The sequence below is a fragment of the Kitasatospora sp. NPDC036993 genome (assembly GCF_055607525.1).
On the sequence record NZ_JBVJRP010000025.1, the window covers coordinates 1 to 55,934 of the forward strand.

50 protein-coding genes (1 of these 50 running past the window's edge) are annotated in these 55,934 nt (G+C 74.4%); 25 read left to right on the top strand and 25 right to left on the bottom strand.

Features of this window, described 5'->3' with window-relative positions; genetic code table 11:
- From ACZ7C5_RS34930 to ACZ7C5_RS34940, 3 genes are all read left to right on the top strand, one after another.
- Window positions 1–925 (top strand): electron transfer flavoprotein subunit alpha/FixB family protein (locus tag ACZ7C5_RS34930; protein ID WP_470324222.1); only part of this gene is annotated, 925 nt, incomplete at its 5' end.
- A gap of 261 nt (window positions 926–1,186) precedes the next feature.
- Window positions 1,187–2,608: an acyl-CoA synthetase gene (locus tag ACZ7C5_RS34935; RefSeq protein ID WP_401092334.1), complete on the top strand. Its 1,422-nt coding sequence runs from the start codon at window positions 1,187–1,189 to the stop codon at window positions 2,606–2,608.
- A gap of 288 nt (window positions 2,609–2,896) precedes the next feature.
- Window positions 2,897–3,769 (top strand): C40 family peptidase, encoded by an 873-nt coding sequence (locus tag ACZ7C5_RS34940; RefSeq protein WP_401092335.1) that lies wholly within the window; start codon window positions 2,897–2,899, stop codon window positions 3,767–3,769.
- Window positions 3,770–3,896: 127 nt separating this feature from the next.
- Here ACZ7C5_RS34940 and ACZ7C5_RS34945 read toward each other — a convergent pair whose 3' ends face one another.
- The gene (locus ACZ7C5_RS34945; RefSeq protein WP_470324223.1) at window positions 3,897–4,811 is read right to left on the bottom strand and encodes a PfkB family carbohydrate kinase; all 915 of its coding nucleotides are present in this window, start codon (window positions 4,809–4,811) and stop codon (window positions 3,897–3,899) included.
- Window positions 4,812–5,209: 398 nt separating this feature from the next.
- Between ACZ7C5_RS34945 and ACZ7C5_RS34950 the strand changes: the two genes are divergently transcribed.
- Together ACZ7C5_RS34950 and ACZ7C5_RS34955 are read left to right on the top strand one after the other, a co-directional pair.
- Window positions 5,210–6,277, top strand: coding sequence for an NUDIX hydrolase (locus ACZ7C5_RS34950; protein ID WP_401092337.1), 1,068 nt, complete (start codon window positions 5,210–5,212; stop codon window positions 6,275–6,277).
- 102 nt (window positions 6,278–6,379) lie between these two features.
- Window positions 6,380–7,252 carry a DUF4184 family protein gene (locus ACZ7C5_RS34955; protein ID WP_401092338.1) on the top strand — a complete coding sequence of 291 codons (873 nt, stop codon included), beginning with the start codon at window positions 6,380–6,382 and terminating at the stop codon, window positions 7,250–7,252.
- Here ACZ7C5_RS34955 and ACZ7C5_RS34960 read toward each other — a convergent pair.
- On the bottom strand, window positions 7,228–8,592 hold the full coding sequence (locus ACZ7C5_RS34960) for a M20/M25/M40 family metallo-hydrolase (protein WP_470324224.1): 1,365 nt from the start codon (window positions 8,590–8,592) through the stop codon (window positions 7,228–7,230). The two genes, ACZ7C5_RS34955 and ACZ7C5_RS34960, sit on opposite strands and share 25 nt — an antisense overlap.
- A 256-nt stretch (window positions 8,593–8,848) precedes the next feature.
- Here ACZ7C5_RS34960 and ACZ7C5_RS34965 point away from each other — a divergent pair, with 256 nt between their 5' ends.
- On the top strand, window positions 8,849–10,132 hold the full coding sequence (locus ACZ7C5_RS34965; RefSeq protein WP_470324225.1) for a geranylgeranyl reductase family protein: 1,284 nt from the start codon (window positions 8,849–8,851) through the stop codon (window positions 10,130–10,132).
- Window positions 10,133–10,233: 101 nt separating this feature from the next.
- Here the strand turns inward: ACZ7C5_RS34965 and ACZ7C5_RS34970 are convergent, their stop codons facing one another.
- Window positions 10,234–12,543, bottom strand: coding sequence for a glycosyl hydrolase family 18 protein (locus ACZ7C5_RS34970; protein ID WP_470324226.1), 2,310 nt, complete (start codon window positions 12,541–12,543; stop codon window positions 10,234–10,236).
- Between the two features lie 422 nt (window positions 12,544–12,965).
- Between ACZ7C5_RS34970 and ACZ7C5_RS34975 the strand changes: the two genes are divergently transcribed.
- Window positions 12,966–13,739 carry an enoyl-CoA hydratase family protein gene (locus tag ACZ7C5_RS34975; RefSeq protein WP_401092342.1) on the top strand — a complete coding sequence of 258 codons (774 nt, stop codon included), beginning with the start codon at window positions 12,966–12,968 and terminating at the stop codon, window positions 13,737–13,739.
- Between the two features lie 91 nt (window positions 13,740–13,830).
- Here ACZ7C5_RS34975 and ACZ7C5_RS34980 read toward each other — a convergent pair whose 3' ends face one another.
- Window positions 13,831–14,592 (bottom strand): maleylpyruvate isomerase family mycothiol-dependent enzyme, encoded by a 762-nt coding sequence (locus tag ACZ7C5_RS34980; RefSeq protein ID WP_401092343.1) that lies wholly within the window; start codon window positions 14,590–14,592, stop codon window positions 13,831–13,833.
- A gap of 305 nt (window positions 14,593–14,897) precedes the next feature.
- On the opposite strand from ACZ7C5_RS34980, the gene ACZ7C5_RS34985 reads away from it, so the two are divergent.
- A complete protein-coding gene (locus ACZ7C5_RS34985) occupies window positions 14,898–15,653 on the top strand; it encodes an acyltransferase (protein ID WP_401092344.1) in 756 nt (251 codons plus the stop codon).
- A gap of 60 nt (window positions 15,654–15,713) precedes the next feature.
- Here the strand turns inward: ACZ7C5_RS34985 and ACZ7C5_RS34990 are convergent, their stop codons facing one another.
- Window positions 15,714–17,027 carry a PucR family transcriptional regulator gene (locus ACZ7C5_RS34990; protein ID WP_470324227.1) on the bottom strand — a complete coding sequence of 438 codons (1,314 nt, stop codon included), beginning with the start codon at window positions 17,025–17,027 and terminating at the stop codon, window positions 15,714–15,716.
- Between the two features lie 173 nt (window positions 17,028–17,200).
- On the opposite strand from ACZ7C5_RS34990, the gene ACZ7C5_RS34995 reads away from it, so the two are divergent.
- Window positions 17,201–18,100, top strand: coding sequence for an esterase/lipase family protein (locus ACZ7C5_RS34995; RefSeq protein ID WP_470324240.1), 900 nt, complete (start codon window positions 17,201–17,203; stop codon window positions 18,098–18,100).
- A 97-nt stretch (window positions 18,101–18,197) separates the two neighbouring features.
- Here the strand turns inward: ACZ7C5_RS34995 and ACZ7C5_RS35000 are convergent, their stop codons facing one another.
- The gene (locus ACZ7C5_RS35000; RefSeq protein WP_470324228.1) at window positions 18,198–18,788 is read right to left on the bottom strand and encodes a HutD/Ves family protein; all 591 of its coding nucleotides are present in this window, start codon (window positions 18,786–18,788) and stop codon (window positions 18,198–18,200) included.
- 166 nt (window positions 18,789–18,954) lie between these two features.
- Window positions 18,955–20,157, bottom strand: a complete 1,203-nt coding sequence (locus tag ACZ7C5_RS35005; protein ID WP_401092347.1) for an MFS transporter — start codon at window positions 20,155–20,157, stop codon at window positions 18,955–18,957.
- Window positions 20,158–20,348: 191 nt separating this feature from the next.
- Here ACZ7C5_RS35005 and ACZ7C5_RS35010 point away from each other — a divergent pair, with 191 nt between their 5' ends.
- Window positions 20,349–21,524, top strand: a complete 1,176-nt coding sequence (locus tag ACZ7C5_RS35010; protein WP_401092389.1) for an ROK family protein — start codon at window positions 20,349–20,351, stop codon at window positions 21,522–21,524.
- Window positions 21,525–21,681: 157 nt separating this feature from the next.
- Entirely contained in the window at window positions 21,682–22,908 is a 1,227-nt protein-coding gene (locus tag ACZ7C5_RS35015) for a PLP-dependent cysteine synthase family protein (protein WP_401092348.1), read from the top strand.
- Between the two features lie 261 nt (window positions 22,909–23,169).
- Here the strand turns inward: ACZ7C5_RS35015 and ACZ7C5_RS35020 are convergent, their stop codons facing one another.
- From ACZ7C5_RS35020 to mscL, 4 genes are all read right to left on the bottom strand, one after another.
- Window positions 23,170–25,614 carry a right-handed parallel beta-helix repeat-containing protein gene (locus ACZ7C5_RS35020; RefSeq protein WP_401092349.1) on the bottom strand — a complete coding sequence of 815 codons (2,445 nt, stop codon included), beginning with the start codon at window positions 25,612–25,614 and terminating at the stop codon, window positions 23,170–23,172.
- A 483-nt stretch (window positions 25,615–26,097) separates the two neighbouring features.
- Window positions 26,098–26,973 carry an MOSC domain-containing protein gene (locus ACZ7C5_RS35025; protein WP_401092350.1) on the bottom strand — a complete coding sequence of 292 codons (876 nt, stop codon included), beginning with the start codon at window positions 26,971–26,973 and terminating at the stop codon, window positions 26,098–26,100.
- Window positions 26,974–27,249: 276 nt separating this feature from the next.
- On the bottom strand, window positions 27,250–28,053 hold the full coding sequence (locus ACZ7C5_RS35030; RefSeq protein ID WP_401092351.1) for a DUF6643 family protein: 804 nt from the start codon (window positions 28,051–28,053) through the stop codon (window positions 27,250–27,252).
- A 409-nt stretch (window positions 28,054–28,462) separates the two neighbouring features.
- Window positions 28,463–28,909 carry a large conductance mechanosensitive channel protein MscL gene (mscL, locus tag ACZ7C5_RS35035; protein ID WP_401092352.1) on the bottom strand — a complete coding sequence of 149 codons (447 nt, stop codon included), beginning with the start codon at window positions 28,907–28,909 and terminating at the stop codon, window positions 28,463–28,465.
- A gap of 446 nt (window positions 28,910–29,355) precedes the next feature.
- Here mscL and ACZ7C5_RS35040 point away from each other — a divergent pair, with 446 nt between their 5' ends.
- Complete coding sequence (locus tag ACZ7C5_RS35040) at window positions 29,356–30,540, top strand: glycosyltransferase (RefSeq protein WP_401092353.1); 1,185 nt, start codon at window positions 29,356–29,358, stop codon at window positions 30,538–30,540.
- Between the two features lie 142 nt (window positions 30,541–30,682).
- The gene (locus ACZ7C5_RS35045; protein ID WP_401092354.1) at window positions 30,683–31,357 is read left to right on the top strand and encodes a thiol:disulfide interchange protein DsbA/DsbL; all 675 of its coding nucleotides are present in this window, start codon (window positions 30,683–30,685) and stop codon (window positions 31,355–31,357) included.
- Between the two features lie 154 nt (window positions 31,358–31,511).
- On the opposite strand, the gene ACZ7C5_RS35050 is transcribed toward ACZ7C5_RS35045, so the two are convergent.
- Both ACZ7C5_RS35050 and ACZ7C5_RS35055 read right to left on the bottom strand, forming a co-directional pair.
- Window positions 31,512–32,258, bottom strand: a complete 747-nt coding sequence (locus tag ACZ7C5_RS35050) for an SAM-dependent methyltransferase (RefSeq protein ID WP_401092355.1) — start codon at window positions 32,256–32,258, stop codon at window positions 31,512–31,514.
- A gap of 42 nt (window positions 32,259–32,300) precedes the next feature.
- Window positions 32,301–33,488: a glycosyltransferase gene (locus ACZ7C5_RS35055; protein ID WP_401092356.1), complete on the bottom strand. Its 1,188-nt coding sequence runs from the start codon at window positions 33,486–33,488 to the stop codon at window positions 32,301–32,303.
- Window positions 33,489–33,506: 18 nt separating this feature from the next.
- On the opposite strand from ACZ7C5_RS35055, the gene ACZ7C5_RS35060 reads away from it, so the two are divergent.
- The gene (locus ACZ7C5_RS35060; protein ID WP_401092357.1) at window positions 33,507–34,277 is read left to right on the top strand and encodes a glutamate racemase; all 771 of its coding nucleotides are present in this window, start codon (window positions 33,507–33,509) and stop codon (window positions 34,275–34,277) included.
- A gap of 355 nt (window positions 34,278–34,632) precedes the next feature.
- Here ACZ7C5_RS35060 and ACZ7C5_RS35065 read toward each other — a convergent pair whose 3' ends face one another.
- Complete coding sequence (locus ACZ7C5_RS35065) at window positions 34,633–35,715, bottom strand: polysaccharide deacetylase family protein (RefSeq protein ID WP_470324229.1); 1,083 nt, start codon at window positions 35,713–35,715, stop codon at window positions 34,633–34,635.
- A 404-nt stretch (window positions 35,716–36,119) separates the two neighbouring features.
- On the opposite strand from ACZ7C5_RS35065, the gene ACZ7C5_RS35070 reads away from it, so the two are divergent.
- The 3 genes from ACZ7C5_RS35070 (at window position 36,120) to ACZ7C5_RS35080 (ending at window position 37,780) form a co-directional block, all read left to right on the top strand.
- Window positions 36,120–36,392, top strand: coding sequence for a hypothetical protein (locus tag ACZ7C5_RS35070; RefSeq protein ID WP_470324230.1), 273 nt, complete (start codon window positions 36,120–36,122; stop codon window positions 36,390–36,392).
- A 337-nt stretch (window positions 36,393–36,729) separates the two neighbouring features.
- The gene (locus tag ACZ7C5_RS35075; RefSeq protein ID WP_188295625.1) at window positions 36,730–37,281 is read left to right on the top strand and encodes a sugar transferase; all 552 of its coding nucleotides are present in this window, start codon (window positions 36,730–36,732) and stop codon (window positions 37,279–37,281) included.
- 10 nt (window positions 37,282–37,291) lie between these two features.
- A complete protein-coding gene (locus tag ACZ7C5_RS35080; RefSeq protein ID WP_401092360.1) occupies window positions 37,292–37,780 on the top strand; it encodes an NUDIX hydrolase in 489 nt (162 codons plus the stop codon).
- A gap of 87 nt (window positions 37,781–37,867) precedes the next feature.
- Here ACZ7C5_RS35080 and ACZ7C5_RS35085 read toward each other — a convergent pair whose 3' ends face one another.
- Window positions 37,868–38,407 (bottom strand): PTS-dependent dihydroxyacetone kinase phosphotransferase subunit DhaM, encoded by a 540-nt coding sequence (locus tag ACZ7C5_RS35085; RefSeq protein ID WP_401092361.1) that lies wholly within the window; start codon window positions 38,405–38,407, stop codon window positions 37,868–37,870.
- Between the two features lie 321 nt (window positions 38,408–38,728).
- Here ACZ7C5_RS35085 and ACZ7C5_RS35090 point away from each other — a divergent pair, with 321 nt between their 5' ends.
- The 4 genes from ACZ7C5_RS35090 to ACZ7C5_RS35105 all read left to right on the top strand — a co-directional run bounded on the left by ACZ7C5_RS35090 (window position 38,729) and on the right by ACZ7C5_RS35105 (window position 42,024).
- Window positions 38,729–38,953 carry a DUF397 domain-containing protein gene (locus ACZ7C5_RS35090; protein ID WP_317619965.1) on the top strand — a complete coding sequence of 75 codons (225 nt, stop codon included), beginning with the start codon at window positions 38,729–38,731 and terminating at the stop codon, window positions 38,951–38,953.
- A 793-nt stretch (window positions 38,954–39,746) separates the two neighbouring features.
- Window positions 39,747–40,241, top strand: a complete 495-nt coding sequence (locus ACZ7C5_RS35095; protein WP_188295628.1) for a hypothetical protein — start codon at window positions 39,747–39,749, stop codon at window positions 40,239–40,241.
- 95 nt (window positions 40,242–40,336) lie between these two features.
- The gene (locus ACZ7C5_RS35100; protein ID WP_350526312.1) at window positions 40,337–40,420 is read left to right on the top strand and encodes a putative leader peptide; all 84 of its coding nucleotides are present in this window, start codon (window positions 40,337–40,339) and stop codon (window positions 40,418–40,420) included.
- 254 nt (window positions 40,421–40,674) lie between these two features.
- Window positions 40,675–42,024, top strand: a complete 1,350-nt coding sequence (locus ACZ7C5_RS35105) for an acyl-CoA dehydrogenase family protein (RefSeq protein WP_470324231.1) — start codon at window positions 40,675–40,677, stop codon at window positions 42,022–42,024.
- A gap of 28 nt (window positions 42,025–42,052) precedes the next feature.
- Here ACZ7C5_RS35105 and ACZ7C5_RS35110 read toward each other — a convergent pair whose 3' ends face one another.
- Window positions 42,053–43,294 carry an aminoglycoside phosphotransferase family protein gene (locus ACZ7C5_RS35110; protein WP_470324232.1) on the bottom strand — a complete coding sequence of 414 codons (1,242 nt, stop codon included), beginning with the start codon at window positions 43,292–43,294 and terminating at the stop codon, window positions 42,053–42,055.
- A 495-nt stretch (window positions 43,295–43,789) separates the two neighbouring features.
- On the opposite strand from ACZ7C5_RS35110, the gene ACZ7C5_RS35115 reads away from it, so the two are divergent.
- Window positions 43,790–45,271, top strand: coding sequence for a DNA-binding protein NsdB (locus tag ACZ7C5_RS35115; RefSeq protein WP_470324233.1), 1,482 nt, complete (start codon window positions 43,790–43,792; stop codon window positions 45,269–45,271).
- 91 nt (window positions 45,272–45,362) lie between these two features.
- Here the strand turns inward: ACZ7C5_RS35115 and ACZ7C5_RS35120 are convergent, their stop codons facing one another.
- A complete protein-coding gene (locus tag ACZ7C5_RS35120) occupies window positions 45,363–45,917 on the bottom strand; it encodes a PAS domain-containing protein (protein WP_401092365.1) in 555 nt (184 codons plus the stop codon).
- A 288-nt stretch (window positions 45,918–46,205) separates the two neighbouring features.
- Here ACZ7C5_RS35120 and ACZ7C5_RS35125 point away from each other — a divergent pair, with 288 nt between their 5' ends.
- A complete protein-coding gene (locus ACZ7C5_RS35125) occupies window positions 46,206–47,717 on the top strand; it encodes a HEAT repeat domain-containing protein (protein ID WP_401092366.1) in 1,512 nt (503 codons plus the stop codon).
- Between the two features lie 124 nt (window positions 47,718–47,841).
- On the opposite strand, the gene ACZ7C5_RS35130 is transcribed toward ACZ7C5_RS35125, so the two are convergent.
- The 3 genes from ACZ7C5_RS35130 to ACZ7C5_RS35140 all read right to left on the bottom strand — a co-directional run bounded on the left by ACZ7C5_RS35130 (window position 47,842) and on the right by ACZ7C5_RS35140 (window position 50,380).
- A complete protein-coding gene (locus ACZ7C5_RS35130) occupies window positions 47,842–48,684 on the bottom strand; it encodes an undecaprenyl-diphosphate phosphatase (protein ID WP_188295514.1) in 843 nt (280 codons plus the stop codon).
- Between the two features lie 259 nt (window positions 48,685–48,943).
- Window positions 48,944–49,639 (bottom strand): class I SAM-dependent methyltransferase, encoded by a 696-nt coding sequence (locus ACZ7C5_RS35135; RefSeq protein WP_401092367.1) that lies wholly within the window; start codon window positions 49,637–49,639, stop codon window positions 48,944–48,946.
- Between the two features lie 207 nt (window positions 49,640–49,846).
- Window positions 49,847–50,380: a PadR family transcriptional regulator gene (locus ACZ7C5_RS35140; RefSeq protein WP_401092368.1), complete on the bottom strand. Its 534-nt coding sequence runs from the start codon at window positions 50,378–50,380 to the stop codon at window positions 49,847–49,849.
- Between the two features lie 146 nt (window positions 50,381–50,526).
- Between ACZ7C5_RS35140 and ACZ7C5_RS35145 the strand changes: the two genes are divergently transcribed.
- Together ACZ7C5_RS35145 and ACZ7C5_RS35150 are read left to right on the top strand one after the other, a co-directional pair.
- Window positions 50,527–51,312, top strand: a complete 786-nt coding sequence (locus tag ACZ7C5_RS35145) for an alpha/beta fold hydrolase (RefSeq protein ID WP_401092369.1) — start codon at window positions 50,527–50,529, stop codon at window positions 51,310–51,312.
- 99 nt (window positions 51,313–51,411) lie between these two features.
- Window positions 51,412–52,335 (top strand): aminoglycoside phosphotransferase family protein, encoded by a 924-nt coding sequence (locus ACZ7C5_RS35150; protein WP_470324234.1) that lies wholly within the window; start codon window positions 51,412–51,414, stop codon window positions 52,333–52,335.
- A gap of 48 nt (window positions 52,336–52,383) precedes the next feature.
- On the opposite strand, the gene ACZ7C5_RS35155 is transcribed toward ACZ7C5_RS35150, so the two are convergent.
- The 5 genes from ACZ7C5_RS35155 to ACZ7C5_RS35175 all read right to left on the bottom strand — a co-directional run.
- On the bottom strand, window positions 52,384–53,247 hold the full coding sequence (locus tag ACZ7C5_RS35155) for a 5-oxoprolinase subunit C family protein (protein ID WP_401092371.1): 864 nt from the start codon (window positions 53,245–53,247) through the stop codon (window positions 52,384–52,386).
- A 12-nt stretch (window positions 53,248–53,259) separates the two neighbouring features.
- On the bottom strand, window positions 53,260–53,886 hold the full coding sequence (gene pxpB / locus ACZ7C5_RS35160; protein WP_470324235.1) for a 5-oxoprolinase subunit PxpB: 627 nt from the start codon (window positions 53,884–53,886) through the stop codon (window positions 53,260–53,262).
- Window positions 53,883–54,659, bottom strand: coding sequence for a LamB/YcsF family protein (locus ACZ7C5_RS35165; protein ID WP_401092373.1), 777 nt, complete (start codon window positions 54,657–54,659; stop codon window positions 53,883–53,885). Before ACZ7C5_RS35165 ends, pxpB begins: the two co-directional genes overlap by 4 nt.
- 214 nt (window positions 54,660–54,873) lie before the next feature.
- Window positions 54,874–55,260, bottom strand: coding sequence for a hypothetical protein (locus ACZ7C5_RS35170; RefSeq protein WP_470324236.1), 387 nt, complete (start codon window positions 55,258–55,260; stop codon window positions 54,874–54,876).
- A gap of 92 nt (window positions 55,261–55,352) precedes the next feature.
- Window positions 55,353–55,934, bottom strand: partial view of an IPT/TIG domain-containing protein gene (locus ACZ7C5_RS35175; protein ID WP_470324237.1) — the 3' portion only. It continues 471 nt past the right edge of the window; 582 of the gene's 1,053 nt are visible here — the last part of the coding sequence; its start codon lies off the right edge, out of view; its stop codon occupies window positions 55,353–55,355.

The window sequence follows — 55,934 nt, forward strand, 5'->3', positions numbered from 1 at the left end:
TGCGGTCCGCAAGCCGGCCCTGGAGCTGCTGACCCTGGCCCGCCGCATCGGCGAGCCGTCCGCCGTCGTCCTCGGCGCCGGCGCGGCCGCGGCCGACATCGCGGCGAAGGCCGGCGAGTACGGCGCGGCGAAGGTGTACGTCGCCGACGGCGCCGAGTTCACCGACCTGCTGGTCGTCCCCAAGGTGGACGCCCTGGCCCAGATCGCCAAGGCCGGCGACATCGCCGCCGTGCTGGTGACGTCCTCCGGCGAGGGCAAGGAGATCGCCGCCCGCGTCGCGCTGCGGATCGGCTCCGGCATCATCACCGACGCCGTGGACCTGGAGGCCGGTGACGGCGGTCCGGTCGCCACCCAGTCGGTGTTCGCCGCGTCCTTCCAGGTGAAGTCCAAGGTCACCAAGGGCGCGCCGGTCATCACGGTCAAGCCGAACTCCGTCGCGCCGGAGGCCGCTCCGGCCGCCGGGGCCGTCGAGAACGTGGCCGTGGAGTTCACCGGCAACGCCGCGACGGTGACCTCGCGCACCCCGCGGGTCTCCTCCGGCCGCCCGGAGCTGACGGAGGCCGCCATCGTGGTCTCCGGTGGCCGTGGTGTCGGTGCGGCCGAGGGCTTCGGCGTGGTCGAGGAGCTCGCGGACGCGCTGGGCGCGGCCGTCGGTGCCTCGCGTGCCGCCGTGGACGCCGGCTGGTACCCGCACAGCAGCCAGGTCGGCCAGACCGGCAAGCAGGTCTCCCCGCAGCTCTACATCGCGGCGGGCATCTCCGGTGCCATCCAGCACCGGGCCGGCATGCAGACCTCGAAGACCATCGTGGCCGTCAACAAGGACCCCGAGGCCCCGATCTTCGAACTGGTCGACTACGGCGTGGTCGGCGACCTCTTCGAGGTGCTGCCGCAGCTCACCGCCGAGGTGAAGGCCCGCAAGGCCTGATCCCCGCAGAACGACGGCGGAGGGCGTGGCACCGAGTACCACTCGGTGCCACGCCCTCCGTCGTTCCCGGGTGTCCTCCGCCCTGCGTCGTTGCCGGGCGCCCTCCGCCCTCCGAGTCGCGTCCCGTCCTCCCCGGCGCGCGGTGGGCCGGGCGGCGGCCCGTAGAGTCGGCGCCGGCGCGTGACGCGGAGGCGGGCACGCGCGGCGAGCGCGCGGCGTACGGGCGCGGCGCGACGGCTGGAACGAGGCGAGGACGGTGGCATGGCACTGCTGACGGCACTTCAGGGCGGTTTCGGCGACGCGGCGGACGCGCTGCGGATCGACGGTCGGACGCTCTCCCGGGAGGAACTGGTGGGCGCGGCGACCGCCGTCGCCGACCGGGTGGCGGGCGCGCCGGCGCTCGCGGTGCTCGCCCGGCCCACCGTCGAGACCGTCATCGCCGTGGTCGGCGGTCTGCTGGCAGGCGTTCCCGTGGTCCCGCTGCCGCCCGACTCCGGCCCCAAGGAGCGCGAGCACATCCTGCGCGACTCGGGCGCGGCGCTGCTCGCGCACGCGGTCGGGGACGAGCCGTCGCAGGACACGTCGGTGGCGGGGCTGCCGGTCGATCCCGGGCAGCGCTCCGCCACCTCGTACGCCGAGCCGGCCGCCGCGTCGACCGGCTTCGTGCTCTACACCTCTGGCACCACCGGCGCGCCCAAGGGCGTGGTGATCCGGCGCGAGGCGATCGCCGCAGACCTGGAGGCCCTGGCCGCCGCCTGGCAGTGGACCGCCGAGGACACCCTCGTGCACGGCCTGCCGCTGTTCCATGTGCACGGGCTGCTGCTCGGCGTGCTCGGCGCCCTGCGCACCGGCAGCCGGCTGGTGCACACCGGGCGGCCCACTCCGGAGGGGTACGCGGCGGCGGGCGGCAGTCTGTACTTCGGCGTTCCCACCGTCTGGTCCCGGCTGGCGGCGGACCCGGAGGCGGCGGCCAGGCTCGCCCCGGCCAGGCTGCTGGTCTCCGGCAGCGCGCCGCTGCCCGTCCCGGTGTTCGAGAAGCTGGCGGCGCTCACCGGGCACGCCCCGATCGAGCGGTACGGGATGACCGAGTCGCTGATCACCGTCAGCACCCGGGCGGACGGCGAGCGGCGCCCGGGCAGCGTCGGGCTGCCGCTGGACGGGGTGCGCACCCGGCTGGTCGGCGAGGACGGCGCACTGGTGCCCGCCGACGGGGAGAGCGTCGGCGAACTCCAGGTCTTCGGCCCGACGCTGTTCAGCGGCTACCTCAACCGGCCGGACGCGGACGCCGAGGCGTGGACGGCGGACGGCTGGTTCCGCACCGGTGACGTCGCGGTGATCGGAGCCGACGGTTTCCACCGGATCGTCGGCCGGGCCTCGGTCGACCTGATCAAGAGCGGCGGCTACCGGATCGGCGCGGGCGAGGTGGAGGCCGCGCTGCGCGACCACCCGGCGGTCGCCGACGCGGCGGTGGTCGGCGTGCCGGACGAGGATCTCGGACAGGCGATCGTGGCGTACGTCATTCCGGACGGCGCCGTGACGGGGGACCAGCTGACGGCCTTCGTGGCGGAGCGGCTCTCGGTGCACAAGCGGCCGCGCCGGGTCGTCCTGGTGCCCGAACTGCCCAGGAACGCCTTGGGAAAGGTGCTGAAGAAGCAGCTCCTGGCGGAGGCCGGCGGCCGGTGATGAGGGGGCGTCGGACGGCGCCCCGGATGACGGGTGTTCACCCTGATGCGCCGTCGGTGCTCACCACCCGTGACCCTTCCATTGGCGCACTCCACTGCGCGCCGTGAGCGGACGCGTGCCTAACGTGACACGCAGGCAGAACCGAATACCCGGACGACACGCCGCGGCTCCCGGTCGCAGGACCGGAAGCCGCGGCGTGCCGGGCGGGGGCTCTGCCGACAAGCACGGCCAGTCCTGGCCGGTCACAGCAATTCGCAGCAATCCGCAGCAGTGAAGGAAGTCAGCACGATGACCACCGTCAACACCGGTGCGCCGGAGTCCGCCGGCGAACCGACCGGGCAGCAGGACGCTGCCATCGCTCGTACCCCCCGTCCGTCCCGCACCGCGCGGCTCCGTCGGGGGATAGGCATGGTGGCCGTGATCGCGACCGGTGCGGGCGTGATCGGCCTCGGCACCGGCGTCAGCCCCGCGGCCGCCGAGCCCGCCCCGGCGCACGCCGGATGGGACGGCTCGCGGTACTGGTTCAAGAACAGTCAGGGGCAGTGGCGCTGGACCTCGCACTACGACGTGTACACGGCCCGCGCCGGCGGTGGCACCTCGTCCGCCGCCAGGTCCACGACCAGATCCTCCGGCGGGATCGAGCAGGGCTGGGACGGCTCGCGCTACTGGTTCCGCAACAGTCAGGGGCAGTGGCGCTGGACCTCGCACCACGACGTCTACCTGGCGCACACCGGGGGCGGCTCCTCCTCGGACTCCGCGGGGCAGGGCCACTACTCCGACGACTCGGTCGCGGAAGACCGGGACGTCGAGACCGCCGTGCAGTTCGCGCTCTCCCAGCAGGGCGTGCCGTTCCGCCGGGCGGGCAACGGACCGGACGGCTACGACTGCTCCGGCCTGGTGCAGCAGTCCTTCCGGCGCGGCGGGATCTCCCTGCCGCGCGTCGCCAACGACCAGTTCGCGGCGACCACGCCGATCGGGGCGAGCCAGCTGCGCCGCGGTGACCTGCTGTTCTGGTCGCCGGACGGGACGGCCAGGGGCATCCAGCACGTGGCGATCTACCTGGGCGACAACAAGTACGTCGAGGCGGCGCGGCCCGGGACAAACGTCCGGATCTCGGGGATCAGCAGCGGCTACTACCCGTCGTTCATGGGGCGGCCGTAGCGAGGCCGTCGGTCCGCCCGTCGGGGGCGCCGGGTCCGCCCGGCGCCCCCGACGGGCGTTCTCCGCGCCGGGGCCGGTGGATTCCGACGCCCGGGCAGAGACGAAGGGGAGGGGGCCGGCGCGGGGGTCAGAGGTCCGAGGGGCGGGGGAGGGCGCCGCGGGCGCCGAGGGCGGTGACGGCGAAGGCCCCGGCGGCGACGGCGGTGGCGGCCGCCTCCCGCGGTCCGGCGCCGCGGGCGAGCGCGGCGGCGAGGGCGCCGCAGAAGACGTCGCCGGCGCCGGTGGTGTCGACCACCCGGACGGCGGGGGCGGGCAGCCGGGTCAGCGCTCCGTCCACCACGACCAGCGCGCCCTCGCCGCCGAGGGTGACCACGGCGCCCTCGGCGCGTCGGGCCAGGGCCCGGGCCGCCTCGGCGACGTCGGTGGCGCCGGTGAGCTGGCGGGCCTCGACGGCGTTCGCGACGACCAGCGGACGGCGTCCGGTGGGGCCGGCCTCCGGCAGGGCGCCGGCGGGCGCGGTGTTGTGCAGCCAGCGGGTGCCGCCCGAGGGGCCGAGGGCGGGCAGGGCGGCGGCGGTCGCGCGGATGCACTCCGCGGGGACCTCGTTGCTGGTCAGGAGCACGTCGACGGGGAGCAGACGGAGGCGGGCCAGCGCGGCGGTGACCTCCTCCGGGGCGAGGTGGGCATTGGCGCCGGGGACGACGACGATGCTGTTCTCACCGGACGGGTCGACCAGGACGACCGCATGACCGGTGGGCTCGTCCGGGTGGGTGAGCACGGAGCCCGTCTCGACCTGCGCGCCGTGCAGATCGGCACGTGCCGCCTCGCCCTCGGCATCGCCCCCGACCTTGGCGACCAGGTGCGCCGCCGCCCCCATCCGGGCCGCCGCCACCGCCTGGTTGGCACCCTTGCCGCCGAAGCCCCGGGTGGCGGCGGTGGCGAGGACGGTCTCGCCCGGGGAGGGGAGTGCGGGACAGCGGACGATCCGGTCGGTGTTGACCGAGCCGATGACGACGACGCGGCCGACGGGCAGCAGCTTCATCGTTCCTCTGTACGCGCCGTGGTGCGGGCCGCGCAAGCGGGCGGGCGGTGGCAGTCGAGTGCGGAGCGTGCACGAGGGCGTGCGGGAGCGCACGGGCAGGGGCGCGAGCAGCGCACGAGCGGGGCGTGCGCGGGAAGTCGACCCAGCTGACGTCCTGTGCCCACACAGTGGTGGCAGGGTGCAATTTTGATGTAGACCGGTCTGCATATTCCCGTGCGCGGGCGCCTGACCTGGGCACATGCCGCTGTCACGGGGCAGGCCGGGGCACAGGGGCGGGCGCGCCCCGGAGGCATGGGGAGCGGCGTGGCGCGGGTACCACCACGGGTGGCGCTGGTTCGGCTGACGGGGGCGCTGCCCGGTGCGAACGGCATCGGGGGAAGTCGAGGGCAGGGGACGTTGTGATCGTCTGGGTCAATGGCACATTCGGGGCGGGCAAGACGAGCGCCTGCCGCGAGCTGGTGGAACTGCTGCCCGGGAGCGTGCTCTTCGATCCCGAGCTGGTGGGCTTCGGCCTGCGTCGGATGCTCCCGGCCGACCGGCTGGCGACGGTGTCCGACTTCCAGGACCTGGCGGCCTGGCGCCGGCTCGTCGCGGAGACGGCGGCGGCGCTGCTGGGCGAGGTCGGGGGCCCGCTGGTGGTCCCGATGACCCTGCTCAGGGAGGACTACCGGGACGAGATCTTCGGGGACCTGGCCGCGCACGGGATCTCGGTGCACCACTTCGTGCTGGACCCTGAAGAAACGATCCTGCGTGACCGCATCGCCCACCGCGAGGAGTGTCCGGGTGATCCGGAGGCCAGCCAGCGGGTCCGGGAATGGTGCCTCGAACACCTGCCCCGCTACCGGGCCGCCCGGCGCTGGCTGGTCGGGGACGCCCGGATGATCGACACCGGCAGGCTCTCCCCCCAGGAGACCGCGCACCGGATCGCCGAGCTGCTCCGGGTCGGCGCCGCCCGCTGCCCGATCGTCCAGACCCCGGACCCGACCGGGGACACCGTGGCCTCCGCCGTCCTGCTCTTCGACGAGCAGGACCGGGTCCTGCTCGTCGACCCGGTCTACAAGCCCGACTGGGACTTCCCCGGTGGCGTGGTCGAACGCGGCGAGGCCCCCACCGATGCCGCCCTGCGCGAGACCGCCGAGGAGCTGGGCCTGCGCCTGGAACCGTCCGCACTGCGCCTGCTCGCCGTCGACTGGGAGCCGCGCACCGGCCCGCGCCGTGGCGGTCTGCGGCTGATGTACGACGGCGGCCTGCTCGACGCGGAGGGCCGGCAGGACCTGCTGCTCCAGCAGGAGGAACTGCGCAGCTGGCGCTTCGTCACCCTGGACGAGGCCGGCGAACTGCTGCCCCCGGGGCGCTACCGGCGGCTGGCGGCCGCGTTGGACGCGCGGCGCAGCGGCGAGCTGCGGTACCTGGAGGCGGGGCGCCGGGTGGCGGTCGGGCTGGCGAGCACGGCGGACGCGGCGTAGCGGCGGGCAGGGGACGCCTCGCGGTTCGCGGCGCGGTGCCGCGCTGGGACGGGGGCGCCTCCCGGTTCGCGGCGGGGCGGCGGCGGGCGCGAGGATGGGGGCATGCCGTTCACGCTGAGCCATCCCGCCGCCGTCCTGCCCCTGCTCCGTGCCGCCGGGGCGCGCGGGCCCTTGGTGGCGTCGGCTCTGGTCGCCGGGTCGATGGCGCCGGACGTGCCGTTCTTCGCCGAGTCCCTGCTGCCCGGGGTGTACGGCCACGGCGGGCTGACCCACCGGTGGTGGGCGGTGCCGACGCTGGACGTGGCGATCGCCGGTGCGCTGGTGGCGGGCTGGCACGGGCTGCTGCGCGGGCCGGTGGTGGCGCTGCTGCCCGAGCGGTGGGCCGGGGGTGCCGAGGCGCTGACGGCCCGGCGGGCCGGAGTCACCGGCGGCTCCGCGGGCTCCGGTGCGGCGTGGTTCGCGGCGTCGGCGGCGATCGGCGCGGCCACCCACGTCGGCTGGGACGCGTTCACCCACGGGGACCGGCTGGGCGTACGGCTGCTGCCCGTACTGGACCGGCCGGTGGCCGGCGTCCCGCTGTACGAGGCCCTGCAGTACGGCAGTTCGGCGCTCGCCCTGGCGGCGATGGGCGGCTGGGCGGCGCGTGCGGTGCGGGCCGTCGAGCCGGTGCGGCCGGCCGTGCGGCTCGCGCCCCGGGCCCGGTGGACGGCCGTCGCGGTGCTGGGCGCGGCGACGGCCGCCGGGGTGGCGCACCGGGTCGCCCCGCTGCGGCGGAACCTGGTGCCGGAGGTGTGCTTCGGGGCAGGGGCCGGGCTCGCGGTGGGTGCGGTCGGTTACGCGGCCGTGGTCGCGGCCGCCCGCCGGTTGCGCGGCGGGCGGCCGGCGGCCCCTCGGACGGCCGTTCCCGAGGTCGCGCCGGACCTCGGGGCGGACCGCCGGTCGGACTTCCGTCAGACGGAGCGCAGTTCGGCGTAGCGGCGGAGGAACAGCGCCTCGGTGAGGGCCATCCGCTCCAGCTCCTGCGGGTCGACGCTCTCGTTGACCGCGTGGATCTGGGTGGTCGGCTCCTCGACGCCGATCAGCACGATCTCGGCCTGCGGGTAGAGCGTGCGCAGCGTGTTGCAGAGCGGGATCGAGCCGCCCTCGCCGGAGGCGACCATCCCGGTGCCGAAGGCCTCCGCCATCGCCTCGCCCATCGCCTCGTACGCCGGGCCGCTGGTGTCGGCGAGGAACGGGGAGCCGGTGCCCTGGCGCTGGACGGTGAGCCGGGCGCCGAGTGGGACCCGCGCCTCCAGGTGGGCGACCAGCGCGTCCTGGGCGGCGCCCGCGTCCGTGCCCGGCGGGATGCGCAGGCTGATCAGGGCCTTGGCGGTGGCCTGGACGGACGACGTGGCGCCGATCACCGGCGGGGCGTCGATGCCGAGGACGGTGACGGACGGGCGGGCCCAGAGGCGGTCCGCGATGGTGCCGGTGCCGGTCAGGGCGACGCCGTCGAGCACCTTGGCGTCGGAGCGGAACTGCTCCTCCGGGTACTGCACGCCGGTCCAGGTCTGGTCGGCGGTCAGGCCGGCCACCGCGGCGTCGCCGTTCTCGTCGTGCAGCGAGGCCAGCGCCCGGACCAGGCACTGGAGCGCGTCCGGGGCGGCGCCGCCGAAGGCACCGGAGTGCAGGTTGCCGGCCAGCGTGGTGACCGTGGCCTCGACGACCGTCATGCCGCGCAGCGAGGCGGTCACGGTGGGCAGGCCGGCGGCGAAGTTGCCGGTGTCGCCGATGACGATGGCGTCGGCGGCGAGCAGCTCGGGGTGGGCCTCGGCGTAGCGCTCCAGGCCGCCGGTGCCCTGCTCCTCCGAGCCCTCGACGATGATCTTCAGACCGACCGGGTAGGCGTCGCCGTACACCTGACGCAGCGCCCGCAGGGCGGTCAGGTGCATCAGGATGTTGCCCTTGCAGTCGGCGGCGCCGCGCCCGTACCAGCGGCCGTCGCGCTCGGTCAGCTCGAACGCGGGGCTGAGCCAGTCGTCCTCGTTCAGCGGGGGTTGGACGTCGTAGTGGGAGTAGAGCAGGACGGTCGGGGCACCCTCGGGGCCGGGCAGTTCGCCGTAGACGGACTGGGTGCCGTCCGGGGTGTCCAGCAGCCGGATGCCGGTCAGGCCCTCGGCGGCGAAGGCATCGGCGACCCAGCGTGCGGCCTTCTCGCACTCCTCGACCGGGAACTGACGCGGGTCGGCGACCGACGGGAAGGCGACCAGTTCGGCGAGGTCGGTGCGGGCACGGTCCATCAGGGACCGGACGGCGTCGGCCAGGGGCTGTGACATCGGGGCTCCGGGGTGACGGTCCGCCCTCGGGTGGGCGGGCGGATCTGGTGGTTGGGGTACTGCCGATCATAGGCGGCGCGGAACACGGGGTTCCGTGGGTGTGGGGCTGGTGGGTACCGGAGGTGAGGGGGCCGGGTGCGGGGCGGTGCGTCCGAGGGGCACGGGGTCGTGCGTCCGTCGGGAGTCGGCGGACGCGTCCGCCGGGCGCGGGCCGGTGCGTCTGTCGGGTGCGGGCGGACGCATAGGATTGCTCAACGTGACTGACTCCGGAAGCTTCGATTCCCGCAGCCCGCTCGACCGCCCGATCGAGGACGGCCAGATCGAGGGTGGCCCGGTCGACGGCCCGGTCGACGACGCGGCCTCGCCGCCGGACGGCGTCTGGGACGTCGTGGTGGTCGGCGCCGGACCGGCGGGCTCCTCGGCCGCACACGCCGCCGCGGTCCAGGGCCGCCGGGTGCTGCTGCTCGACAAGGCCGAACACCCCCGGTACAAGACCTGCGGCGGTGGCATCATCGGCCCCTCCAGGGACAGCCTGCCGCCGGACTTCCGGCTGCCGTTGCAGGACCGGGTGCACGCCGTGACCTTCGCGTACGACGGGAAGTTCACCCGGACGCGGCGTTCCAAGCGGATGCTGTTCGGCCTGGTCAACCGCGACGAGTTCGACCTGCGCCTGGTGCAGGCGGCCAAGCAGGCCGGGGCGGTGCTGGTCACCGGAGTGACCGTCACCGGCGTCGAGCAGCGCGGCGGCGCGCACCGGACGGCCCTGGTGGCGGCGGCCGACGGGCGTACCTTCGAGGCCCGCGCGGTGGTCGGCGCGGACGGCAGCGCGAGCCGGATCGGCCGGCACGTCGGCGTCACCTTCGACCAGATCGACCTCGGGCTGGAGGCGGAGATCCCGGTGCCGCCGCAGGTCGCCGCGGACTGGTCGGGCCGGATCCACCTCGACTGGGGCCCGCTGCCCGGCAGTTACGGCTGGGTGTTCCCGAAGACCGAGACCAGCAGCCTGACCGTCGGCGTCATCTCGGCGCGCGGCGACGGCGAGCGGACCAAGCAGTACCTCGCCGACTACATCCGCCGGCTGGGCCTGTCCGGGTTCACCCCCAGGGTCGAGTCCGGACACCTGACCCGCTGCCGGACGGAGGACTCGCCGCTCTCCCGCGGCCGGGTCCTGGTCGCCGGCGACGCGGCCGGGCTGCTGGAGCCGTGGACCCGCGAGGGCATCTCGTACGCGCTGCGCTCGGGCCGGCTGGCCGGCGAGTGGGCGGTGCAGGTCGCCGAGGCGGGTGACGCGGCGGCGGTGCGGCGCGAGGCGCTGAACTACGCCTTCGCCGTCAAGGCCGGGCTCGGCGTGGAGATGCGCGCGGGCAAGCAGCTGCTGGGCGCCTTCGAGCGGCGGCCGTACCTGTTCCACGCGGCGGTCTGCCTGGTGCCGCCGGCCTGGCGGGCCTTCGCCCGGAACACCCAGGGGCACACCACCTTCTCCCAGGTGCTGCGGCAGCACCGCGCCGCGCGGCGGCTGACGGCGATGGCCTCGCGGTAGGGCGGCCGTCACGACGCGGGGCCGGCGCCCCTCCCCGGTGCGGGGAGGGACGCCGGCCCCCTTCTCGGTGCGACGCGGTTCGCGGAACCGTCGTGCGTCGGCTACTTGAGTCCGGTGTCCAGGGCGGACATCAGAGTGCCGGACGGGGTGTCGCCCGACATCTCCCAGATCATGCCGCCGAGGAGGTTCTTCGACTTGAGGTAGGCCGTCTTCTGCGCGATCGACCAGGCGTCGTCGAAGGTCCACCACTGGCCGCCGGCTCCCGTGTAGCCGTACGTCGCAATGGACTTGGTGTCGTGGTAGACCTTGAGGTTGGTGAGGCTGGTGATCAGGTTGTTGTACCCGCGGGTACCGGCCTCGTCGCTGAACTGGCCAGGTGCGGCGCCGTTCGCCGACTGCCAGGCGCCGTTCGCGCCGCCGTCCGCCACGGCCTGCCAGCCGCGCCCGTAGAACGGGAAGCCGATGGTCAGCTTGCGCGGGTTGACTCCGGCGTTCAGGTAGGTCTGGACGGCCGTGTCGATGCTGAAGTGGGTGGTGTAGGGGTCGTTCGGGTCCTGGAAGAGGTTGGAGGCGTGGCCGGTGCGGTTGGGCTCCCAGGAGTTGTCGCTGCCCGAGCCGTGGAAGTCGTAGCCCTGGACGTTGGCGATGTCCAGCGAGCTGAAGATCTTCGAGAGGTCCCAGCCGGCCGCGACCTTCGCCGGGTCCGCCGGGGTGAAGGCGGTGATCAGCTTGTGGGAACCGCCCAACGCGTCCAGCTGCTTGCGGAATTCGGCGAGCAGCAGGGTCAGGTTGTCCTTGTCGTTGACGCTCCAGTGGTTGCCCGGGTGGCCGTCGGCGGAGCCGGGCCACTCCCAGTCGAGGTCGATGCCGTCGAAGATGCCCGCCGCCACGCCGTCGCCACCGGCGCCGTTGTAGACCGGCAGGTTGCCCTTGATCCAGGTGTCGACACAGGACTTGACGAACTTCTGGCGGGACGCGTCGGTGGCGGCGGCGTCGGAGAAGTACTTGGAGTAGGTCCAGCCGCCGAGCGAGACGACCACCTTCAGGTTCGGGTACTTGGCCTTGAGCTTCTTCAACTGGTTGAGGTTGCCGCGGAGTTTGCCCCAGCCGTCGTCGGCCACGCCGTCGACCGACTGGTCGGCGCTCATCGGGCGGGCGTAGTCGGCGTCGGCGTCACCGGCACCGGTGCCCTGGTCCGGGTCCTCCGGGTTGCCGGTGGTGCCCTTGGTGACGCCCGCCAGGCAGGTCAGGTTGACCGGATCGATGTTCTCGAAGGCGTAGTTGATGACGTCGAGCTTGGCGGCGGCGCCCGAGGTGTCCAGGTTCTTGACGAAGTACTGGCGGCCGTAGATGCCCCACTGGACGAAGTAGCCGACCCGGGCGTACTTCCCGGCGCCGACCAGGTCCGAGGTGGTCACGGTGAGCGCCGCGGAGGCGGGCGAGGCGTTGTCGGCGGCGTCGCGGGCCTTCACGGTGAACGTGTAGGTGGTGGACGGCGAGAGGTTGCCGATGGTCGCGGCGAGCGTGCTGCCGGAGGCCGTGGCCACCAGGGTGCCGCCCTGGTAGATGTCGTACGCGGCGACCCGGACGTTGTCGGTGGCGGCGTTCCAGGCGAGCTTCACGTCCGTCGAACTGACCCCGGTGGAGCGGAGGTTGGACGGAGCGGTGGGCGGTGAGGTGTCGGTGGACGGGTCGAAGGTGGACGCGGTGACGGGCGCGCCGAGCGGACCGGTGTTGCCGCGGCTGTCCTTGGCCCGGACGGTCAGGGTGTACGAGGTGGCCGGGGTGAGGCCGGTGACCAGGACGGTGGTGGTCGGGCTGGAGGCGAGCACGGTGCTGCCGCTGAGCACGTCGTAGGAGGCGACCGGGAAGTCCCCGCCGGTGGCGGCCGGCCAGCTGAGCGCGAGCGTGTGCGCGGTGGACTCGGTGACCGTAGGGGTGCCCGGCGCGGACGGCGGGACGTCGGGGGTGCCGTCGCACTTGTCGCCGTTGATCCGGCAGTTGAGCGGGGTGGTGACCGGGCCGTTGCCGACGAACCAGAAGCTGTACGGCTCGGTGGTGCCGTGGGCGTTGACGGTGGAGTTGTAGAACGCCGCGGCGACGGTGACGTGCCGGCCGTTGACGGTGGCGGTGCCGTTGTAGGTGCTGCCCATGGTGACGCCGGCCGGGAGGTCGAACTCCAGGCTCCAGCCGCTCACCGCGGTCGGGTTGTCGTTGTGGACGATGTAGGTGCCCTGCCACCAGGAGCCGTTGTTGGCGGTGGTGAAGGTGGCGGTGAGCTTGCCGGCGGCGGCCGAGTTCGCGGGGGCGGCCAGCGCGGTCAGGACGGCGAGGGGCAGGAGCAGAACGGACAGCAGCGCGAGCAGTCTGCTGCGCAGACGCGGGCGCCAGGCCCGGGATCGAGCGGACATGGTTCTCCCTGTGGCTGTGGGGGTTGAACAGGGTGACGTAGAACCTTGGTTGATCCGTGTGCGATCGATGCCTGCGCCGTGGGGAGGCGAGGCATGGGAACTGTAGGAGGACTGGACCAATGCGTCAACAGGTCTGTACCACTTGGGAATTGGGCGGCCGGTGCGGGCGGGGAGTGGGTGGGCGAACGGATGACAGATGACGGCGAACAGATGACAGATTTCAACATCTGTCATCTGTCATCCGTCACCTGTTCGCTGTCGGTTCGGACGGACTGGAAGAAGTGGCCTCTCGTGCCGACGGACAGGTCGGCTCTGGCCGAGGGGCGGGTGGGCGTGCCAGAGTCGTCCGGGCGTCGTCCGGGCAGGCCCCGGACCGCGCCCCGCAGTCCGACCCACCCTCAGCCGGAAGGCAGGCCCCGCCGATGACCAGCGCAGCGCCCCTCGTCCGCGTCAGCACCGCCGACGCCGTCACCACGCTCACCCTCGACTCGCCGCACAACCGGAACGCGCTCTCCACCCGGCTGATGGCCGAGCTGCACGCCGGGCTGGCCTCCGCGGCGGCCGACCCGGAGGTCCGCGCGGTGGTGCTCGGCCACGCCGGCAAGGTGTTCTGTGCGGGCGCGGACCTCTCCGAGGCGACCGGCGCGGACCCGACGGTCGGGCCGCGCGGTCTGGTCGAACTCCAGCGGGCGATCGTGGACTGCGCCAAGCCGGTGATCGCGGTCATCGACGGGCACGTCCGGGCGGGCGGCCTCGGTCTGGTCGGCGCGGCGGACCTCGCCGTCGCCGGACCGGCCTCGACCTTCGCCTTCACCGAGGTGCGGCTCGGCCTCGCGCCCGCGGTCATCTCGCTGCCGCTGCGCCCGAAGCTGGACCCGCGCGCGGCCTCCCGCTACTACCTCACCGGCGAGGTCTTCGACGGCGCCGAGGCCGCCCGGATCGGCCTGATCACCAGTGCCACCGACTCCGCCGAGTCCACCGACGTGGTGCTGAAGGGCCTGCTGGACGCGCTGCGCCTGGGCTCCCCGCAGGGCCTCGCGGAGTCGAAGCGGCTGGCCAACGCCGATGTGGTGCGTTCCTTCGAGCGGGACGCGGACGAGCTGGTGGAGCTGTCGGCGCGGCTGTTCGGTTCGGCCGAGGCACAGGAGGGGATGCGGTCGTTCCTGGAGAAGCGGCCCGCGCGCTGGGTGCGCTGACGGCGGCGGATCCCCGGGTGCGGCGTCCGGACGCCACACCCGGGGCCATCGCCGTTCCCGGGTGGTCACGACCGTTCCCCGGGCACGGGGATCAGATCGCCGCCGCGTCGTTCCAGAAGCCGAGCAGCCCCTCGTCGCCGACCGCCTTGACCTCGCCGGCCTGTCCGGCGGGCAGCCGGTTCCACAGCAGCGGGTAGAGCTCGCGGGCGGGGCCGGTGAGCGTCAGGTCGGCCGGCTCGGGGCCCTCGCCGTCGATGACGACCACCGGCTCCCGGGTGACTGTCAGGTGCCAGGAGCCGGCCCCGTCGGTCGCCCGGATCCGGAAGGTGCGCGGCTGCTCGCTGCGCAGCCTGGAGCGACCGCTGGTCATGAAGCCGCTCAGCAGTTCGTCGATGCCGTCCAGGGCGAGCGAGGTGTCCACGACCGGTCCCGGCACCCCGGCGGCCGCGTCGGCGTCGTACCGGTGGACGGCGGTCTCGTGCGCCTGACGCCGGGCCCAGAACGCCAGCGGGCGGGGCGAGGGCAGGAAGCTCCAGCATGCGAGGTCGGCGGGCGCCGTGGTGAGCGTGTCCAGCAGGGCGGCGTGGCCCTCGCGGTACCAGTCGAGCAGGGCGCCGTCCGAGGGCATCGGCCCGACGGCAGCCTGGGCACCCGCCTCGTCCAGCGGCGCCGGCAGGCCCCGGGAGACGATGGTGGCGGCCCAGCGGTGGACGTAGCCGATGTGCCGCAGCAGGTCGGCCAGCTGCCACTCCGGGCAGGTCGGTACGGGGGCGGTCAGCTCGGTGCGGGCCGCGGCGTCGGCGAGCCGGGTGCCCTCGTGGCGCAGCGCGTCGATGTGCTCGGTGATCTCCATGGGTCGGAGTCTTCCACCGGGGTCGGCCACCGGTCGCGGATTTCGTACATTTCTTCGAGTGGCCCGGGTGTTCGGTGGCCGGGGTCTTCGGACGGTCACGGTCTTCGGGCGGTCGGGGTCTTCCGGGGCTCGGCCCTTGTGGGCGCGGCCTTCGACTGATCAGAGCATTCCGGGGCGCGGCCTTCGTCCGTGCCGAAGGGGCCGGCCGGTGCTAGCGGCCGGTGTGGCGACCGGGGCGGAAGCGGCCGGTGTGACGTCGGCCTCCCGGCCGACGGGCGGACGCTACGGGCCGGTAACGTGATCGCATGCCGATATCCCGATCCCTCGTCTCAGCCGTCCGGGCCGGTGGCCGCCGTGCCGCCGGACGCCTGGTTCACCGGGGCTGGCGCTGGGTGCAGCGGACCGGCGCGGTCACCAACCGCAACCCCGGCCCGTACCGGTTCGGCGAGTTGGGGGACGGTACGACCCTCGGCTTTCCGCTCGGGGCGGTGTTCAACGAACAGTGGATCACCATCGGGCCGTTCTCGATCATCGGTGAACGGGTCACCATCAGCGCCGGGTTCCTGCCCGGGCTCGACCTCGGGCCGGAGCCGATCGTGCGGATCGGCGGCGGCTGCGTGATCGGCCGGGACAGCCACATCGTCGGCCACCAGTCGATCGTCATCGGTGACGACGTGTGGACCGGGCCGGGCGTGTACATCAGCGACCAGGCACACGAGTACCGGGACACCGAGCTGCCGATCGGCAAGCAGTGGCCGCGCAACGAGCCGGTGGAGATCGGCGCGGGCAGTTGGATCGGCACCGGAGCGGTGATCCTGCCGGGGGCACGGATCGGCCGCAACGTGGTGGTCGCGGCGGGCGCCGTGGTGCGCGGCGAGGTGCCCGACCACAGCGTGGTCGCCGGGGCGCCGGCCAAGGTGGTCCGTCGCTGGACCGAGGAGGAGGGCTGGCAGCCGCCGCTGCGCCACGACGCTCCGCAGCCGGTGCCGGAGGGCGTGAGCGCGGAACAGCTGCGTGCACTGGTCGGCTGGGACCTGCGGCTGCCGGGGGAGCAGGGCTGACGTCGCCGGTCGGGCGCCCGCGTCGTGGTGCCGATGCCGCGCTTCGGATGAAGTCGTGAACTACTCCGCCAGGAATGCCTGTTCGGCGGCGCTCGCGGCGATGGCGGCGGTGATCAGCGGGACGTCGGCGGGGCGTGTCGGATCCAGGCCGGTCAGCGCGGCGATCCGGCGCAGCCGGTAGTCGACGGTGTTCGGGTGCAGGTGCAGGGCGCTCGCGGTGTGCCGACGGTTCAGGCCCCCGGCCAGGTGGGTGCGCAGCGTGGTGAGCAACTCCCCGGTGTCGGCCAGCGGTTCGAGCAGCGCGGCGAGCCGGGAGCGGGCCTGGCTGGGCCGGGTGAGCTGGTACTCCAGCAGGATGTCGTCCAGCCGGTGCAGCCCCGGTGGCCGGCCGAACGCCTGTGCCACCTCCAGGACTTCGCAGGCGAGGGCGGCCGCACCCGGCACCTCGGCGGGGGTGGCCGAGGCGGCCCCGGCCAGTACGGGTGCACCGGCCGCCCTGGCGGCCGCGGCGAGGGTGGCGCCGAGCAGCGACCAGGGCGCCTCCGCGGTGTCGACCTCGGCCGGTCCGGGTGACGGGCCGAACGGGATGAGCACCAGGCCGCCCGTGGGGGTGAGGGCGGCGAGCGCGGACTGCCGGGTGCGGTGGTCGAGTTCGGCCTCGAAGCGGCGGAGCTTGCGGTGGGCGGCGACGCCGGGGTCGACCCCGGGGGAGTGTTCGTCGGGGTGGCCGGCGACGGACAGGCAGAGCACCGCGTACCCGGCGGGCAGCCGGACCCCGGCACGGGAGGCGGCCGCCTGGGCGGAGGTGCCCGCGAGCAGCGCGCTGAGCAGGGACTGTCGGGCCGTGTCCCGGCGGCCGGCGGCCGGGCGCCGGCCGTCCAGGTAGCCGGCTCCGGCGGCGGTGGCGGCCTGGCGGAGCTGGTCGAGCAGCAGCCGGTTGAGGACGAGGAGGTCGGCGGCGTCGCCGTCCCGGGCGTGCCGGGTGGCGAACTCCCAGCAGACCTCCAGCCCGAGGTGGTGGGCGAGCAGGACGGCGTCCAGTGGCAGGCCCTCCTCGGCGCGCCGGGCGGCGGCCTCCCGGACGGCGGCGAACTCCTCCGCGGGGGCGGGCAGTCCGGTCCGCACGGTGTGGGCCAGGGCGCGGATGCGGCGCTCGGCGTCCCGGGTCAGCTCGCCGGTGAGCTGCTCGCGGGGCAGCCGGCGGTAGACCGGTACCCGTTCCAGCAGGGCGGCGACCACGGCCTCGGCCAACTCCCGTACGCCGCCGATCAGTCGCTGGTCGGCCGGGAGCCCGCCGATCACCGGGGCGCGCCAGTCCGGTGTCCGGTCGGAGGTGTTCGGGGGCGTGTGGCGGGGCGCGTTGTGACCGGTCACAGAGAACACCGTCCAGGTCTGGGGGACGCCCAAGGGCCGGGCCGGAAGGGTGACCGCATGATGGAGTCCTCGGGTTACCTGTTGGTAACAAACTTCCGCTGTGGAGGCAACAGTTGAGAACCCCACTTCTCCGCTTCTCCGCGACTTCCCGGCGCGGCGGGCTCGGTGGCGCGCTGGGTGTGCTGCTCCTGGCAGGGGCGCTGCTGGCCGGCGCGACGGCGGCGCCCGCGAGCGCTTCACCGCCCCCCTCGGTGGCACCCGCGGTCGCTGCCGAACTGCCGCCCGACGGTGACACGGTGGCCTCACCGCCCGGTGCCAACGACTGGAACTGCCGGCCGGGCGCCGCGCACCCCCGGCCGGTGGTCCTGGTGCACGGCACCTTCGCCAACCGCTACGAGAACTGGCTGACGCTCTCCCCGCTGCTGAAGGGCCTCGGGTACTGCGTCTTCGCCCTCGACTACGGGACCGTCCCCGGTGTCACCTCCAGCGGCAGCGGTCTGCTGCTGCCGATCGGCGGCCTCGGGCCGGTCCCGGAGTCGGCGGCCCAACTCGCCCGGTTCGTGGACCTGGTGCGGAACGCGACCGGTGCGGCCGAGGTCGACATCGTCGGGCACTCGCAGGGCGGCATGCTGCCGAACTACTACCTCAAGTTCCTCGGTGGCGCGTCCAAGGTCGGCCGGCTGGTCGGGCTGGCTCCGTCCAACCACGGCACCACGCTCGACGGGATCACCAACCTGGTGCCGTACTTCCCGGGAGTCGCGGACCTGATCTACACGGTCTGCCAGGCCTGCCGGGACCAGGCGGTGGGCTCCGGGTTCAACAAGGTGATGGCGTCCCGGCCGGACACCGTCCCCGGTGTGAGCTACACCGTGGTCTCGACGGTCTTCGACGAGGTCGTGACACCGTGGCGGACCCAGTTCCTGAGCGGTCCGGACGTCGACAACGAGGTGGTGCAGCAGCACTGCCCGGTCTCGCTGGTGGAGCACGTCGGGATCGCGTTCTCGCCGACGGCTCTGCACCTGGTGACCAATGCCCTGGATCCGGCGCACGCGACACCGGTGCTCTGCGGCTGACGCGGCGACGGCGCTCCTGCCTCCGGGCCGGGCCGGGGTGGTCCGGTCCGGGGCGGGAGTGCCGTGCGCGGGTGCGGGGGCGCAGGCGCGTCGGCCGTCAGCCTGCGGAGCGGAAGGTGACGACGGCGGTGGTGCCGTCCGGGCACAGCTCGTAGCCGCCCGGTCCGTCGAGCAACGCGGCGTCGTAGCGGGCGAGTCCGACGCCGTCGAGGCGGGCCGTGCCGAGGAGGCAGACCAGGAGGACGGTGCTGCCGTCCGGGACGTCGAGCGTGGTGGCCGGGGCGGTTGCGGTGGTCGCGACGACCAGGTCCACGGTGGCCTCGACCCGCCCGCGGCGCGTCATCACGTTGAAGTCCACCACGGGGCCGGCCGACAGGCGGCAGTCGGTGGTGGCGTCACCGGAGAAGGCGAACGGCCGGAACGGCACGTCGACCAGCTGCTCGTCACCGTCCACGGTGAGCGTCATGCCGGCGCCCTCGACCAGGGTGATCACCCGGTCGATCCCGGGGAACGGGGAGAACGGCCCGGCCGTGGCGACGTCCGCGAGGCTGACCCGCCAGTCGAAGGCGTCCAGCCCCGCGCCGGCCGGGAACCCTGCGACCTCCCTGGTCACCCCACCCCCGTTGAGCCACGCCGTTGCCGGGCGCTCGCCCGCCCGCAGTACCTGGAAACGTTCGCTGGTCGTCATGGCCTCGCATCCTGCCACCGGCCGGGCGGCTGTGTCCGGGTGGGGGCGGGGGCGGGGGTGTGGCGGGGGCGGGAGGCGAACGGATAACAGCGAACAGATGACAGATTTCAACAGTTGTCATCTGTTCGCCGTCGCCCGTCATTCGTCATCCGTCATCCGTCATCCGTCACTCGACGCCCAGCCGCCGCCCGACCGACAGCGGCAGGAGCGCCGCCAGCGTGGCCGCGACCGCGACCGTGGTGAGGGCGAGCGGCAGTCCGGCCGCGTCGGCCAGGAAGCCGATCACCACCGGGCCGATCAGCATCCCCCCGTAGCCGAGGGAGGAGGCGAACGCGACGCCCTGCGGTCCGCCCGCCGCGCCGGCTCGGGCGATGGAGAGCGGAAAGAGGTTGGCCAGGCCGAGGCCGACCAGTACGAACCCGCAGATCGCCACCGGCACCGCCGGGGCCAGCGCGGCGACCAGCATGCCGACGGCCGCCGTCAGCCCACCGAGCAGCATCAGCCGGGTCTGGCCGAGCCTGATGGACAGCCAGGTGCCGCTGACCCGCCCGGCGGCCATCGCGAACGCGTACGCGCCGTAGCCGGTGGCGGCCACCACGGAACTCGCGTGGACGTCGTCGGTGAGGTGGAGCGTGGTCCAGTCGGCGATCGCGCCCTCGCCGTACGCGGTGCACAGCGCGGTGAGGCCGAGCAGCACGACGAGCAGCCGGGTACGCGAACGGGCCGGGCCCGCGTCCGCCCCCGCCCTGCCGGACTGATTCGCCGTACGGTCCGTGCGGCCCGGCGCGGCCGGTGCGACCGGTGCCGCCGCCGGGCTGCGGAGCAGTACCGCGCCCGCGCCGACGGTGACGGCCATGCCCAGCACCCCGCTGAGCAAGAGCGCCCACGCGGTGCTCAGCGATCCGGCGAGCAGCCCGCAGACACCCGTGCCGAGCAGCCCGCCGAAGCTGTACCCGGCGTGGAAGCTGGGCATGACGGGCCGCCGAAGCTGTGCGACCAGTTCGACGGCGACGCTGTTCATCGCGACGTTGGCCCCGCCGTACCCCGCACCGAACAGCAGCAGCACGGCGCCGAGCGTGCTGACCGAGTGGGCGTGCGCGGGCAGCAGCACGGCGACGCTGAGCAGGGCGAGCGAGCCGACCGTCACCGGTCGTGAGCCGTACCGCAGGCAGAGTCGGCCGACCATCGGCATGGTGAGGACGGCGCCGATCGACAGGCAGAGCAGGGCGAGCCCGAGGGCGCTGTGTGAGGCGCTGACCTGACTGCGGATGTCCGGGATGCGGACGACCCAGGCGGCGAAGAGGAAGCCGTCGACGGCGAAGATCGCGGTGAGGGCGACACGCGCTGGGCCCCAGGGGCTGTCGGTCACCGCAGGTGTGCTGCGAGACTGGAGGGAGGGATGGTGTGGTCGGGTGTGGGAACCGATTTTGTTTCGAAGCGACACAAAGTCACAATAGGGGCGTGCAGCTCTCACCATCAAGCCCGAAGCCCGGAACCGGGAACGACTTCGACGCGCAGCGCGACGGCCACCGTCGCGCGGCTCCGGATCGAGGCCGGACGCTGCTCGGCCCGGCGCTCTCCCTGATCCACACCGGCCAGACGCCGACCCGCTCCGCGCTCACCCGCGCGCTGGACGTCACCCGGGCCACCGCCGGCGCGGTCACCGCCGAGCTGGAGGCGCTCGGCCTGATCACCGTCGACTCGCGCCCGGCCGGAGGCGGCCGCGGTCGCCCCTCGCACCGGCTCGCGATCGACCCGCACGGCCCGGTCGTGGTCGCCGGGCAGATCCACGCCGACGGGCTGAGCGTCACCCTGGCCGGCCTCGGCGGGCTGCTCGACCCACCCGTCCATCTGCCGCTGCCCGCCGCGACCGACCCGGTCCGGATGCTGCGCGCCGTTGCCGTGGCGGGTGCCGAACTCGCCCGCGCGACCGACCGCCGGTGCCTGGGCGCCGCGCTGGCGCTGCCCAACCCGGTCACCGAGCCGGACGGTGCCGCCCTCGCCGCGCTGCACTTCGCCTGGCCCAGCGGCACCCCGGTCGCCGACCTGTACGACGTCGAGGTCGGCCGCGCCGACCACGGCCCGAAGGCGCTGCGTCCGCTCCCCACCGCGATCGCCAACGACGCCAACCTGGCCGCGCTCGCCGAGTACCGGCACGGCGCCGGCCGGGGTGCTCGCCACCTGCTCTTCGTCACCTCAGGGCACCGGGGCGTCGGGGGCGCGCTGGTCATCGACGGCCACCTGCACACCGGCAGCGCCGGCCTCGCTCTGGAGGTCGGCCACCTCGCCGTGGACCCGCAGGGCCGGCCCTGCGGGTGCGGCAACCGCGGCTGCCTCAACTCCGAGACCGATCCCGACGCGCTGTTCGCCGCCGCCGGACTCACCCCCGAGCCGGGCCGACCGCTGCTCGACCAGGCGCGCGAGCTGTGCCGGGCGGCCGTGACGGACGACCGGGCGCGGGCGGCGGTGGAGCACGTCATCGACCGGCTCGGACTCGGGCTGGCCGGCGTCGCCAACATCCTCAACCCGGACCGGGTGGTCCTCAGCGGGCTGCACCTCGACCTGCTGGAGGCCGCGCCCGACCGGCTGCGGTCGGTGGTCGCCGAGCGCAGCCTGTGGGGGCGCAGCGGCCGGGTGCCGATCGTCGGCGCGGAGCTGGCGCACAGCGCGCTCGCGGGTGCGGCCGAGCTGGGCTGGGGACCCTACCTGGCGGACCCGCAGTCGGTGCCGGTGTAGCGGGAGCGGGAGTGGGAGCGGGGGCTCAGGGGAGCCGGTGGAGCGGTGGTGCCGCAGGGGCGATAAGGCGGAGCTGGGCCTTCGAAAATAGTCACTTATCGTGACTCTCGTACACTCGTAGTGAGCAGTGGGGGGTCACGACGAGGGAGAAGCGCCCATGAGCACCCAGTTCGGCACCCACTTCGGGATCGCGCAAGGGGTCGAGCCCGGCCTGGAGCCCGGCCTGGAGTCCGGCACGGAGCCCGGCACGGAGCCCGGCATCGAGCGAGGTGCCGGGCGTGGTGTCGAGCCGACCGTCGACGTCGACCGCTCCGACCCTGAGTACCGCGCCTGGCTCAAGGAGGCGGTGCGCAAGGTCCAGGCCGACGCCAACCGCTCCGCCGACACCCACCTGCTGCGCTTCCCGCTGCCCGCCGAGTGGGGCATCGACCTCTACCTCAAGGACGAGTCCACCCACCCGACCGGCTCGCTCAAGCACCGGCTGGCCCGCTCGCTCTTCCTCTACGGCCTCTGCAACGGCTGGATCCGCCCCGGCAAGCCGGTGATCGAGGCCTCCAGCGGCTCCACCGCCGTCTCCGAGGCGTACTTCGCCCAGCTCATCGGGGTGCCGTTCATCGCGGTGATGGCCAAGAGCACCAGCCAGTCCAAGATCGACCTGATCCGGTTCCACGGCGGCGAGTGTCACCTGGTCGAGCGTCCGGGCGAGGTGTACGAGGCCTCCGCCCGGCTCGCCGAGGAGACCGGCGGGCACTACATGGACCAGTTCACCTACGCCGAGCGGGCCACCGACTGGCGCGGCAACAACAACATCGCCGAGTCGGTCTTCGCCCAGCTGCGCCTGGAGCCGCACCCCGAGCCGGCCTGGATCGTCGCCACCGCCGGAACCGGCGGCACCTCGGCGACCATCGCCCGGTACGTCCACTACATGCAGTACGACACCAGGATCTGCGTCGCGGACCCGGAGAACTCCTGTTTCTTCGACGGCTGGGTGCGCCACGATCCGGACGCCGTCTGCGCGACCGGCTCGCGGATCGAGGGCATCGGACGGCCGCGGATGGAGCCGAGCTTCGTCCCGGGGGCGGTCGACCGGATGATGAAGGTGCCGGACGCCGCGTCGATCGCCGCGGTGCGGGTGCTGGAGCAGGTGCTCGGCAAGAAGGCGGGCGCCTCCACCGGGACCGGGCTGTGGAGCGCGCTGAGGATCGTCGCCGAGATGCGGGAGGCCGGGCGGACGGGCAGCGTGGTCGGCCTGATCTGCGATCCGGGGGACCGCTACCTGGACAAGTACTACTCGGACGACTGGCTGGCGGGCGAGCGGATCGACATCGCGCCCTACCGGGCCGCGCTGGAGTCCTTCCTGGCCGGCGACGCCTGGACGGGCTGACTGGGCCGGCCCCGAACGACGGCTGACGGCTGACAACCTACAGACGACAGATAACAGATGACAGATTTCAAACTCTGTCATCTGTTACTCGTCAGCCGTCAGCCGTGCTGCTGTCACCGCTCACTCGGCACCCGCCGCACCCGCCGGATCACCGCCCGCCGCGCCCGTCAGCAGTACACCCATAGCCGTCTCAACGGCCCGACGCGGCCGCCGAGTTCCCCCTGTCGGTGCCCCCGCAGCCGTGCCCCCGCGGCAGTGGCCCTACGGCAGATCGGCCGGGACGAGCAACTGGAGCTCCTCCGTGGACGGGTCCGCAAGGTGGGCGACCCGTACCGCGTGCCGCTCGACCATGGTCTCGAAGACCTGCCGGGCGGTGCGCCCGTTGCCGAAACTGGGGCCGCGCTCCAGCCCGCCGAAGTGCACCAGCAGTGCCTCCGCGGTCTCCTCGGAGAGCGCGTACTCGTGCTCCGCGCACTGCGCCCGGGCGATCTCCAACAGCTCGTCGGCCGTGTAGTCCGGGAATCCGATGGTGCGTGAGAAGCGGGACGAGACACCGGGGTTGGCGGACAGGAAGCGCTCCATCTCGGCGGTGTAGCCCGCCACGATGACGACCACCTCGTCCCGGTGGTCCTCCATCAGCTTGACCAGGGTGTCGATCGCCTCGCGCCCGAAGTCCCGCGCCCCGTCCTCGGGCGCGAGCGCGTACGCCTCGTCGATGAAGAGCACCCCGCCGCGCGCCCGGTCGAAGGCGGCCGCGGTGCGGATCGCGGTCGAGCCGATGTGCTCGCCGACCAGGTCGACCCGGGCGACCTCGACCAGGTGTCCGCGCTGGAGCACCCCGAGCGAGGCGAGGATCTCGCCGTAGAGCCGGGCGACGGTGGTCTTGCCGGTGCCGGGCGCACCGGTGAAGACCAGGTGCCGGCGCAGCGAGGGCGCCTTGAGCCCGGCCTGGCGGCGGCGCCGGCCGACCGAGATCAGGTCGATCAGCGTACGCACCTCCTGCTTCACCGTGGCCAGCCCGACCAGCGAGTCCAGCTCGGCGAGCGCCTCGTCGGCCGGACGGCAGTCCGGGATCGGAGTGATCGACGCGGAGCCCGCCGCGGCCGATGCCAACGCCTGGGTGGCCGCGGTCAGTTGGGCGGTCCGCGGGGCTGGTACGTCGGTGGAGCCGTACGACGGCCCCGGCCCCGCTCCGCCACCGGGAGCGGTCGGAACGGCCGGGGCCGGAGCGGCCCCGACGTCGTCCGAGACGCACGCCTCCGTCACCGGTCCCGGCTCGGAGAACTCGAACCCGGCCCGCTGGTTCTGCTCCGCCCGGCACCGGGTGAGCTGCGTCCGGCAGCCGTCGATGATGTGGAAGCCGAAGCCCTTGCCGTGGGAGACCCGGCAGTCCTCGAAGGTGCCCCGCCCCTGGGCCGACACGTACACCCCGGCATCGGTGCTGGCCCGTACGGTGCAGTCGCGCAGCACCGGGTCGGCGCCCTTGGTGACGATGACGCCGGTGGCCACGTCGGAGATCTCGCAGTCGGTGAGCAGCCCGCCGCTGCCGTGGTCGCGGAACCAGAGCCCGGTGCCCGCCTCCTGCACCCGGCAGGAGGCCAGGGAGACGGTGGCCCCGCCGCTGACCGAGACCGCCGAGCTGCGGATCCGGCTGAACGAGCAGCCCTCGGCGCTGGCGGCGGAGTCCCGGTCGAGGACGAACAGGGCGTCCGGCAGGTCGTGCAGTGAGCAGTCGGTGAGGGTCAGCCGGGCGCCGTCGCTGACCCACAGCGCCGGGTACTCGCCGGTCGAGCCGTGGATCTGGCAGGACTCGGCGACCGCCTCGGTGCCCTGGTCCCAGACCGACAGCGCCCCGCGCCCGAAGTCCCGGACGGTGGTGTGCGAGAGAGTGAGCCGGGCGCGTCCGCGCAGGTCGGCGCCGTTCTCCGGCAGGTCGTGGACCCGGCAGCCGGTGAGCACCAGCTCGGCCTCGCCGTCCAGGGTCAGGCCGTTGCCGGTGACCCGGTGGATCTCGCAGTCGACCAGCCGTCCGCCCGCCTGCGCCTCGGCCTGCACGCCGCTGCCGCGGATCTCGTAGATCTCGCAGCCGGTCAGCTCGGCCGCACTGCCGGGGTCGGACAGCAGGACGCCGGCGCCGGAGGCGTGGTGGATGCGGCAGCGGTCCAGGGCCGCGGTGGCGCCGCCGAGGACGGCCAGCCCCGCCTGGCCGGCGGCGGCGACCTCGCAGTCCTCGAAGGCGGCGGCGGTGCCCTCGCCGCGCAGCCGCAGCCCGAGGCCGCCCGGGTTGGTGACCACGCAGCCGCGCAGGGTCGGCCGGGCACCGCCGGTGACCTCGACGCCGGTGGCCGAGCGGGTCTCGATCCGGCAGCCGCTGAAGGCGGGCGTGGCCTGCGGCCCGGTGACCAGGACGGCCGGGGTGGAGCTGTCGCCGCCCTCGATCACCAGGTCGCGCACGGTCGCGGCGGCGGTCACGGTGAGCGCCACCCCGGAGGGCGGGTCGATCCGGACCGTTCCCGGCCCCTGGGCCGGGACGATCGTCACCGGCTTGTCCAGCAGCACGTTCTCCCGGAAGGTGCCCGGCCGGACGGCCACGGTGTCGCCCGGTTCGGCGGCCGCCAGGGCCTCAGCGAGCGTGTCGTACTCGCCCGCGCGGCGACGCCAGCGGGATGCGCTGTCCTGGGTGACCCGGACCCTGTGCTCAGCCATGACGGTCTGTCGTCCCCACCTTCGTCTAGCCGGCGATCAACGGGCCGAACGCGCGGGGGTGCGCGGGCCGCCCGCCCACCGTAGCGCGCCCACGTGGGTGGTCCGGCCGCCCGCGGTCACGCGGACACCGGTAGCACTCACCGCCACCACAGGTTCCGACCACCTGTTTCAACGAGCGGACACGGCACTGGTTCCGCGCGGACGCGCCGGTTCCAGGGCGCGGCACGCGCTCCGCGCCGGTCGGCCTGACGACGCGCCCCGCTGTTCCGGCACGGGCCGTCGGCCGCTTCGGCGGGCCAGGCCAGGCCAGGCCAGGCCAGGCCAGGTCGGGTCGGGTCGGGTCGGGTCAGGCCCGGCCGATACGGCAGATCGGCACAGGCGGTCGACGCAGGCCGTCCCGAGACACCGAGCCGAGCCCGGCGTCCGTCCGTCCGTCCATACGTGAGCCCGTGAGCCCGTCCGTCCGCTCGCCCGCCCGTGCGCTCAGTGTCCGTCGGTGGGCCAGGGCGCCCCGTCCTCCAGCACCTCGACCTCGTCGCCCAGCCGCAGCGTGCCGAGCGCGTCGCCCTCCACGCCGGCCGGCCGCTCGGGGATCAGGTTCTGCCCGAACGCGGCCTTGCGCAGCAGCCGGTGGTGCCGGGCCAGGGTGCGCAGCGGTTCCTTGCCACGCCGCTCGCCGGTCTCCTGGTCGGTGGTGGTGATCACGCAGCGCCCGCAGGGCTTGACCACCTTGAAGGTGACCGAGCCGATCCGGATCCGCCGCCAGGTGTCCTCGGCCCACGGCTCGGTGCCGTCGACCACCACGCTCGGGCGGAAGCGCTCCATCGGCAGGGGCTCGGGGTCGTCCGGGTTCTCGGCGGCGATCAGCTCGTTGAGCCGGTCGAGCGAGGCGGTGGTGGTGAGCAGCAGCGGGAAGCCGTCGGCCATCGAGACGGTGTCGCCGGGCTCGCTGTACAGGGGGTCGACGGGCCGGGCGCGCGGGTTGTCCAGGTGCACCAGCCGGTAGTCGCCGAGCTGCTCGGCGATCCACTGGTGCGCCTCCTTGGAGGCCTCCGCGACGTGGAAGCGGGTGCCCCAGACCTCGACCTCGACGAGCGGGTCGCCGGAGGCGACGGCGGGCGCGGGCACCTCGATCCTGGATCCGTCGGGGGCGGTCAGGGTGAGGACGCCGTCGGGCAGCAGCCCCGCCCGGATCCGGCTGAGGGCGGAGTTCTCGCGCTGGCTGACGAAGCGTCCGCTCGCGTCGGCGAGCATCCAGTGGCGGTCTCCGGCCAGGCCCCAGGGTTGGACCACGGCGGTGTCCGGGCTCAGGCGGTACATGGACTTGACGGGGTAGACGTGGAGTCCGGTGAGCTGCATTCCCCCATCCTGCCAGCCCGCCTCCGGCCTGCGGAAACGCCCCCGGAGGGGAGGTGTGCGGTCACCCGGACGAACGCCCGCGCCGGACACGTGAACGGACATTCGCACGGGCGGTCCCCGAATGCGCACGGACCGCCCGGGACGCCGTGAGGGGCGTTCCGGGCGGTCCGTGGATGACCCGTTTCTCCGTTCGCCCGGCGTACGGGGGGCGCCGGGTGGTGCTCAGGTGGTGCGGGTGCGGGCCGCGTGGGGGGACGGCCTCGGGGTGTCAGCGCTTCAGTAGCCCTGGCCCTGCGGCTGGTAGCCGCCGTTGCCCTGGCCGCCCGCCTGGAAGGAACCGGGGCCGGGCTCGCCGTACGGGCCCGGGCGCTGCGGCTGCATCGGGCGGACCGGCGCGACCGGCGCCACGGCCGGGCGCAGCTGGGCGCCGCCGAAGGACTGGTCGCCGCCCTGGCCCTGGAAGCCGGGGCCGCCGGCGGCCTGGCCGCCGAAGGACTGCTGGCCGCCGAAGCCCTGCGGACCGGTGGGCTGGCCCTGGCCGAAACCGCCCGGGCCGCCGGGCTGCTGCGCGCCGAAGGTCTGCGGGCCGCCCTGGGCGCCGATGAAGGTGTTCTGGCCGCCGAAGCTCTGGCCGCCGGTCGGCTGGTAACCGCCGCTGGCGGTCTGGGTGAAGGCGGGGGTGGCGGGCTGCGGTCGCTGGTACGGCTGGGGGGAGCCGTAGCCGGGGACCGGCGGCTGGGGGGCGGCGTACGCCGGCGCGGGCTGCGCGGGGATGTACGCCGTGGCGGGGCCGGCGGAGGGGCCGCTGCTCGGGCCGGGGCCCAGGGCGAGGCGGGCGGGCGGCAGCGCGGGGAGGTTGCTGCCGGCACTTTCGTACCCGTTGCCGTAGCGGTTCTCGTAGGACGGCGCGAGGCCGGATCCGTAACCGGACGACAGTGCCGGGGGCAGGGCGGCCGGCACGTTGATGGGCGCGATCTGGGGGACGCCGCGCTCAGCCACGAGGCTGTCGTAGATCGGCGTGCCGGAGGAGAAGGACGGAGAGGGGTAGCCGACTCCGTCGTAGGAGCGGGGCGAGGTCATGGGCCATACGGTAAGCCCACAACGCGCCTGCTGAGGAGAGCGGGAGGGGGAGCAGTTCGACTGTTTACACAGTCTTCGCTCGCACAAAGGTTTCGAAAGTAGGAAAGGCGGACATTCCGGCGTCCGGTTCCGGACAACCTTGGCGCCCCGTCAGTGGTCGAACAGTAGCCGGACGGAGGGCCCTGGAGGCCGTGCGGTGACCGGCCGGTGGACGGTCGGGGGCCCCGCGGAGAAACTTCTCGCGGACACGGCGTGCGCGGGCGCGTTCGAGCCCCCGCCAAGGGTGCGACGGGGGCTCGTGAATGTTTCGGGAATAAAGTTCCCGTCAGCTCTCCGGGTACTCGGTCCAGGCCCTCGACCTGCGCCCCGACCTGCACCGTCAGCCGGTGACGTCGGCTGCTGACGCAGGTCAGTGCGACTGGGCCGCCTGGGCCTGCGCCGGCAGGCCGGGCTTGCCGACCTCGGAGGTGCAGAAGGAGCACCGGGTCGCGGCCGCGGGGATCGAGCTCAGGCACTCCGGGCAGTCCGCCTTCGCGGCCGGCTCCGGCTTGGCCGATTCGAAGCGCGACTGGAGCTTGCCGACCGGCAGCACCACGGCGAAGTAGATGACGGCGGCGGTCAGCACGAAGCCGATGACCGCGTTGACGAAGAGACCGTACGGGAACCGGGTGCCGGCCACCTCGAAGGTCTTCTGGGTGAAGTCGCCGACGGCGCCGGAGGCGACACCGACCAGCGGGGTGAGGAAGGCGCTGACGAACCCGGTGACGACCGCGGTGAAGGCCGCGCCGATCACGATGCCGACCGCGAGGTCCACCACGTTTCCGCGCAGCAGGAAGCTGCGGAATCCCTTGAACACCGGGTGACTCCAAATCCGTACGGGGAAGGGGGAGATGGGGCAGCGCGGCGGGCGCTGCCCCGGCCGGACATCCTGCCGACCGGCCGGGGCCGAGGTCCAACCGCGTTCACCCGATCCGGGGAACGGCCGGCCTGCCCCGCGGTGTCCGGCCGGGCAGCGCCAGGGCCCTCCGCGTACCGGCCTTTCGACGCTCGAACAGTTCGGGCAACCCGGTGGTGTGAAACCGGACTTGACACCGGCACGCGCCGGTCCGCGGTGGGCGCCGACCCGGCGCGACGGGGTGAACCGGAGCGCGGCAGGGGGCGAGACGGGGCGCACGGAGGTCGCATCCGGCGCACGACGGCGGGCCCGTGGCGCACATCGGGTGTACGGGCGCGGGCGGATGGGCCACCACCAGGTTGCGCGAAGGGGATGTACCGGGCGGAGCACTGTGCCAAGGTCGGTCCATGCCCGACCATATGTCGGCCGATCCGGCCGGAAACCGTCCGCGTGTCCTGCACCTGATCAGCGACTCGCGCCGTGGCGGCGCGCAGAACTTCGCCCGTGACCTCCACCGGGAACTGAGCCGCCGGGGCCAGTCCTCCGCGCTGTGCGCCCTCGCCCCGCATCCGGCCGCCCGCCCGAGCCCCGTCGAGTCGGCCCCAGTTTCCGCAGGTCAGGGACCCGAGGACGGCTCCGACGCCTCCGGTCTGCGCTCCGCCGCCGTGCTGGGCCCCGGCCGACTGCGCCCGAGTACGCTGCGGGCGCTGCGCTCCACCGCCCGCGCCGCCGACGTGGTGCTCGCCCACGGCTCCGACACCCTGGCCGCCTGCGCCCTCGCCCTGGCCGGGACCCGTACGCCCTTCGTCTACGTCTCGGTCGGCCACCCGCGCTACTGGACCGCCAACCGGCTGCGCCGGGTGCGCGGCGGCGCGCTGATGCACCGCGCGGCCGCCGTCACCACGCTCACCGACGAGGCGCGAGACGTCCTGGAGGGGCAGTTCCGGCTGCCCGACGGCAAGGTGCACGTGATTTCCAACTCCCGTGCCGCCGAGAGCTATCCGCCCGCCGACGGCCGGGACGACCGGCGCGCCGCGCGGCACGCGCTGGGCCTGCCGGCCGACGTCCTGCTGGTCGCCTGGATCGGGGCGATAGCTCCGGAGAAGCGGCTGGACCTCGCCCTCGACGTGCTCGACCGGCTGCCCGACGTCCGGCTCGCGATCGCCGGGGACGGCCCGCTGCGCGAGACGCTGGCCCGTCACCCGGCCGCCGCCCGCGCCCACTTCCTCGGCCCGCTGCCGGATCCGGCCCCGCTCTACCGCGCCGCCGACGCGCTGCTGCTCACCAGCGACAGCGAGGGCGTGCCCGGCGCGCTGATCGAGGCGGCGCTGGCCGGGGTGCCCGCCGTCGCCACCGACGTCGGCTGGGTGCGCGAGGTGGTCAGGGACGGTGCCACCGGCGCGCTGGTCGCCCCCGGGGACCCGCTCGCCCTCGCCGAGGCACTGGGCAAGGTGCTCGCGGTCAACCGCGCGGGCCTCGGTGCGGCGGCCAGGGCGCACGCGCTGGAGCACTTCGAGCTGGGCGCGGTGGTGGACGACTGGCAGCGGCTGGTCGCCGAGGTGTGGACGGCGGGCGCGGTGGCCGACCGCTGACCGCACCGACGCCGGCGAGGGCCGTCCGAGTGCACCGACCCCGGCGCGCTCGCCCGGACCGCTGCGCCGTCCGGGCGAATCCGGCCCGGTCGGCACGGCGACAACCGGCCGGTAGCGAAACGTCGCCAGCACACTGCCCGGTGTGAACTCGAAGTCACTGCTGCGGTCCACCGTCCTGCTCACCGTCGCCGCCGGGATTGCCGCGTCCCCCGTCCAGGCCGGTGCGCTGACCCACCAAACCCCCACCGAGGGCCTCCAGTTCGTCCAGCTCGACCATCCGAAACCGGTGCGCGCGAACGCCCGCACGGAGGCGGTCGAGTTCTTCTGGTACGACTGCGGCCACTCCCAGGCGCTGGAGAAGCCCCTACAGGCCTGGGCGGAGAAGCACCGGGCCGACGTCACGCTGCGCCGCGTCCCGGGGATCTGGCCTGGCAGCCGGGAGGAGTCCGTCCAGCGCGGCCACGCCCGTCTGTACTACACGCTGGAGCGCCTCGGCCTGGTCGACCGCCTCCAGGTCGGTGCCTTCCGGGCCGTGCACAACGAGGGGCTCGACCTCACGACCGAGGCCGGCGCCACCGACTGGGCCTCGCGCCAGGGCGTCGACGCCCAGCAGTTCGGCAAGGCCTACCGCTCCGCCGGGGTGGCGAAGTCGGTCGACCAGGCGGCGGCCGCGTTCATCGACAACGGCATCAAGGAACTGCCGACGGTCATCGTCCAGGGCGACCACCGGGCCTCGCCGAGTACGGCCGGCGGCGTGGAGGGGATGCCCCAGGCGCTCGACCACCTGGTGCAGCAGGAGCAGGCGAAGAAGTACTGAGGGCTGCGCGCCGACCAGCCGCCCACGCTGGTGCTCTGGGGGCTGGGTGACCCGTTCGGCGGGTTCATGGGGTTCATGCCGTTCCGGCGGTTCATCCGGTTCGGCGGATCGAGTCGCCTCGGTCGTCCCCGCCGCTTCAGCCGCTTCAGCCGCTTCAGTCGCGGCGCAGCAGGTACGTGACGAAGCCGAACGTCCCCCGGTAGCCGTGCAGCCACTCGGCGCGGTGCCGGTCCGCTGCCGCCCGGACGGCCACCGCGTCGGGGTGGTCCGGGAGGTCCAGCGCCCACTCGGCCAGCGCCCCCGTCCAGGAGAACTCGTAGTCGTCCCACTCCTGTTCGCTGCTGACGTACCCGGACACCGGTGTCCAGCCGGCCGCGAGGACCCGGTCGGTGGTCGTCGCCAGGTCCGCGTAGTCGTCCCGGGCCGCTCCCAGCCCGTCCAGCGCGGCCTGGGACGGCTCGCGCTTCCAGAACCCCTCGCCGACCAGCAGTCGGCCGCCCGGGGCGAGGAGTTCGCGGGCCGCGGCGAGCGTCGGCAGCAGGCCGCCGAACGCATGGGTGGCGCCGACACAGAGCACCAGGTCGAAGGGCTCCTTCGCGGTGAACGTCCGGGCGTCCAGGTGGTGCAGACCGAGCCGGCGGACGACGCCCAGCGTGGTCGCCGTCTCTTGGGCCAGGGTCAGTGCCGCCGCGTCCAGGTCCACCCCCACCGCCCGCCAGCCAGGGCGGGCGGCCAGCGTCCGGACCAGCCAGGCACCCTCGCCGCAGCCGAGGTCCAGCGCCAGGCCCTGTTCCGTCCCGGCCGTGGCCCGGTCCAGCAGCCGGGCCACCGACTCGTCCGTCAGCGGGGCCGCGATCGGATGGTGGGCATGGGCGAGGCGGGAGATCTGCTGACGGTCCATCCGAGCAGTATGGGTCGGGGCGGTCCGGCGCGCAGGGGATTTTCAGGCCCGGGAGTAGGTCCGGCCCTTCCAGGCCGAGCCCCGGCCGCGCCAGTGCTGCACCGCCGAGTCCAGCGTCATCAGCAGGTACATCCCCGCGGTGAAGGGCAGCAGCAGCACGGCCGGCGCCGGCTGCCCGTAGTACCGCACCATCGGCAGGTACGTGCCGGCCATCAGCGCCCAGGCCGCCCCGCCCGCGACCGCCACCGCGGGAGCTCCCGCCGCCAGCCCGGCCACCGTCGCCGCCGGCGGCACCAGGTACACCAGCGCCAGCCCCAGTACCGTCCCGAGCAGCAGCAGCGGCGAGTGCCCGAGCTGGGCGTACGCGCTGCGCGACACCATCCGCCACAGCTGCTCCAGCCGCGGGTACGGGCGGACGCTGTCCACCTCGCCGGCGAGGCCCAGCCAGGTCCGGCCGCCGGTGGACTTCACGGCCCTGGCCAGCGACACGTCGTCGATCACCGCGCCGCGGATCGCCGCCACCCCGCCCGCCCGCTCCAGCGCCTCGCGCCGCACCAGCGAGCAGCCGCCGGCCGCGGCCGCGGTCCTGGCCCCCGGGCGGTTGCTCCGGCGGAACGGGTACAGCTGGGCGAAGAAGTACACGAAGGCCGGCACGATCAGCCGCTCCCAGCCGGTCTCCACCCGCAGCCTGGCCATCTGGGACACCAGGTCCAGCCCGTTGCTCTCGGCGGCGGCCACCAGCTCGGCGAGCGAGTCGGGGCCGTGCGCGATGTCGGCGTCCGTCAGCAGCAGGTACTCGACGTCCGGCCCGGCCAGCTCCACGCCGTGCCGCAGCGCCCACAGCTTCCCGGTCCAGCCCGGGGGCAGCGGGGGAGGGGTGGTGACGGTCAGCTCCAGCCCGTCGACCGTCCGCAGCCGCGCCGCCAGCGCGCCGGTGCCGTCCGTACTGTGGTCGTCCACCACGATCACCCGGGCCCGTCCCGGGTACTTCTGCGCGAGCAGTGTCGGCAGGCTGACCGGGAGCACCGCGGCCTCGTCCCTGGCCGGCACCACGATCGCCGCCCGCGGCCAGCGGACCGGCGGGCGGCGCGGCGGCAGCCGCACGTCGGTGCGCCAGAACGAGCCGTGGCAGCACGCCAACCAGAGCCAGACCAGCAGGGAGAACGCGGCGATCCACAGCAGGACGGTCACCCCGGCAGTCTGCCGCAGAACCGGGCGGGGCGGGCGCATCGACTAAAGTCTTGACCCGTGAAGATCGCACTGATGGACTCCGGAATCGGCCTGCTGGCCGCCGCCGCCGCCCTTCGGAAGCTGCGCCCGGACGTGGATCTGGTGCTCTCTTCCAACCCGGCCTCGATGCCGTGGGGGCCGCGCACGCCCGAAGAGGTGACCGAGCTGGCGCTCGGCTGCTGCCGGGCGGCCGCCGCGCTCGAACCCGATGCCCTGGTGGTCGCCTGCAACACCGCCTCCGTCCACGCGCTCGCCACCCTGCGGGCCGAGCTGGAGCCCGGGCTGCCGGTGATCGGCACCGTCCCGGCGATCAAGCCCGCCGCCGCGCAGGGCGGCCGGGTCGCGATCTGGGCCACCCCGGCCACCACCGGCAGCGCCTACCAGCGCGGGCTGATCCGTGACTTCGGCGGTCCGGCGGACGTCACCGAGGTCGCCTGCCCGGGCCTCGCGGACGCGGTGGAGCACGGCGACGACGAGGCCGTCACGGCAGCCATCGCCGACGCCGCCGCCCGTACGCCGGCCGGCACCGACGCCATCGTGCTCGGCTGCACCCACTACGAACTCGTCGACGACCGCATCCGCGCCGCCGTCGCCCCGACCGCCTCCCCGGCGCTCACCCTGTACGGCTCCGCCGGCGCCGTCGCCGCCCAGGCGCTGCGCCGCGTCGCCGACCCCACCCGTACGGGCGGCGGCACCCTCACGGTCCTCCACGCCGGTGCCCGCGCGGAGCTCCCCCCGGCCGCCGCCCGCTACCCCCAGGGCAACGCCCTCGCGACGCTCATCGGCTGACACGGCGGGAAGTCGACAGGTCGACCTCCCGGTGGCGGATAAATCCCCGCCCGAAAGTACGCGTCCGATCCATCGCCCGTGAGAAGTCGGTCAGGCCGACCTTTTGTGCGGCGCGCGGGAAGTCGACCGGGCCGGTCTTCCGGTGCCCGGCTCCCGAAGAATCGCTGGTCACAAGCGCCCGCCCGGACTCAAGCGCAGAAAGTCGGCCCGGCCGACTTCCGGTGCGCGCCGTGGCGGATCGCGCCGTCGTCCCCTGGCCGTCCGCCTTCGTCCGGAACCGCCGGTGGGCGGGGAGCCGGCCCGGGCCGGCTCCCCGCCCACCGGCGGTGTGCCTCGTCGCGGAGCGCTGCCCGGGCTACGCGACTGCCTGGCGGCGCCAGCGGCGGTAGGCGGGTTCGAGGCCGGAGAGGATGGTGTCGAACCGGCGGGTGCTGGTGGTGGAGTCGACCTGGAGACGGCTGATCTGGAGCGGGTGGGAGGGGAGACGGGGGCCCAGCCGGTGGTCGGAGAGGAAACCGAGGCGGTATCCGAGTTCCTGCAGGACGGTTTCGGCACGGATGTCGTGCCCGCCGTCCGGGTAGGCGAAGGCGATCGGCGGTTCGCCCAGCCAGCGGGTGAGGGCCTCGTGGGCGCCGGTGATCTCGGTGCGCACGGTGTCGTCGTCGCAGCGCCCGAGGCACGGGTGCCCCTGGGTGTGGTTGCCGATCGCGACACCCCCGTCCCGCAGGGCGAGCAGGTCGTCCGGGGTCAGCTGTTCCTGGCGGGGCGGCCGCCGGTCGGCGCTGGCCCGCAGCTCGTGCAGGCTGCGCCGGCGGTCCGGGTCCGGCATGGCCTTGAGCCGGCGGAGCACCTGGGACGGGTGGCCGCAGTCGAGCGAGCGGGCCCGGCCCCCGTGCCGGGCGAGGAAGTCGGCCTCGTGCCACCAGAACGGCCGTTCGGTGCCGATGAGCTCCGAGATGACGAACGCGGTGGCCGGAATGCCCCGGGCGTCGAGGGCCGGCAGGGCGTGGGTGAACACGCTCCGGTCGGCGTCGTCGAAGGTGACCAGGACGCTCCTGGGCGGCAGCGGCCGCTGCTCGGTCACCGCCTGGAGGACCGCGCCGAGCGAGACGGGTGTGGCGAGCCGCCGGAGCCGGTCGAGCTGGGCGCCGAAGGAGCGGTGGTCGGTCACCCCGTGGTACGCGAGCACGGCGAGCCGCTGGGCCGCGCGGGCCCGGAACAGCGGCTGGACGGGGGCGAACCGCAGCCACTCGCCCCGGGCGTCCTGCTGTTCCGGTTCGACGGCCGCCCGGCGACGGCCCCCGCCGTGCCGCCGGTCGCCGCGGACGTGCTCGCCGTACACCCGGTCGGCGGCTCGGCCGACGTCGTGCCGGTCCGCCCCCCACCCGATGGGCGGCGGCAGGGCGCGCACGCCGGTCACCGACCGGGCGCGGGCCATGGAGATCGTTGTAGTGGACTGGGACTGCGGCACGGTTCCCCCTCGTTCGCCGAGCGGCGTGGCGGTACCGCCGGAGGACGGAGCCCGGCCTCCGACTCCAAGGGCGGCGGCTCCGCCCTTGGATATTCCTGTTCTCGGTGGGGGAGTCACACCCGTCCCTCGAACGGCTCCTGGATCACTCAATGCCATTGAGACCGCTGCACCGGGCGGATGGTTGTACCGGGGGGACGAGGATTTTTCGTGGACTGATTGTGGAGCCGAAATGCCCGTGCGGACGCCTTGGACACATTCTCGGCTGACCGCGGCGAGCCCCTGACCAGCCCCGATCCCCCGGTCGCCGAGAGTGCCCGGGCCTTCACTCCCTGCGGGCTGCCTCCGGTGCCGCCCCGGGGTACCTTGGGCTCATGGCAGATGCGGACCGTGACCCCTTCCACCTCCACGGGGCCTCCCGGATGGCCCGGGCGTGCAGCGGCGGGGCACTGGTCACCCACCAGCTCCCGCTGACCGTGGTGGGCCTGGCCTGCCTGGCTCTCGGCATCCTGGTCGCCGTGTTCGTGCCGGACAGTGACGGTCCCGCCTGGGCGATGGCGGTGGCCGGCTGCCTGGCCGCCGGTGTCCTGCTGCTCGGCCGGATCGCCTTCGGCGTGTTCCGCGACCGGCGCCGCGCCGCGCTCTGACGGCAGCCGTACCGGCGTACCGGCCGTACGGAAGGTCGTGCGGAAGGCCGCGCGGAAGGCCGTGTGGAGGTCCGCGCGGAAGGTCGTGCGGAAGGCACGTTTCGACCGGGGGTCCCCCCACCCTTATGTCGATCGTTTTCGGAATTTCGAAACGCGGACCGAGCGAAATTAGTCAGACCGACCGAATATCGTCCAGTCCGACAATCCCTGGGCCCCTTCTTTCACCATTTCCGGACGAAGACTTCATCCCGCCTCTACTGTGAATGCGTTCTTCCGGCTCGAAGCGCAGCGGAGGGGGAGCGATGGTCGGCAGGCCGGATCGTGCCGTGGCCGCCTCATGAGGCGCGGTGGCGACCTCGCCGTCGCCGCCCTGGCCGCGATCGTCGCACTGCCGCTGGCCCTGCTGATCGCCGTCCTGCTCCGCTGCACCAACGACGGCCCGGTCCTCCAGCGGCGGACCCGGACCGGCCGGCACGGCCGCGAGTTCCAGATCCTGCGCTTCCGGACCGGCGGTGACGGCCGGCTCCCCGCCCTGCTACGCCGCACCGGCCTGGAGGAACTGCCCCGGCTGTGGAACGTGGCACGCGGCGAGATGGGGGTGATCGGGCCGCGGCCGGTCAGCCCCGACCAGGCGGTGCGCTACTCGGGCCGCGAGCACGGCCGCCTCGCGGTACGGCCCGGACTCACCGGCTGGGCCCAGCTGCACGCCGTGGGCCGCGGCCGGACCCGCCGCCCGCTCAGCCGCCCCGAGTGGGCCGAACTCGACCTCTGGTACGTCGAGCACCGCTCGCTCCGGCTGGACCTGCACATCCTCGGGCGCACCGTGCTGGCCCTGCTGCGCCCCGACACCGGCCGGACGCACCGGGTCGGCCGGGAACCGCCCCGATAGGCTGCGGTCCATGGCCATTCCCCCCTTCCTCGCCGACCTCCGCGCCCTCGTGGGCACCCGCCCGCTCTGGCTGAGCGCCGTCGTCGCGGTCGTGCTGGACGACCGCGACCGGGTGCTGCTCGCCCGCCGGGCCGACGACGGCCGGTGGGCGCCGATCGGCGGCATCCTCGACCCCGGCGAGCAGCCCGCCGACGGCGTGGTGCGCGAGTGCGAGGAGGAGACCGGGGTGGTGGCCGTGCCCGAGCTGCTCGCCTCGGTCACGGTCTCGCCCCAGGTCACCTACCCGAACGGCGATGTGACGCAGTACCTGGTGCTGACCTTCCGCTGCCGTGCGGTCGGCGGCGAGGCGCGGGTGAACGACGACGAGTCGCTGGAGGTCGGCTGGTTCGGGCTGGACGAGCTGCCGCCGATGATCGAGAGCGAGCACGAACGGCTGCGCCACGCGCTGGAGTGCGAGGGTCCGGCGGTCTTCACCTGGGAGGGCAAGGAGCGCCCCTGAGCCCGCCTGCCGACGGCGTCCTGCCGCCTGCCGCCTGCCGCCGGCCCGCCTGCCAGTGGGCCGGCGGTTCTGCGACGGCCCGTCCGGTCAGCCCTTGTACTGCCGGTAGGCCTCCTCGGCCGCGTCCAGCACCGCCGCCAGGTCCCCGCCCGCCGTCGCGGTCGTGGTGGCGGCCACCGCGCCCTCGACGAACGGCGCGTTGGCGAACCGGACCGGGAACGGCAGTCCGTGCTCGTCGGCCTCGGACAGCAGCGCGCGGACGGTGGTGACCGCCCCGCCCAGGTCGGCGAGCACGACCACACCGTGGCCCTGGTCCACCCGGCGGGTCGCGGCGGCCACCAGGACGGCGCTGATGCCGGGCCCGTCCGGCAGGTCGCCGCCGGTCGCCGCGACCGGCGCGGGGGAGTCGGATCCGGTCAACGCCAGCGCGAGGGACCGTACGGCGGTGGCCAGTTCCCGGCTGTGCGAGACCAGGACGATCCCGACCCGACCGTGCGCGGCGGGCCGGCCGGAGGCGGGCCGGGGCAACGGGGTGGGCGAGGGAGGCGTGCGGGGAGCCGGAGGATGGGCCGAGGGGGCGTCGGAGATGGGGATGACGTCGGCGCGGGTGCCGTCCCGGCGGCTCATCGGCTGCTCCCTTGAACGGATCGGTGGGGGTCTTCGGGCTCCCGGACGGCCGACGGGCTCGCCCTCCCGCGCTCCCGGGCCCGGACGGCGCCCGGGAGGCGCCAGGACGGCGCCCTGGCAGCACTCTGGCAGCTGCCCGCCGCCCCCGCCGGTCGGGACACGCCTCGACCCTTCCTCCGGCGATGCCCGTCCCGGGCCGGAGGAGTCCTCGTCAACCCGCTGACCGGGGCCGCGAGGTGTGACTAGGCTGACCCGGGAACGCAGTCGGGAGGAGATCGGTCAGTGGGATCCAACAGCGGGACGGACACGGAGACCGGCGAGGTGCAGCCGGAGCTGGCGCCGAGCGGGAAGCCCAAGGTGGACTTCACCGGGGCGGAGTGGCTGTGCAGCAGCCAGGGCGTCGGAGACGTGCAGATCGCCTTCGTGGACGGCTACATCGGGATGCGGGACGGCCGTCAGGAGGACGGTCCCGTCCTGGTCTTCACACCGGGGGAGTGGCGGGCCTTCGTGCTCGGCGCCCGGGACGGCGAGTTCGACCTCACCTGAGGCTCGCCGGGCCCCTCCGGGGGTCCTTCGCGGGGCCCCCGGCACGGAGCCGGCCCCCGTCGCGGAAGCGGGTCCCCCATCGAGGGGGCCCGCTCCGCAGGCGTTCTTCCGGGTCCGAACATCACAACTGATGATCCATTGAGCGTGCCCCGTCAGAATTTCTGTTGACTGTTAGACAAACGCAGCTCAGAGTATGAGCACGGGCAGACGCCGTGCCCACCGCCCCCACGCGGCCAGACACGGCGCCTGCTGTGCGGTCCGGCACTGGTGCCGGACCATCCTCCCAGTCATCCCCTGCGCACCGGGGTGCGTCGGCCGGTCCCGGCCCCGTGAAGGGCCGGCAGTCGCCGGGAGGCTGGTGCCGGAACCGAGAGCGACTCGGAGACGGCACCGAACGCTCGGGACCCGCACGCCCCCACGCGGCGGCGTCCCGAGCAGATCCACGGGAGCGACGGGCCGGGGCCCCGCGGATCTGGCTTGTGATGCATGGAACTGTTGGCTTGTGTGTTGGTGCTGTGTGCGATGACGAAGCACGGGTGCTCGGCAGTTCGGCACGACAAGTGCACAGTGAGGGAACGCGTGTGCACAGTGAGGGAAACGCGTGTAGGGCCGCGTTGCGACATGCCGTCCCCCCGGAGGGTGAAACCCGGAACGGCTGTCGTGCTGAACCGAACGTAGCCCGGACGGTTGCTCAGAGTCAACATTGGTCTCTGAGCGTCGATCTCCCGCCCGCCCCCCGACGGCGCCCCACCCACCTCGCGAGCGGGGTGTGCCGGACACGTACGATGTTCCCATGTCTTTTCTCCGCCGTCGCTCCGGACAGCCCGCCGGCCCGGACTTCGACGTGCTCGCGATGGACCCGGGTGACTGGCCCGGCGACTTCGGTGCGGCCATGATGACCGGCCCGGACGGCTCCTGCCAGGGGATCTTCCTGCGCTACGACCTGTTCGGCGGCAGAGGCCCGGCGATGTTCATCGGCAACCTCCCCGAGGGCTCGCCCGCCCGGGAGACCGGCGACGACGTGCCCTTCGAGGTGCGGCAGCTGCTCGCGGCACTGGAGAACGACGAGCCGGTCGAGTTCGCCTCGGCCGAGGACTTCCCGGTGATGCTCGGGGACGACCTGCTGATCGTGAAGAAGGTCAAGGTCAGCGAGGAGCGCGTGTTCTGCGCCCAGTTCGGCCGCAGCGACGGGGTCCTGGTCACCATCGCGTCCTGGGACCGACCGATTTCGGACGACCTTTATCAGCTGCTGAAGCCGCTCCCGGCGGACATGTTCCAGCAGGGCTGACCCCGAAGGGGCCGATTCCGGCGGCACGGACCGGCTCCGCCCGGTGGCCGGATCCTGCTTGACGGTATCGATCAACGGTTCGTACAGTCGCGAACATGCCGTGCCGTCTTCCGTTGCTGACCCGTCGCAGGCACCTGGATCTGCGGCGCACCGCCAGCGCGGCGTGTCCGGGTCGCTGAGGGGGATCCGTCCCCAGGCGGCGGGTGGTCGGCCGGGTCCCGGTCGGCGCCGAATCCCGGGGGCGGGCTGTGAGCTGGCCTCCGGGGCCGCCAACCGGTACCGCGCGCCCGTACGGCGTGCCGCCCGCATCCGTCGAGCCCACGCTGCCGCCCGGAGGCACAGCATCATGACGACCCGCGCCGCCAACCGTTCGACCGCCGATCGTTCGTCCGGGGACCATCCGTTCGACGATCGCTCCGCCGACGGAGCCCCCGTGGGCGAACCCCCCGTCGGCGACCGTTCCGCGGCGGACGCCACCGCCATGAGCACCACCGCCAGGACCGGTTCCGCCGGTCGCCGCTCCAGGACCGGCCCGCCGTCGGCGAGTTCCGGCCGGTCCGATTCCGGCCATCCCGAACCCGTCGGTGCCGCGACCGCCGGTACGTCCGGTTCCGCACCCGGCCGCACCGCGATCGAGACCGCGCTGGCCGGGCTGCCCCGGGTGGTCGACCTGCTGGCCGCCCGCGCGGAGGAGCACGACCGCGACGCGACCTTCCCCTACCAGGGGATCGAGGCCGTCCACGAGGCCGGACTGCTCACCCTCACCGTCTCCGAGCGGTACGGCGGGCCGGGCGGAACGCTCGCCGACACCGTCCGGGTGCTGTCCCAACTCGGCCGCGGGGACGCCTCGGTGGCCGTGGTCACCGCCTTCACCCTGCTCCGGCACGCCGAGCAGGCCCGCCGGGCGGACTGGCCGACGGCCGGCTACCGGCGGCTGCTCACCGAGTCCCGGCGCGGTCCCGCGCTGGTCAACACGCTGCGGATGGAGCCCGGCGGCCACCCGGGGGAACTGCCCGCGACGGTCGCCCGGCGGGACGGCGACGGCTGGCTGCTGACGGGCCGGAAGACGTACTGCACCGGTGCCGAGGCGCTCGCCTGGATGGCGGTGACCGCGCGGACCGACGAGGAGGTGCCGAGGGTCGGCACCTTCCTGGTCCGCGGCGAGAGCGAGGGCCTGGAGATCGACCCGACCTGGGACCAGCTCGGACTGCGGGCCAGTGCCAGCCACGACGTGGTGCTGGAGCAGGTCAGGGTGCCCGCCGACCTCGCGCTCGGTCTGACGACCGGTCGCCGGACGGCCCGTCAGGATGCCGACGCGGGGGCCGAACTCTCGCTCGCCTGGCACGACCTGGCCCTCTCCGCGGTGGCGATCGGCGTCGCCAGGGCCGCCGAGGCCTGGCTGATCCGCTTCCTCAACCAGCGCACCCCGGCCAACCTGACCGAGCCGCTCGGCACCCTGCCGCGCTACCGGACCGCCCTCGGCGAGATCGAGGCCCAGCTGATCGGCGCCGAGGAACTGGTCGAGGGCCTCGCGCCCCGGGTGGACCGGGGCGAGCCGGGGGCCGTCGCCCGGACCGGTCCTGCCCACCTGCTGGCCACCCGGGCCGCGACGGCGGTGGTCCAGCAGGCCGTCGCCCTCACCGGCAACCCGGGCCTGAGCCGGCGTCACCCGCTGGAGCGCTACCTGCGGGACGTGCTCAGCAGCCGGGTGCACCTGGCCCCGGACGAGACCGTCCTGGAGGCCGCGGGCCGGGCGGCCCTGGAACGGGGCGCCCGGCCGTGAGTGCCGCGGGGTCGTACCTGTCGTCCGGTCAGCGGGTGCCGACCGCGGCGCGGACGGCCCGGCGGGCGAGTGCCGCGTCGTCGTAGAGCCGGCGGATCATGATCCGCTGCTCCTCGCCGGCGCCCGGCACGTCGTACAGCCGGATCTCGCGCATCAGCACCAGCACCAGGTTCACCAGGAAGGCGTCCCTGGCCAGCGTGCCGCCGTTCTGGGCGAGCTGGCTGATCTGCCGGCGCGCCGCGGTGTCCCCGGACAGGACGCTCCACAGCACCGCCAGGTCGTAGCCCGGCAGGTACCAGCCGGCCTGCTCCCAGTCGACCAGCACCGGGCCCGACGGCGCCAGCAGCATGTTGCTGAGCAGGGCGTCGCCGTGGCAGAGCTGGAGCGGGGTGGTGCCGAGGCCGTGCAGCAGGGCGCGCAGGTCGCCGGCGTCCCGGTCGGTGAGCTGGCCCACCGAGTGGTAGCGGGCGATCTCCATGGGGTAGTCCAGGCGGGGCTGGAACACGTCGGTCGGCGGCCGCCACAGGTTCAGCGTGCGGACCGCGGTGAGCAGCGCCCGCACCTCGCCCGGGGTGGGCGCGTTGACCGGGTGGCGCTCGCGGGCGGCCGGGCGCCCCGGGACGCGCTCCATGACCAGGACGCACCGGTCGTGGTCGGCCGCGACCAGCCGGGGCAGCCGCACCGGCGGACGGTGCCGGACGAACGCCCGGTAGACCGCCACCTCGTGGTGGAAGTCGGCCACCAGCTGCTCGAAGTACTCACTCCGCACCGCCTGCGGCGCCAGGCACTTGGCGACCACCGGAGCCCGTCCGATGGTGCCCGCCACCAGGATGTGGCGGCTGCCCTCGCGCAGGACCTGGCGCGGCGTGAACGCGGGACATATCCGCGCGACACTGGCGAGCGCCGCCCGGACCGCCGGGGTCTGGAGCGCGGAGGGATCGATCCGTTCCGGGCCGCCGCCGGGCTGGCCGGGCCGCCGGGCCCGCAGCACCTGGCCGTCGGCCTGCCGGGCCAGTGGCATCCGGCCGCCGCCCGGCAGGGCGGTCTCGGGGGCGCGCAGCCCCAGCGCGGTACGGCCGGCCGGACCCAGCGCCGTACGGCCGGCCGGGACGACCCGGGTGTCCGTGGCCCGGCCCTCGGCGCCGCGCGGGGCCACCGGACGGCTCGTCGGCGGCACCGGCCTGGGGCCGGGGCGGCCGGCGGCTGCGGTGGGGGGGCGCAGCGCGGGGCGGGTCGCGGTGGGCGTCGGGGTCGTCGCTGAGGAGTACATGGGCTGAGGGTGGTCCCTTCCGGTCCGTCGGCGGGTGCTTCCCCGCGGGGGCGGGGGAGGGCCGGTGCCGTGTGCTTCCTGGCGTGACGGCGGCCCTGCGGGTGCTGCGGTGCGGCACGCGCGGTGCGGCGGGTGGTGAGCGGGCGCCGGGCACGGACGCGGGGTCGGGAACCCCTGTCCGGCAGTGCTCCGGCCGTCCGCACCCTGGGGAATGCGGTCGGCCGGACTGCCGTGGCCGTGCCCGGCGCCCCCGCGCCACCCGGCCGCGCCACCCCCTCGGGTGAGAACCGGGAGCGCCCCGTACCACCGTCGGGGGAAGGCCCCGACGCTGGTGGGACGCCGCCCGACCCGGGGGGCGAGGTGGCGCACTCCTACAACACACCCGTCGGGCACTGGCTTAGTAGTCTGGCGGGCCCTGGCGAACGGTGGCGAATGCTCGCCCGGCACTTGCCCGAGCCTCTAGCCTCGAACCAGCCGAGGAACCTGGGGGCTTCGTTGAGCAGGGAACCCAACACCCGACTGGCCGACATGTTCGTCCTGACCGGATGGTCGAAGGGCGAACTCGCGCGGCTGGTCAACCGTCGGGGTGCCGCGATGGGTCAGCTGCAGCTGTCCACCGACACATCGAGGGTACGGCGCTGGATCGAGCAGGGGGAGATCCCGCGCGATCCGGTGCCGAGGGTGCTGGCGGCCGTGTTCACGGAGCGGCTCGGACGTGTCGTCACCACTGAGGACCTCGGTCTGGAACGACACCGGCCCACCAGGTCCGGAGCGGACGCGTCCGCAGCAGTGCCATGGTCGCCGGATCGAACAGCCGCGGTCCTCACCGAGTTCACGGGAATGGACCTCATGCTGAACCGACGTGGATTGGTGGGCGCCGGAGCCGCGCTCACGGCCGGGGCGGTCATCGCCGACTCGCTGAAGGGCTGGCTGAGCGGGGACGCGGTCGCCTACGCGGCCTCCGTCCCCGGGCCCCGACAGGTGGTCGCCGGGAGCGGATCGCACCCGGTGGTCGACGTGTACGACGCGGGCCCGGTCGGGCTCGACGAGGTGGAGTCGCTGGAACACTCGGTGCAGGTGTTCCGGGCCTGGGACGCGGCCCGCGGAGGCGGGTTGCAGCGCAAGGCGGTGGTCGGCCAACTGAACGAGGTCGGCGGCCTGTTGACACACCGCCACGCACCCGCCGTGGAGCAGCGGCTGTGGCTGGTCGCGGCCAACCTGGCGGTGCTGGCGGGCTGGATGTCGCACGACGTGGGCCTGGAGCCCACCGCCCAGAAGTACTTCATGATCGCGGCCGACGCGGCCAAGGAGGCCGGTGACCGGCCGCGGGCCGGCGAGGCGATCTCCCGGGCCGCCCGGCAGATGGTGCACCTGGGCCGGGCCGACGACGCCCTCGACCTGATGTCGGCGGCCAAGGCGGCCGGCGGGCGGCTGCTGCCCAGGACGCGCGCCATGCTCAACACCGTCGAGGCGTGGGCGCACGCCTCGATCGGGCACTCGCAGGACACCTACCGGCTGCTCGGCGAGGCCGAGGACCTGTTCGCCGAGGAGGCTCCCGAACCGCCGCCGTCCTGGATGCAGGTGTTCGACGAAGCCGAACTGCGCGGCATGCAGGCCCTGGTGCTGCGCACGCTGTCCGAGCACGACCCGGCGGTGGCCCCCGAGGCCCGCAGGCACGCGGAGCGGGTGATCACCCTGCGGGAGGGCACCGGGCAGCTGCGGTCGGCGCTGTTCGACCGGATCACCCTGGCCTCGGTGCACCTGATCACCGGCGAGCCGGACGCGGCGCGGTTCCAGGCCAAGATGGTGATGAACCTGATCGGCCAGAACTCCTCGCTCCGGACCTGGGACCGGCTGCGGGAGATGTACCGGCTGACCGCCAGGTACCGGGGGCTGCCGGTGGTGGACGAACTGCGGGAGGAGCTGGGCCGGGCGCTGCGGGCGGTGGACGCCAAGAACCGGCGGCGGCTGAGCTGACGGGCGCCCCGCGGTGCGGCCCCCCGGGTGGTCGGGCCCCTGATGCGCGGACCTCGGGCCGGGGCTTGGAACGGGGATCGGGGCGGGGCGCTCAGACCGACCGGGCCGGGCGGAGCAGCATGCGCAGCGCGGTGACGGTGCCGTCCGGGCCGAGGACGGGCTCGCCCCCGAACTCGACGCCCTCCTGCCGTCCGTCGGACCGGCGGATCCGTACGGTGCCGGCGGCGGAGCGGCCGTGCACCAGGGCGTCGGTCATCATCCGCCGCAGCAGCGGCCGGTCCGCCTCGGGGAGCCGGTCCGGCAGCCGGTCGAGGCTGAGCGGGCCGTGGTCCGGGTCGCAGCCGAGGAGGAGGTAGGTCTCCGGGCTCCAGTGGGCGCCGTCGGTCAGCAGGTCCCATTCGGCGGAGCCGAGCAGGCCGTCGATGCCGTCGTGGTCGCCGCCGTCGCCGAGGTAGGGGCCGGACGGCTCCTGTGCCGTGCCGTCCACTCTGCCGTCCGTTCCGCTGTCGGCGTCGCCCGTGCCGTCGCCGCCGGCGGCACCGGAGGTGTCGCCGTCGGCCCTGCCGATCGTGCCGGTTCCGCCCGTCGGGGCGCCGTCCACCGTGGCGGCGCCCGGCGGGCGGATGGCACCTAACGGCATGTTCATGGCGGGCCCATCGCTCGGCTGCGGCCCACGGTGTGCGGACCGTTCGGGTGGTGAGAAGACTGTCGCACAGCGTTGTCACCCTTGCGGGCGATTTGGACAGAACGCAGACAAAGTTCCCCTGGCATATGCCACTGTGGCAGTAGCCGTCGTCGCCCTGTGTGCGGACGGGGGTCCGAGGCGGTAACCTTCGGTGATTCCGGCGCCCGGGCGCCCACCGCAGTACCGACCAGAGACCCCGGCGACGGAAATCCCGTTGCCACTACGACCGCCGCAACGGATGCTGACCTCATGTTCGAGCCAGTGATAGCACCCAGTGCCAGCCTCCTGGGCCTCCTTCAGCGAGGCCGTGGTGACGGGCAGCTCCACGCGCTGGCCGCCGACCGTGCCGAGGCCATTTCCGCGCTGGAGGAGTGTGTCACCAGGGACCCGCGAGCCGACTGGCAGGTCGAGAGTCGCTCCCTCTACTACGCGCGCATCTACATGGACCTGGAAGCCCCCCTCGACGGCATCGAGGACCACCTCCACTCCGCCGAGGACCTGGTCACCGACGACGAGAGCCGCACCGGCCTCGCCCTCTCCGTCCTGGGCCACCTCGCCTCGTACGGCCGGCGCGACGCGCTGCTGATGCTGCGCGAGTACGCCGCCACCGGCGCCAACTGGTCCTGGGCCCTCGACGAACTCGCGCTGCGCGACGACGACCGCGGCCTGCTGCTGCTCGGGACCGCCGTGCTGGACCACTTCCCGCCGGGCCCCGAGGGCGACGCCGAGCTGCGCGAGTTCATCCGCAACGCGTACGAGCCCAGGCCCTGGCGGCTGTGGGCCTCCTACCACCCGAGAGTGGCGGCGGCCAGCGAGCAGTCACCCTTCGACCTGTGGCAACGCCAGATCAACCGCAGCGGCGTCACCCCCGGCTGGTCCACCGCCGACGTGCTGGCCTGGGCCGACCAGGGCGAACTCGGCGGCCTCGGCGCCGGTGCCTTCCTCGGCCGGCCCGACGCCCGCACCGAGCCCGTGCGCGACACCGACCCGCAGTCCGGCCCCGACGCGGTGGACCGCCGCGCCGCCGCGGCCGCCCGCTGTCTGACCGCCGTGGTCCGGCCCGAGGACCGCCCGCTGCTGGTGGAAGCCGCGCGCGGCGGCCTGCCCGGCGCCCGCCGGGCCGCCCTGCGCCACCTGGTCGAGCAGCGCGACCCGGCCGCCGTCGAGCTGATCGAGACGGCCGCCGCGGACGTGGACGACCGGATCGTCCGGGCCGCCCTGGAACTGCTCGGCCGGATGCGCGGCCCCGAGGTGCTGGCGCAGGCCCGCCGCTGGGCCGACCCGGCCACCGGCGGTGCCGACAGCGCGCTCGGCGAGGCCGCCGTCCAGCTGCTCGCCGACGCGGGCGAGCCGGGCGACGCGCCGCTGGTGGTGGCCGGGCTGCGCCGCTGGATCTCCGTGCGCGGGGTCAGCGGTACCGGGCTCGGGTCGCTGGTGGACGGTGCGGGGCGGCTGGTCGCCGCCGACGCCGTACCGGTCCTGCGCCACGTCTACGGGGAGGCCGGCTCCTCGGAGCTGCGCGGACGCGCCGCCCGCGCGCTCGCCGTGACCGATGTGCACTTTCCCGAGGGGCCCGCTGTCGAGTGCCTCTGGGACTGCGAGGAGTCCACGCGTGAGCTCGCCGCGCGCCATGTCGCCACCACGGGCGACGCGCGTGTGCTGGAGCGGTTGCGCAGGCTCGCCGCCGACCCGGCCGAGGAGGCCGAGGTCCACGCCGCCGTACGCGGCCGCCTGACCGCCGCCCGGGAGCACGGGCGTTAGGGTCGGCCCACAACGTTCAGTGGGCCGGGACACCGACACGGTGTCCCGGCCCACTTGTTTCCGCGGGTCCTCGTACGCTCTGCGGTTCTCGTACGTTCTGTGGTCCTCGTACTGAAATCCGGTTCTACTTCACCGCGCCCGCGTCCGGGGTCAGCACGCCTCCGATGACCAGTCCGATGATCAGGACGCCGAGGAGCACCCGGTAGACCACGAACGGCATGAAGCTGTGGGACGAGATGTACTTCAGGAACCACGCGATGGCCGCGTAGCCGACCACGAAGGCGATCACGGTGGCCAGGATGGTCGGACCCCAGGCCGGGGACGGGCCCTCGCCGATCTTGAACAGCTCCAGTGCCCCCGAGGCGAGCACCGCCGGGATGGCGAGCAGGAACGAGTAGCGGGCCGCCGCCTCCCGGCTGTAGCCGAGCAGCAGGCCGGCGCTGATCGTGCCGCCGGAGCGGGACACGCCGGGGATCAGCGCCAGCGCCTGGGCCAATCCGTAGGTGCCCGCGTGCGGCAGCGTGAGGTCGGTGATCGGACGGGCGTGGCGGACGGCCCGGGTGCGGTCGGCGAACGCCAGGATCAGGCCGAAGACGATCAGCGTGGTGCCGATGATCCGCAGGTCGCGCAGGTGGGTCTCGATGGTGTCCTGGAACAGTTTGCCCAGGATGCCGATCGGCAGGGTGCCGATGATCACGAACCAGCCCATCCGCGCGTCCGGGTCCGAGCGCAGCGCCGGCCGGAACAGGGACAGCGACCAGGTCTTGATGATCGAGGCGATGTCCCGGCGGAAGTAGATCAGCACCGCCGTCTCGGTGCCGAGCTGGGTGACGGCGGTGAAGGCCGCGCCCGGGTCGTCCCAGCCCAGCAGGGCGGAGAAGACCCGCAGGTGGGCGCTGGAGGAGATCGGCAGGAACTCGGTGAGTCCCTGGATCAGGCCGAGGACGGCCCCGTGGAACCAGTTGATCACCGGACACGCGCCGGGGATATCCGTCGGGCGTGGGGCAGGGGCGGCATGGGCGGGTCCTTGCGGGTCGGAAGGGCGGGCGGGGCCGCCGCGGCCCGCCCGGCCCGCGGGCCGCGCGCGAGCACGGCGCGCGGCTGATGGTACGGGGTGAAGGTGACGGTTCTTTGTTCACCCTGTGTTCGACCGTTGCGCGCGGAGCCGGTCCCGGTCCGGAGCCGGTGTCAGGGGCGGCTCGGAGCACGGGCCGCGCGCGGCCGGTTCAGAGCACGGGCCGCGCGCGGACCCAGGTGCGGTCCGCGGTGAGGTAGCGCTCTACCACCAGGTCCGCCTCCGCGAGCGCCTGCTCGAACGCCTCGGTGTCGAGCGGGCGGGACAGGAAGGTCTGGGTCCAGGTGCCGTCCGGGAAGGTGTACTCGAAGCGGACGGAGTCGACGCCGTCGCCGACCGGCGTGGCCGAGACCAGCCGGGACCACGCGTCCGGGCCGATCCGGTTCTCCCGCGGCACGTTGCGGTGCCAGTCCTCACCCTCGCGCTGCACCAGCACGCAGCCGTCCTCGCCGACGTGCCGGCGGCAGGTCTCCAGCAGGCCCCGGCGGACGGCGACGTCACCGGCGTGCACCAGGAAGGAGGCGAGCATGACGACGTCGAAGCGCTCGCCGAGGTCCAGCTCCTCGATCGGGCTGCGCACCGTGCGGACGCCGGGGCGGATCCGGGCCAGCATCTCGGCGGACTCGTCCACGGCCGTCACGGTGAAGCCGCGGTCGGTCAGCGGGTGCGTCATCCGGCCGACGCCGCAGCCCAGTTCGAGGATGCGGGCGCCGGGTGGCACCGCGGCCTCGATCACGTCCGGGGCGTCGCCCACGGGGAGGCGGCTCCAGACCTCGACGGCGCAGCCGTCCGGGGTGATCGCGCCCTCGCCCGTTCCGTCGTAGCCCTCGCGTCGCTCGTCTGCCATGCCGTTCATCCGAACACGGACGGGCGGGCCGGGGGAAGAGGGCGTCGGAACGGGATTGCGGTATACCCCATGGGGTATAACTTCGACCAGTGACGGAGCAGGAGAGGCGGCGTCGAACGGGGCGCCGGGGCGAGCGGAGGACGACATGGCACACCCCGCACGGCACGAGCACCACCAGCAGCACGGGCACGCCGACCAGTGGCCGTTCTAGCGCGGGGCGCCCTCCAGGTCGGACAGGGTCGCCTCCAGCCAGCCGAGTTCGGCCTCGGTGGTGGCGCGGGCGACCAGCAGCAGCCCGCGCCGGAACGGATCCGTGAACTCCTCGGCGCGGATCGGGCGGTCGCCCTCGTAGAAGAAGCCGGCGGGCTCGGCGAGGAAGGCGAGCCGGCGGCGGAGCACTGCGGCCTGGGCGGCCGGGTCGGTCAGGTGCCGCAGGAAGGCGAGCAGGGTGAACCAGCGGTTCTCGTCGCTGACGTCGAGCGGTTCGGGCTCGCGCAGCCGGTCGAGCAGGGCGGTGCGGCCGGCCTCGGTGAGGTGCAGGGTGTGCCGGGGGGCGGCGGCGCTGCCCGGCTCGGTCTCGCGGACGAGCAGGCCGTCGGCCTCCAGGCGCTTGATCGCGGGGTAGAGCGTGCCGTCGCTGATCGGGCGGACGTGGCCGGTGAGCGCGGCGAGGTGGCGGCGCAGCTCGTAGCCGTGCAGCGGCCGGTCGTACAGGAATCCGAGGATCGCGAGCTTCAGCATGGGGTCACTCTCTCAGATCCGTCCCTCGGGGCGTGGGTATATCGCTATCGTGATACCTCGGGATCGATGTATGGTCCTGCTCGTCCGCCGGAACCCCCGGAGCCGGCCCGCCGGTGCCGGGACCCCTGAAAGAGGAGCGTGTGAGCATGCGCGAGGCCCCCGTCACCCCGAACGGCGACCGGATCCGCTGGGTCGAGCTGCCCGGTGCCGAACTGCCCGGTACCGAGCCGGCCCGGCTCTACCTGCACGGGCTCGGTGCCAGCTCGCCGGCCTACTTCGCGGCCGCCGCCGTCCACCCGTTGCTCGCCGGGCGGCGCTCGCTGCTCCTGGACCTGCTCGGCTTCGGCCTCAGCGACCGGCCGACGGACTTCGGCTACACGCTGGAGGAGCACACGGACGCGGTCGCGGCGGCGGTCGCGGCCGCCGGGCCCGACCGGGTCGAGGTGGTGGGCCACAGCATGGGCGGGGCGGTCGCGATCGTCCTCGCCCACCGGCACCCGCGTCTGGTCGAGCGGCTGCTCCTGGTGGACGCCAACCTGGACCGGATCGAGCCCGACCGGCGCCGCCCCGGCAGCAGCGGCATCGCGGCCTACACCGAGGAGGAGTTCCTGGCCGGCGGCCGGGACGAAGTCGCCGAGCGGGTCGGCCCGTTCTGGTGGTCCACCATGCGGCTGGCCGGTCCGGAGGCGGTCCACCGCAGCGCCCGCCACCTCGCCCGGGCGACCGCCCCGTCCATGCGCGAGCTGCTGCTCGGTCTTGACCTCCCGCGCACCTTCCTCCACCCGGTGGCGGACGGCGAGCCGGCGGGCGCCGACGCCCTGCGGGCAGCGGGCGTGCGGGTGGTCGCGGTGCCCGACTGCGGACACAACATCATGCTCGACAACCCGGACGGCTTCGCGGCCGCGGCGGCGGAGGCGCTCGGGCTGGGGTGACCGGGCGGGGTGATCGGGCGCTCGGGCGGACGGCGACCGGGCGGGGCCGGCCGCCGTCCGCCGTAGGGTGAGGTGAACCGCCCGAGAGGAGCCCGTCCGATGTCCGTCGAGGTACCACCCGCGCTGGCCGCGTCCCTGGAGGGGTTCCTCGGCGCAGAGGGGCGCGCCTGGACGGCCGGACTGCCCCTTCTGGCGGCCGAGTTGTTCGACCGCTGGGAGCTGCGCCCGGACGGGCCGGTCGCGCACGGCGTGGTCGGGCTGGTGCTGCCCGTGCTGCGTGCCGACGGGACGCCGGCCGTGCTCAAGCTCCAGCCGGTGGACGAGGAGACGGTCGGCGAGCCGCTCGCCCTGCGGGCGTGGGGCGGCGGCAGCGCCGTCCGACTGCTCGATCACGAACCAGCCACCGGTTCACTGCTGTTGGAGCGCCTGGACCCGGCGCGCTCGCTGCTCGACCTCCCCGACGACCTCGCGGCGCTGCGCGTGGTCGCCGAGCTTCTGAGCGAACTGACGAGTCATCAGGCTCCGTACGGGCTCAGGACCTTGGCGGACGCGGCGGGCCGCCTGCTGGAGGCGGCCCCGGCGGTCACCGCCTCCCTCGCCGACCCGACCGAACGGCGCCTGCTCGCCGACTGCGCGGCCGCCCTGCGCGAGGCCCGCACCGAGCCGGGCGACCGGCTGCTGCACTGGGACCTGCACTACGGCAACGTGCTGGCGCCGCTCCCGGGCAGTGGCCGGGCGCCCTGGCTGGCCATCGACCCCAAGCCGTTGGCCGGCCACCCCGGCTTCGAGCTGCTCCCGGCGCTGCGCAACCGCTGGACGGACCTGGTGGCCACCGGGGACCTCGCCCGGGCGCTGCGGCGGCGCTTCGACCTCCTGACGGAGGTGCTGGAGCTGGACCGCGAGGTGGCGGCGGCCTGGACGCTCGCCCGGGTGCTGCAGAACGCGGTCTGGGCGGCCGAGGAGGGCGAGACGGGGCTTGACCCGGCTCAACGCGCCGTCGCCGAACTGCTGTTGGGGCGTTGAGCGCGAAGCCGGCGCGCGGTTCGGCGCCCCCGGCCCCGGCCAGGCGGCTCAGTGTTCCCGCAGCGGCACGAAGCGCACCGGCGTCCCCGGCCTGGCCTGCGCGGCGGCCGGCAGGTCGCCGGCCGGCACGACGCCGATCACCGGGTAGCCGCCGGTCGTCGGGTGGTCGGCCAGGAATACCACCGGCTGCCCGTCCGGCGGGATCTGCACCGCGCCCGACACCATGCCCTCGCTGGGCAGTTCGCCGTCCCGGGCGCGGGCGACCGGCGGCCCCTCGGTGCGCAGCCCGACCCGGTTGCCGGTCGGGGAGACCAGGTACCGGTCGCGGCCGATCCGGGCCACCGCCTCCGCGGTGAACCAGTCCGCGCGCGGCCCGAGCCGCAGCCGCAGCACCAGTTCGGCCGGGGGAGCGGGCAGCGGCACCAGTTCGGGCCGGGCCCGGTACGGCGGTGGGGGGCCGACCGGCAGCCGGTCCCCGGCGGCCAGCGGGGCCGGTCCGAGCCCGGCGAGCAGGTCCGCCGAGCGGCTGCCGAGCACCGGTGGGACGGCGATCCCGCCCGCCACCGCCAGGTAGCCGCGCACCCCTGCCGTCGCCGCGCCGACCTCGACCACGGCCCCGGCCGGCACCACGACCGGCGCGCCCCAGGCGGCCGGCCGGCCGTCCACCCGCACGGGCGAGGGCGCACCGGTGACGGCGACCACCACCGTCCCGACGGCCCGCAGCGCGACCCCGCCGAGCGTGGTCTCCAGGCCCGCGGCCCCCGGCTCGTTGCCGACCAGCCGGTTGGCGGCGCGCAGCGCCGGCTCGTCCAGCGCTCCTGCCCTGGGCACCCCGAGGTGGGCGACCCCGCGCCGTCCGAGGTCCTGGACCGTGGTCAGCGGGCCGGGGCGCTCCACCACCAGCTCGTTCAACTCCGCCTCCCCTCAGTCCTGTTCGGCCGTGAAGCGGACCCTGGTGCCCGGGGCGAGCAGGGCCGGGGGCTCGCGGCCGGCGTCCCAGAGGGGCAGCGCCGTCCGGCCGATCAACTGCCAGCCACCGGGGGAGGGGTGCGGGTAGACGCCGGTGTACGGGCCGGCCAGGGCGACCGAGCCGGCCGGGACGGAGCTGCGCGGGGTGGCCCGGCGCGGCACCTCGTACCGTTCCCGGAGGCCGGTGAGGTAGCCGAAACCGGGGGCGAAGCCGCAGAAGGCGACGACGTACTCGGGTCCGGTGTGGATCCGGACGGCGGCCTCCTCGGACACCCCCCAGAGTGCGGCGACCTCGGCCAGGTCGGCGCCGTCGTACACGGTCGGGACCTCCAGCAGCGGCCCGTGCGCCGCCCCGGCCGCGGCCGGCCGGGCGGTGCGCAGCAGCGCCGCCACCGCGTCGACGTCCGCGACGCCGTCCAGCAGCAGGGTGCGCGCGGCCGGTACGAGCTCCTCCACCGCGCCGAGTGCTCCCGCCTCCCTGCGCTCGCTCAGCCAGCCGTACAGCGCGGCCACCTCGGCCGTCCCGGGCAGCTCGACCAGCAGCGCCCGCTCGCCGACCCGGTGCACCGCCCCCACCGTCACGTGAAGGCCTCCACCCGGACTCCGGCGGAGGCCAGGGCGCCGCGGATCCGCCAGGCGAGCTGGGCGGCGCCCGGGGTGTCGCCGTGGACGCACAGCGAGCGGGCCTCGACGGCGACCCGTTCGCCGCCGGCGGCCTCCAGGGCGTGGTCCCTGGCGATGCCGACGGCGCGGGTGATCACCGACCCGGGGTCCTCCACCACCGAGTCCGGCTCGCGGCGCGGGACGAGGGTGCCGGCGCGGGTGTACGCGCGGTCGGCGAAGGCCTCCGCCACCACCGGCAGGCCGACGCCCTCGGCCACCTCCAGCAGCAGCGAGCCGGGCAGGCCGAGGACGGGCAACGGCCCGTCGCAGACCGCGCCCGCCCGCAGCACGCCGGCGACCACGGCCTCGGCCTGCTCGGAGTCGCCGACCACCCGGTTGTAGAGGGCGCCGTGCGGCTTGACGTAGGAGACCTTGGAACCGGCGGCGCGGGCGAACACCTGGAGGGCGCCGATCTGGTAGGCGATCTCGTCGGCGAGCTCCTCCGGGGGCACGTCCATCGAGCGGCGGCCGAAACCGGCCAGGTCGCGGTAGGAGACCTGGGCGCCGATCCGGACGCCGCGTTCGGCCGCCAGTGCGCAGACCCGACGCATCGTCGACGGGTCCCCGGCGTGGAACCCGCAGGCGACGTTGGCACTGGTCACCACGGACAGCAGCGCCTCGTCGTCGGTCAGCGTCCAGCGTCCGAACCCCTCGCCGAGGTCCGCATTGAGATCGATCACCGCATCGGCCACGCCCGTCCGCCTCCCAGCAGCTGTTGAGCCAGATGGTAGGGCCTGCGGATGAAGGCCGTTGTCCGTGACCCGGTGCCCCGCGGGCGCTGCGGCGTGTGCCCGGGAGCGCACGCCCCGGGGCGGCGCCGCGCCGGGCCGCCCCGGGGGCCGTACGGGGTCGTGAGGGGGTGCGAGGGGTCGCTCGGGTCGGTGAGTGCGCCGGGGCCGCCCGGGTTCAGTGCGCGGGAGCCGTTTCCCGGAAGGCACGCTCCAGCGGACGCAGCGCCCGCAGCACGATCAGCAGCGGTAGGACGCCGAAGACCCCGAACGACATGTCGATGAATCGCCATGTCGGCGGAATCCCGCGCAGCGGCCCGCAGACCAGTGCCAGCGGGATGACGGCTCCGCAGGCGAGCACGGCCCAGCGGATCACCCAGACGTTGCGGACCGGGTCCTTGAGCGGCCCCCAGAAGGCGGCGGCGATCACCAGGTGGGCGAAGGCCAGCCAGTCGGTGCCGTAGGCGAGGAAGGGGTAGCGCTCGTTGCACGTCGAAGTGCAGGCGGAGCCTTGTCCCGCCTGCGCGGAACCGACTCTAGACCTATCTTTGAACGTGTTCAACACGCCTGTCGAAGGGAGGCCCCGGAACGCACCGGTGCCCGGGTTCCGTGGAACCCGGGCACCGGTGGTGGCGGCGCGCGCGCCGCGGACGGCCGTTACGCCGTGTAGGTGTACGTCGCCGGCGCGCTGGGCCCGCCCGCGGTGGTGACGGTGATGCCCACCGGCCCGGGCTGGGCGCCCGCCGGGGCCGTGGCCGTGCAGGCGGTCGGGCCGCAGGAGACGTGGGCGGCCGGAACCCCGCCGAAGGCCACCGTCCCGTACGTCAGGTTGCTGCCGAACACGATCACCCGGGTGCCGCCGGCAGCCGGGCCGGAGGCGGGGGACAGGCTGCTGATCGTCGGCGCGGCCGGGGTCGGCGGGGTGCCGGTGTAGTCGAAGGCGGCGGGCGCCGCGGCCGTGCCGCCGGGCGTCACCACGCTGACCGGGGCGCTGCCCGAACCCGCGGGCGTGGTCACCGTGCAGGCGGTGTCGGTGCAGCGGCCGGGCGCCGGGAGGCCGCCGACCAGCACCATGCCGCCGGCCAGGTTGCTGCCGCTGACGGTCACCGCGGTGCCGCCCGCGGCCGGGCCGGTGGCGGTGTCGAGGCCGGTGACGGCCGGGGCGGCCTGGACGGTCGCCGGCAGGTGGCTCTTGCTGACGAGGTCGTAGGCGGAGATGTGCCCGGTCGGGTCGGTGTC

Bases quoted from the DNA above. Each gene is read 5' to 3' on its own strand.
- ACZ7C5_RS35145 (WP_401092369.1), top strand. From the start codon at position 50,527: ATGCGCGAGGCCCCCGTCACCCCGAACGGCGACCGGATCCGCTGGGTC.
- ACZ7C5_RS35075 (WP_188295625.1), top strand. From the start codon at position 36,730: ATGAGGCGCGGTGGCGACCTCGCCGTCGCCGCCCTGGCCGCGATCGTC.
- ACZ7C5_RS35030 (WP_401092351.1), bottom strand. From the start codon at position 28,053: ATGACCTCGCCCCGCTCCTACGACGGAGTCGGCTACCCCTCTCCGTCC.
- ACZ7C5_RS35150 (WP_470324234.1), top strand. From the start codon at position 51,412: ATGTCCGTCGAGGTACCACCCGCGCTGGCCGCGTCCCTGGAGGGGTTC.
- ACZ7C5_RS35055 (WP_401092356.1), bottom strand. From the start codon at position 33,488: ATGCGCCCGCCCCGCCCGGTTCTGCGGCAGACTGCCGGGGTGACCGTC.
- ACZ7C5_RS35000 (WP_470324228.1), bottom strand. From the start codon at position 18,788: ATGACGACCAGCGAACGTTTCCAGGTACTGCGGGCGGGCGAGCGCCCG.
- ACZ7C5_RS34940 (WP_401092335.1), top strand. From the start codon at position 2,897: ATGACCACCGTCAACACCGGTGCGCCGGAGTCCGCCGGCGAACCGACC.
- ACZ7C5_RS35110 (WP_470324232.1), bottom strand. From the start codon at position 43,294: ATGTACTCCTCAGCGACGACCCCGACGCCCACCGCGACCCGCCCCGCG.
- ACZ7C5_RS35015 (WP_401092348.1), top strand. From the start codon at position 21,682: ATGAGCACCCAGTTCGGCACCCACTTCGGGATCGCGCAAGGGGTCGAG.
- ACZ7C5_RS34980 (WP_401092343.1), bottom strand. From the start codon at position 14,592: ATGGAGATCACCGAGCACATCGACGCGCTGCGCCACGAGGGCACCCGG.
- ACZ7C5_RS35140 (WP_401092368.1), bottom strand. From the start codon at position 50,380: ATGCTGAAGCTCGCGATCCTCGGATTCCTGTACGACCGGCCGCTGCAC.
- ACZ7C5_RS34955 (WP_401092338.1), top strand. From the start codon at position 6,380: ATGCCGTTCACGCTGAGCCATCCCGCCGCCGTCCTGCCCCTGCTCCGT.
- ACZ7C5_RS34970 (WP_470324226.1), bottom strand. From the start codon at position 12,543: ATGTCCGCTCGATCCCGGGCCTGGCGCCCGCGTCTGCGCAGCAGACTG.
- ACZ7C5_RS35125 (WP_401092366.1), top strand. From the start codon at position 46,206: ATGTTCGAGCCAGTGATAGCACCCAGTGCCAGCCTCCTGGGCCTCCTT.
- ACZ7C5_RS35085 (WP_401092361.1), bottom strand. From the start codon at position 38,407: ATGAGCCGCCGGGACGGCACCCGCGCCGACGTCATCCCCATCTCCGAC.
- ACZ7C5_RS34945 (WP_470324223.1), bottom strand. From the start codon at position 4,811: ATGAAGCTGCTGCCCGTCGGCCGCGTCGTCGTCATCGGCTCGGTCAAC.
- ACZ7C5_RS35100 (WP_350526312.1), top strand. From the start codon at position 40,337: ATGCCGTGCCGTCTTCCGTTGCTGACCCGTCGCAGGCACCTGGATCTG.
- ACZ7C5_RS35135 (WP_401092367.1), bottom strand. From the start codon at position 49,639: ATGGCAGACGAGCGACGCGAGGGCTACGACGGAACGGGCGAGGGCGCG.
- ACZ7C5_RS35020 (WP_401092349.1), bottom strand. From the start codon at position 25,614: ATGGCTGAGCACAGGGTCCGGGTCACCCAGGACAGCGCATCCCGCTGG.
- ACZ7C5_RS35095 (WP_188295628.1), top strand. From the start codon at position 39,747: ATGTCTTTTCTCCGCCGTCGCTCCGGACAGCCCGCCGGCCCGGACTTC.
- ACZ7C5_RS34960 (WP_470324224.1), bottom strand. From the start codon at position 8,592: ATGTCACAGCCCCTGGCCGACGCCGTCCGGTCCCTGATGGACCGTGCC.
- ACZ7C5_RS35120 (WP_401092365.1), bottom strand. From the start codon at position 45,917: ATGAACATGCCGTTAGGTGCCATCCGCCCGCCGGGCGCCGCCACGGTG.
- ACZ7C5_RS34985 (WP_401092344.1), top strand. From the start codon at position 14,898: ATGCCGATATCCCGATCCCTCGTCTCAGCCGTCCGGGCCGGTGGCCGC.
- ACZ7C5_RS34935 (WP_401092334.1), top strand. From the start codon at position 1,187: ATGGCACTGCTGACGGCACTTCAGGGCGGTTTCGGCGACGCGGCGGAC.
- ACZ7C5_RS35080 (WP_401092360.1), top strand. From the start codon at position 37,292: ATGGCCATTCCCCCCTTCCTCGCCGACCTCCGCGCCCTCGTGGGCACC.
- ACZ7C5_RS34975 (WP_401092342.1), top strand. From the start codon at position 12,966: ATGACCAGCGCAGCGCCCCTCGTCCGCGTCAGCACCGCCGACGCCGTC.
- ACZ7C5_RS35065 (WP_470324229.1), bottom strand. From the start codon at position 35,715: ATGGCCCGCGCCCGGTCGGTGACCGGCGTGCGCGCCCTGCCGCCGCCC.
- ACZ7C5_RS35050 (WP_401092355.1), bottom strand. From the start codon at position 32,258: ATGGACCGTCAGCAGATCTCCCGCCTCGCCCATGCCCACCATCCGATC.
- ACZ7C5_RS35070 (WP_470324230.1), top strand. From the start codon at position 36,120: ATGGCAGATGCGGACCGTGACCCCTTCCACCTCCACGGGGCCTCCCGG.
- ACZ7C5_RS35025 (WP_401092350.1), bottom strand. From the start codon at position 26,973: ATGCAGCTCACCGGACTCCACGTCTACCCCGTCAAGTCCATGTACCGC.
- ACZ7C5_RS35040 (WP_401092353.1), top strand. From the start codon at position 29,356: ATGCCCGACCATATGTCGGCCGATCCGGCCGGAAACCGTCCGCGTGTC.